Source organism: Pseudomonas sp. TWI628, assembly GCF_039673865.1.
GTDB lineage: Bacteria > Pseudomonadota > Gammaproteobacteria > Pseudomonadales > Pseudomonadaceae > Aquipseudomonas.
This window is the reverse complement of record NZ_JBDJMM010000026.1, coordinates 57,672-100,364: the sequence shown is the minus strand read 5'-3', so window position 1 is coordinate 100,364 and position 42,693 is coordinate 57,672. Positions and strand designations below refer to the sequence as shown.

The 42,693-nt window shown below is 64.1% G+C and carries 40 protein-coding genes (1 of these 40 cut by a window edge); 14 read left to right on the top strand and 26 right to left on the bottom strand.

Translation table 11 applies throughout. From position 1 onward, the window contains the following. The first annotated feature begins 338 nt into the window (after window positions 1–338). From ABE528_RS20280 to alkB, 5 genes are all read left to right on the top strand, one after another. Window positions 339–1,667 carry a hypothetical protein gene (locus tag ABE528_RS20280; protein ID WP_346653910.1) on the top strand — a complete coding sequence of 443 codons (1,329 nt, stop codon included), beginning with the start codon at window positions 339–341 and terminating at the stop codon, window positions 1,665–1,667. 32 nt (window positions 1,668–1,699) lie between these two features. Further along, window positions 1,700–3,934, top strand: coding sequence for an Ig-like domain-containing protein (locus ABE528_RS20275; RefSeq protein WP_346653909.1), 2,235 nt, complete (start codon window positions 1,700–1,702; stop codon window positions 3,932–3,934). 15 nt (window positions 3,935–3,949) lie between these two features. Beyond that, the gene (locus ABE528_RS20270) at window positions 3,950–4,420 is read left to right on the top strand and encodes a curlin (RefSeq protein WP_346653908.1); all 471 of its coding nucleotides are present in this window, start codon (window positions 3,950–3,952) and stop codon (window positions 4,418–4,420) included. A 16-nt stretch (window positions 4,421–4,436) separates the two neighbouring features. Next, complete coding sequence (locus ABE528_RS20265) at window positions 4,437–5,882, top strand: curlin (protein ID WP_346653907.1); 1,446 nt, start codon at window positions 4,437–4,439, stop codon at window positions 5,880–5,882. 137 nt (window positions 5,883–6,019) lie between these two features. After that, complete coding sequence (alkB, locus tag ABE528_RS20260; RefSeq protein WP_152955243.1) at window positions 6,020–6,664, top strand: DNA oxidative demethylase AlkB; 645 nt, start codon at window positions 6,020–6,022, stop codon at window positions 6,662–6,664. A gap of 63 nt (window positions 6,665–6,727) precedes the next feature. Here the strand turns inward: alkB and ABE528_RS20255 are convergent, their stop codons facing one another. From ABE528_RS20255 to mnxG, 19 genes are all read right to left on the bottom strand, one after another. After that, entirely contained in the window at window positions 6,728–7,579 is an 852-nt protein-coding gene (locus tag ABE528_RS20255) for a CsgG/HfaB family protein (protein ID WP_346653906.1), read from the bottom strand. 34 nt (window positions 7,580–7,613) lie between these two features. Beyond that, complete coding sequence (locus ABE528_RS20250; protein ID WP_152955247.1) at window positions 7,614–8,027, bottom strand: curli assembly protein CsgF; 414 nt, start codon at window positions 8,025–8,027, stop codon at window positions 7,614–7,616. Continuing rightward, window positions 8,024–8,425, bottom strand: coding sequence for a curli production assembly/transport protein CsgE (gene csgE, locus ABE528_RS20245; protein ID WP_152955249.1), 402 nt, complete (start codon window positions 8,423–8,425; stop codon window positions 8,024–8,026). The genes ABE528_RS20250 and csgE overlap by 4 nt, the downstream gene beginning before the upstream one ends. Next, on the bottom strand, window positions 8,422–8,949 hold the full coding sequence (locus ABE528_RS20240; RefSeq protein WP_346653905.1) for a type II secretion system protein: 528 nt from the start codon (window positions 8,947–8,949) through the stop codon (window positions 8,422–8,424). The genes csgE and ABE528_RS20240 overlap by 4 nt, the downstream gene beginning before the upstream one ends. After that, window positions 8,924–9,298, bottom strand: a complete 375-nt coding sequence (locus ABE528_RS20235; RefSeq protein WP_054885274.1) for a type II secretion system protein — start codon at window positions 9,296–9,298, stop codon at window positions 8,924–8,926. Before ABE528_RS20235 ends, ABE528_RS20240 begins: the two co-directional genes overlap by 26 nt. 5 nt (window positions 9,299–9,303) lie before the next feature. Next, window positions 9,304–9,777 carry a type II secretion system protein gene (locus ABE528_RS20230; RefSeq protein WP_346653904.1) on the bottom strand — a complete coding sequence of 158 codons (474 nt, stop codon included), beginning with the start codon at window positions 9,775–9,777 and terminating at the stop codon, window positions 9,304–9,306. Beyond that, window positions 9,774–11,654 (bottom strand): secretin N-terminal domain-containing protein, encoded by a 1,881-nt coding sequence (locus tag ABE528_RS20225; RefSeq protein ID WP_152955255.1) that lies wholly within the window; start codon window positions 11,652–11,654, stop codon window positions 9,774–9,776. Before ABE528_RS20225 ends, ABE528_RS20230 begins: the two co-directional genes overlap by 4 nt. Beyond that, a complete protein-coding gene (locus ABE528_RS20220; protein WP_346653903.1) occupies window positions 11,651–12,160 on the bottom strand; it encodes a hypothetical protein in 510 nt (169 codons plus the stop codon). The genes ABE528_RS20225 and ABE528_RS20220 overlap by 4 nt, the downstream gene beginning before the upstream one ends. Beyond that, window positions 12,160–12,711 carry a type 4a pilus biogenesis protein PilO gene (gene pilO / locus ABE528_RS20215; protein WP_346653902.1) on the bottom strand — a complete coding sequence of 184 codons (552 nt, stop codon included), beginning with the start codon at window positions 12,709–12,711 and terminating at the stop codon, window positions 12,160–12,162. The genes ABE528_RS20220 and pilO overlap by 1 nt, the downstream gene beginning before the upstream one ends. Beyond that, window positions 12,698–13,240 carry a PilN domain-containing protein gene (locus tag ABE528_RS20210; RefSeq protein ID WP_152955261.1) on the bottom strand — a complete coding sequence of 181 codons (543 nt, stop codon included), beginning with the start codon at window positions 13,238–13,240 and terminating at the stop codon, window positions 12,698–12,700. The genes pilO and ABE528_RS20210 overlap by 14 nt, the downstream gene beginning before the upstream one ends. A 1-nt stretch (window position 13,241) precedes the next feature. After that, window positions 13,242–14,063 (bottom strand): hypothetical protein, encoded by an 822-nt coding sequence (locus tag ABE528_RS20205; protein WP_346653901.1) that lies wholly within the window; start codon window positions 14,061–14,063, stop codon window positions 13,242–13,244. Next, entirely contained in the window at window positions 14,017–15,699 is a 1,683-nt protein-coding gene (locus ABE528_RS20200; RefSeq protein ID WP_152955266.1) for a GspE/PulE family protein, read from the bottom strand. Before ABE528_RS20200 ends, ABE528_RS20205 begins: the two co-directional genes overlap by 47 nt. A gap of 60 nt (window positions 15,700–15,759) precedes the next feature. Then, window positions 15,760–16,293, bottom strand: coding sequence for a response regulator (locus tag ABE528_RS20195; protein ID WP_152955268.1), 534 nt, complete (start codon window positions 16,291–16,293; stop codon window positions 15,760–15,762). A gap of 237 nt (window positions 16,294–16,530) precedes the next feature. Further along, entirely contained in the window at window positions 16,531–17,172 is a 642-nt protein-coding gene (locus ABE528_RS20190) for a SurA N-terminal domain-containing protein (protein ID WP_152955270.1), read from the bottom strand. Window positions 17,173–17,184: 12 nt separating this feature from the next. After that, window positions 17,185–18,702 (bottom strand): ABC transporter substrate-binding protein, encoded by a 1,518-nt coding sequence (locus ABE528_RS20185; RefSeq protein WP_346653900.1) that lies wholly within the window; start codon window positions 18,700–18,702, stop codon window positions 17,185–17,187. 3 nt (window positions 18,703–18,705) lie between these two features. After that, on the bottom strand, window positions 18,706–19,368 hold the full coding sequence (locus ABE528_RS20180; protein ID WP_152955273.1) for an SCO family protein: 663 nt from the start codon (window positions 19,366–19,368) through the stop codon (window positions 18,706–18,708). Then, entirely contained in the window at window positions 19,365–20,021 is a 657-nt protein-coding gene (locus ABE528_RS20175) for an SCO family protein (RefSeq protein ID WP_346653899.1), read from the bottom strand. Before ABE528_RS20175 ends, ABE528_RS20180 begins: the two co-directional genes overlap by 4 nt. Continuing rightward, a complete protein-coding gene (locus ABE528_RS20170) occupies window positions 20,018–22,006 on the bottom strand; it encodes a cytochrome D1 domain-containing protein (protein ID WP_152955277.1) in 1,989 nt (662 codons plus the stop codon). Before ABE528_RS20170 ends, ABE528_RS20175 begins: the two co-directional genes overlap by 4 nt. Window positions 22,007–22,024: 18 nt before the next feature. After that, window positions 22,025–27,865, bottom strand: a complete 5,841-nt coding sequence (gene mnxG / locus ABE528_RS20165; protein ID WP_346653898.1) for a manganese-oxidizing multicopper oxidase MnxG — start codon at window positions 27,863–27,865, stop codon at window positions 22,025–22,027. 387 nt (window positions 27,866–28,252) lie between these two features. Between mnxG and icmH the strand changes: the two genes are divergently transcribed. The 8 genes from icmH (at window position 28,253) to ABE528_RS20125 (ending at window position 37,592) form a co-directional block, all read left to right on the top strand. Continuing rightward, window positions 28,253–29,125, top strand: coding sequence for a type IVB secretion system protein IcmH/DotU (gene icmH / locus ABE528_RS20160; RefSeq protein ID WP_346653897.1), 873 nt, complete (start codon window positions 28,253–28,255; stop codon window positions 29,123–29,125). Window positions 29,126–29,155: 30 nt separating this feature from the next. Further along, window positions 29,156–31,240: a type VI secretion system tip protein TssI/VgrG gene (gene tssI, locus ABE528_RS20155; RefSeq protein WP_346653896.1), complete on the top strand. Its 2,085-nt coding sequence runs from the start codon at window positions 29,156–29,158 to the stop codon at window positions 31,238–31,240. Then, window positions 31,237–32,151 carry a hypothetical protein gene (locus tag ABE528_RS20150; RefSeq protein ID WP_346653895.1) on the top strand — a complete coding sequence of 305 codons (915 nt, stop codon included), beginning with the start codon at window positions 31,237–31,239 and terminating at the stop codon, window positions 32,149–32,151. The genes tssI and ABE528_RS20150 overlap by 4 nt, the downstream gene beginning before the upstream one ends. After that, window positions 32,148–35,336: a T6SS effector BTH_I2691 family protein gene (locus tag ABE528_RS20145; protein ID WP_346653894.1), complete on the top strand. Its 3,189-nt coding sequence runs from the start codon at window positions 32,148–32,150 to the stop codon at window positions 35,334–35,336. Before ABE528_RS20150 ends, ABE528_RS20145 begins: the two co-directional genes overlap by 4 nt. A 2-nt stretch (window positions 35,337–35,338) precedes the next feature. Next, entirely contained in the window at window positions 35,339–36,151 is an 813-nt protein-coding gene (locus ABE528_RS20140; protein ID WP_256669389.1) for a DUF6708 domain-containing protein, read from the top strand. After that, on the top strand, window positions 36,148–36,405 hold the full coding sequence (locus tag ABE528_RS20135) for a PAAR domain-containing protein (protein ID WP_346653893.1): 258 nt from the start codon (window positions 36,148–36,150) through the stop codon (window positions 36,403–36,405). The genes ABE528_RS20140 and ABE528_RS20135 overlap by 4 nt, the downstream gene beginning before the upstream one ends. Before the next feature lie 196 nt (window positions 36,406–36,601). Beyond that, window positions 36,602–36,889 carry a hypothetical protein gene (locus tag ABE528_RS20130; protein ID WP_152957922.1) on the top strand — a complete coding sequence of 96 codons (288 nt, stop codon included), beginning with the start codon at window positions 36,602–36,604 and terminating at the stop codon, window positions 36,887–36,889. 88 nt (window positions 36,890–36,977) lie between these two features. Further along, window positions 36,978–37,592, top strand: coding sequence for a Yip1 family protein (locus ABE528_RS20125; protein ID WP_346653892.1), 615 nt, complete (start codon window positions 36,978–36,980; stop codon window positions 37,590–37,592). Between the two features lie 18 nt (window positions 37,593–37,610). On the opposite strand, the gene ABE528_RS20120 is transcribed toward ABE528_RS20125, so the two are convergent. From ABE528_RS20120 to ABE528_RS20100, 5 genes are all read right to left on the bottom strand, one after another. Next, complete coding sequence (locus tag ABE528_RS20120; RefSeq protein ID WP_054885291.1) at window positions 37,611–37,871, bottom strand: DUF1652 domain-containing protein; 261 nt, start codon at window positions 37,869–37,871, stop codon at window positions 37,611–37,613. 130 nt (window positions 37,872–38,001) lie between these two features. Beyond that, the gene (locus tag ABE528_RS20115; RefSeq protein ID WP_346653891.1) at window positions 38,002–38,406 is read right to left on the bottom strand and encodes an AlkA N-terminal domain-containing protein; all 405 of its coding nucleotides are present in this window, start codon (window positions 38,404–38,406) and stop codon (window positions 38,002–38,004) included. A 79-nt stretch (window positions 38,407–38,485) separates the two neighbouring features. Next, window positions 38,486–39,373: a pirin family protein gene (locus tag ABE528_RS20110; RefSeq protein ID WP_346653890.1), complete on the bottom strand. Its 888-nt coding sequence runs from the start codon at window positions 39,371–39,373 to the stop codon at window positions 38,486–38,488. Between the two features lie 100 nt (window positions 39,374–39,473). Further along, complete coding sequence (locus ABE528_RS20105) at window positions 39,474–40,346, bottom strand: alpha/beta hydrolase (RefSeq protein WP_346653889.1); 873 nt, start codon at window positions 40,344–40,346, stop codon at window positions 39,474–39,476. Window positions 40,347–40,367: 21 nt separating this feature from the next. Further along, complete coding sequence (locus tag ABE528_RS20100) at window positions 40,368–40,997, bottom strand: LysE family translocator (protein ID WP_178120120.1); 630 nt, start codon at window positions 40,995–40,997, stop codon at window positions 40,368–40,370. 138 nt (window positions 40,998–41,135) lie between these two features. Between ABE528_RS20100 and ABE528_RS20095 the strand changes: the two genes are divergently transcribed. Continuing rightward, window positions 41,136–41,615 (top strand): GNAT family N-acetyltransferase, encoded by a 480-nt coding sequence (locus ABE528_RS20095; RefSeq protein WP_346653888.1) that lies wholly within the window; start codon window positions 41,136–41,138, stop codon window positions 41,613–41,615. A 65-nt stretch (window positions 41,616–41,680) separates the two neighbouring features. Here ABE528_RS20095 and ABE528_RS20090 read toward each other — a convergent pair whose 3' ends face one another. Both ABE528_RS20090 and mgrA read right to left on the bottom strand, forming a co-directional pair. Then, window positions 41,681–42,610, bottom strand: a complete 930-nt coding sequence (locus ABE528_RS20090) for an aliphatic sulfonate ABC transporter substrate-binding protein (protein ID WP_346653887.1) — start codon at window positions 42,608–42,610, stop codon at window positions 41,681–41,683. Window positions 42,611–42,613: 3 nt separating this feature from the next. After that, window positions 42,614–42,693, bottom strand: the end of a protein-coding gene (mgrA, locus tag ABE528_RS20085; RefSeq protein WP_346653886.1) for an L-glyceraldehyde 3-phosphate reductase. 964 nt of this gene lie beyond the right edge of the window; the window shows 80 of its 1,044 coding nt (coding positions 965–1,044); the start codon falls outside the window, past its right edge; the stop codon is at window positions 42,614–42,616.

Here is a 42,693-nt window from a genome sequence, read left to right as displayed (position 1 = left end):
TCCAGCAGCTCTTTGGGGATTTTGGGCAGGTCACGCAAGGGTTTCTTTTTGGTTGGCATACATGCACCTCTTACTCATGTTATGCCCGAACACAAAATTTCTGACACCCTCGTGAGATCGAGCGCCACACCTGCCAAGGCATGCACGCCCAACCCACTGCTAACCCCAATACTGGGGAACACCGCCCACCAAAAAACCTGCCGAAACCATCCGCCATCACCACTGCAACCCAGACCGCACAAGGCCTGCAGCCCAATGTGAAAAAATTGGCACGGCAGTTGCCCTAGTCCTCCCAGACGCCCCAAGTCCATGGGCCCGTTAGCAGGAGGAACCGACTCATGCTCCGACCGATACCCAACACGCTGGCAGTGGCGATCGTCGCCGGCCTGTTCCAGCTCCCGGCGCAGGCAGCGCTGTATGCCGTCGACACTGGGCCCTATACCCCCGCCAATGGCCACTACGCCGCCTGGTACCAGGACACCCATGGCCGAACCCTCGACCTGTGCCTGTCCAAGGCCGTGAGTTCACGCGTCGCCGGCGCCCCCGGCGCACCGTCGTACATGTGCACCCTGTTGCCTGCCCCCGGCATCTTCGATGACACCAAGCCGTTGGTCTTCCCGACCAACTGGCCGGATGAATCCTTCTGGTTCACCGCCGACGCTGCCATCAACGACGCCGCCCGGGGGGTCAACCTGATCTACGTGAGCGCACTCGAAGCAGCGTTCGGTGGCGGCGACCCGGCAGAAAACGACCAGATCAGCTTCGCCCGTGTGCGGATCCGGGTCGACGTTCCCGTGGCCGGCACCTACGTGGTCACCCACCCCTACGGCGTCGAAGTGTTCGATGTACCCGCCGCCGGGCGCCGGGCGATCAACATGACCCGCGACATCGGCATCGGCTCCGCTGGCACCTATACCGGTGCCTTGAAGGGCGATATCGGGCCGTTCCTGCGTAGCGTCAACGGCCCCTACACCGAAGGCAGCGAGAAATTCATCGGCGACCCCAACCTCAACGAGCGCGTCACCGGCAGCCCGTTCAACACCAACTTCGTGCGCATCGAAGGCCCTAACGGCATCGACCTGCGGACCGACCTGTTCGCCGTTTCCGGCAAGCTTTCCGAAGTCGTACGGCCCACCCCGTTGATCCCATTGCGCAGTACCTACTCGCGGCACACCGAGAACGGCGACCTGCGCGCCCAACAGGACGTGTTCGTGCTGGCCCCGCCACCGCCCGGCAGCGCCACCCTGACCAGCCAGACCCCTAACCTGCCACTGACCGAAGCCAATGGCACGGGTACCTGGTATGCCCAGTCGGCGCTGAACCCGGCACTGCCAACCAGCATGCTGGTCAGCGCCGACAACAGCGTGGCCATCCCCACCAGCAGCGTGACCACCGCCGACATGCCGCTCACCGACCTGGTCACCATCACCAAAGCCGAATACAGCCTGGCCAACGCCACCCTGACCTTGATCGCCACCAGCAGTGACGAAACCAGCCCGCCGGCAATGACTGCCCGCACCGGCAACGGCACCTTCATTGGCAACTTCACAGGCGACGGCGCGCAGAAAAGCCTGACCGCCAACTTGTCACCCGTTCCGCCGGCCAAGGTGCAGGTCTCCAGTGCCAACGGCGGCAGCGACATCGAAGACGTGGTGCTGGTGCCATGAACAGACAAAGGCTCCGCCTTCAAGGAGGTAGCATGAACACTTGGCAACGCCGTGCGCTGTTGGCCGCCGGTTTCTCCCTCACCCTCAGCAGTGCGGCCTGGGCTGCCCTGTCCGATGTCGACCCGGGCCCCTACACCTTCGCCACCGGTGGTTTCCCGTTGTGGTACAAGGACACCAACGGCCTGTCACTGGAACTGTGCCGCTCGCACGCCGTCAGCACCCTGGTCGCTGGCGCCCCCGGTGCACCGGCCTACATGTGTACCCTGCTGCCAGAGCCGGGCGTCTTCGACGACACGCTGCCCTTGGTGTTCCCTGACAACTGGCCTTCAGAGATGTTCTGGTTCCTGGCGGAAACCAGTATTCCTGCCGTTGGCAACAGCGGCTATGAGCTCGACGCCTATGTGGCGGGCATAGAAGCGGCATTCGCGGGTGGCAACCCGGTCGACGGCGACCAGCAGAGCTTTGCCCGCATCCGTCTGCGCGTCTCGGTGCCCACTGCCGGTACCTACACCATCACCCACCCCTACGGCGTGGAGACGGTCAACGTCACCACACCCGGCCGCCGGGCGATCAACATCACCCGTGACATCGGCATCGGCGCCCCGGGCAACTTCACCGGTGCGCTCAATGGTGCAATCGGCCCGTTCATCCAGGGCTTCGGCGCACCCTATACCGCAGTCAACCCGGAGACCGGCACCACCGACACTTTCATCGGCGACCCCAACCGGCCGGAAGCGATCAAGGGCAGCCCGTTCAACACCAACTTCATCCGCATCGACGGCCCGCCCGGGCGCATCGAAACCAGCCTGTTCACCGTCTCTGGCAAGGTGCTCGACCAACGTCCGCAGCTACCGGCATCACTGGAACGGGCGACCTACTCGCGCAATGGCAGTGGCACCCGGGTGGAGGTATTCGCCAAGGCGCCAAGCAACGCCAGCGTCTGCTTCCGTAACGGCCTGGCGCTGGTCGGTACACCGCCATCGCCCTGCCAGTTCAGCATGACTTCGGACAACAACGGGCTGTTCTTCAGCCAGCAACTGAGCCAGCTGGCGCCGCCGCCGGTGGTGGTGGTGACGGCCAGCAGCAGCGACATCAACACCCAGCCGACCGCCATTTCGAGCAAGCTTTCCGATGTGGTCAAAGTCAGCACCGCACGTTACGAGTGGGCCAACAAGCGGCTGACCATCGAGGCGCGTTCCAGCGATGAGGTGGTGATCCCGGACATGGTCGCCCAGGGCTACGGCCGCCTGTCCAAGTCCGGCACCCTGCAAACACTCACCGTCAATGACGTGACTCAGCCACCGGCCACCGTCACGATCAAGTCGAGCCATGGTGGCGTGGATGTGGAGCCGGTGATCGTCGTCGGCAGCGCACCGGTGTCGGCTGCCAACCAGCCACCGCTGGCCCAGGCCGATGTCGGCAGCACCAGCGTCGGCGTGCCGCTGACGATGAACCTGCTGCTCAACGACAGCGACCCGGACGGCAACGTGCCACTGAGCATCACTGACCTCACTCAACCGGGTACCGGCCTGGGTGGCGTGGCGCTCAACGGCAGCACTGCGGTGACCTATACCCCACCGCCCGGTGCCACGCAGCCGGTGGTGGCCACCTTCACCTACCGCGCAATGGACGCCAAGGGCCTGAAGTCGGAACCGGCCACCGTGACCGTCAACGTCGCGCCCAACCAGGCACCGACCGCCAACCCGGAAACCGTGACCACCCTGGCCGCGCCGCTGACCATCAACGTGTTGACCAACGACACCGACCCGGAAGGCAACGTGCCGCTGACCGTCGTCAACCTCTCCCAGCCGGCAGCCGGTCGCGGCACGGTGAGCACTGACGGCACCACGGTCAACTACACCCCACCGGCCAGCGTCCCGACGGCGTTCACCACCACCTTCACCTACCAGGCGCGTGATGCCCTGGGCGCGGTCTCCGCCCCGGCCACCGTCACGGTCAACGTGCAGCCACGGCCTGCCGCCGGCGAGACCTTCACGGTCACCGCAGCCACCGTCCTGGCCCGCTCGAACAACCGTTACAACTGGGATGTCAGCGGGACGTCGTCAGTGACCACAGGCAATACCGTTACCGTCCGGGTGACCACCACTACCGGCGTGCAGACCCTCGGCAGCGTCGCGGTACCGGTGACCGGCCGCTGGCGCCTCACGGTAAGCAACAGCACCACGATCGTCCCGACGGCCGCACCGACCGCCACCGTGACGAGTAGCCAAGGCAGTACCCGTACCGTCGCCGTAACCGTGCAGTAAGGCCAGGAGACCGCCATGAAGTGCCTGTATCCACTGCTGCTGAGCCTGGCCCTGGCGGGCCAGGCCGGGGCCGATGACCTGATGGACAACGCCGACCTGGCGCCCGGCAACGACCTCGGTGAACCGCTGATCATCCGCCTACTGCCGGTCGGTGCCGGTCAGGCGGCGGTGATCGAGCAGCAAGGCAACGGCAACCGCGCCGCCCTCGACCAGAACGGCCAGGCCCTGCTGGGCCGCATCGTCCAGGCCGGGGGCGCGCAGGAGGCGTACATCCTGCAGGAAGGCAGTGACCTGATGGCCAGCATCAGCCAACAGGGATATGGCAACAGCGCTGCGATCCGCCAGAGCGGCACCAGCAACAGCGCCAGCATCGAGCAGCTCGGCAACAACAACAGCGCCAGTATCGAGCAGGCCGGCTCAGGCCTGAGCAGCTCAGTGACCCAAGCCGGCAATGGCCAGCGTGTTCAGATCACCCAATACCGATAGACCTGGAGGCACCACCATGTTCAAGCTCGCTCCCCTAAGCGCCGCTATCGTCCTGGCCCTGGCCGGCCAGGTCATGGCTGACGACAGCACCTCGAACCAGTCGCAGACCGGTAACCAGAACATCGCCGAGGTGCAGCAAACGGTTGCGCCGTTCGCCGCAGCCACCCAGAACCAGACCGGCAAGGGCCACAACCATCTGGCGGTGCAGGAAAGCAGCACCAGCACCATCACCCAGAGCGCCAGTGGTTCGTACAACGCTGGCTACGGCGAGCAGCTGTTCGAAAATGGCAGCCAGATCACCCAGCAGGCCTCCGGCTCCTACAACGATGCCTTCGCCAGCCAGTCGGTGGGCGAAAACAACCAGTCGCAGCAAAACCAGCAAGGCAGCGAAAACCGCTCGACCGTGTGGCAGGACACCCAGACCAACAGCCAGGCCACCACCACCCAGAGCGGCCAGCGCAACGAAGCCTTCGTCGAGCAGCTGTTCGGTGGCAGCAACAACCGCGCCAACATCACCCAGGATGGCCAGGACAACTACGCGGCCTCGGAGCACATCCTGCATAACGACGGCTATGTGCAGATCTACCAGCAAGGCAAGCAGAACTTCGCCTACGGTGACCAGCGCGACGGCAACGGCGGCACGATCGCCATCGACCAGTACGGCACCGGCCACTCGGTGGAAGTCTGGCAGGACACCCAGACCGGCAGCCGCGCCACCGTCAACCAGACCGGCCAGACCAACGAAGGCTACATCGACCAGAGCTTCGGCAAGGACAACGTCGCCAACCTGTATCAACAGGGCCAGTCCAACGCCAGCTGGTCGGATCAGTTCGAGACCAACAACTCGAACACCACCATCTCCCAAGGCGGCAAGAGCAACAGCAGCTTCACCTACCAGACTGGGGACAACCAGAGCCTGACCGTCAACAGCAAGGGCACCGGCAACAAGGTCCTGGCCAGCAACTGGAAAGGCGACAAGATGGGTGGCCAGTTCGGCAAGAACCAGACTGCCAACATCAACCAGAACGGCACCAACAACAGCGCCAACCTGACCCAGAACGGCGAGGCCCACCTGGCCACGCTGAGCCAGAAAGGCACCGGCAACACCATGCAGACCAAACAGGCCGACAGCTACAACGAGCTGTACTTCGATCAGAACGGGAGCGACAACAGCCTCATTGCCGACCAGCGCGGCACCGACAACTACGCCTACGGCTCGTCTACCGGCAGTGGCAACAGCATCAACCTGGACCAGTCTGGCTACGCCAACCAGAGCTACACCACTCAGCTGTACGGCAGTGGCAACAGTGCAACCATCAAGCAGGCTGACAGCGCCAACGTCGCCTACGTGACCCAGGGCGGCAATAACAACGCGGCCATCGTCAACCAGAGCGGCGCCTACCAGAGCGCCACCATCAGCCAGATGGGCAACGGCAACACGGCCACCGCGACCCAACACTGACCAGCTCCCCCCTTGAACCGCGGCGTCTCCTCTCCCTGGCGTCGCGGTTCCTTTTTATCTCCCTGCTTTGCACATCAGTGATGACTTGGGCCGCGTTGGGCTTACAATGCCTTGTACTCACCCACGCCACCGCCCCGATGATCCAGTCCGACCTCGACCTGTTCGGCCACCAACCACAACGTCTGGCCAGCCACACCGTGCTGCTGCCCGGCTTCGCCCTGGCCGTCATTGAGCCGCTGCTCGACGCCCTGCGCCCGGTGCTGCGCGCCGCGCCGTTCCGGCACATGCAGACACCGGGCGGCCTGAACATGGCGGTGGCGTTGACCAATTGCGGGGCGCTGGGTTGGGTCAGTGATGCCAAGGGCTATCGCTACAGCGCCACCGACCCGGTCAGCGGGCAACCCTGGCCTGCCCTGCCCCAGGTCCTGCTCGAACTGGCAGGCCGCGCAGCGGCGGCGGCGGGTTTCGAGGGTTTCGTGCCGGATGCCTGCCTGGTCAACCATTACCTGCCCGGCACCCGCCTGAGCCTGCACCAGGACCGTGACGAGCAGGACTTCGGCCAGCCGATCGTGTCGATTTCACTGGGGTTGCCGGCGGTGTTCCTGTTTGGTGGGTTGCAGCGTTCGGACAGGACTCAGCGGATACCGTTGAGCCATGGTGATGTGCTGGTGTGGGGAGGCGAAGATCGGCTGCGCTTTCATGGGGTGTTGCCGATAAAGCCGGGGGTGCATTCGCGGATGGGCGAGCGGCGAATCAATCTGACCTTGCGCAAGGCGGGGTGACCGGTAAGCAGGACCGGCCTCTTCGCGGCGGTTCGACGCCGCGAAGAGGCCAGTGCAGGTTGTTTACTGGGGCTGGTTCTGGCTAAGGAATTTGTCCACCTCTGCCTTGCCCTCCCCCGGTTCCCCCGCCACCTGCCACAGCCGCCGTTCGATACCCTGGGCCAGCAGGTGCCCCACCGCCGCCTCGATCGCCGACAGCACGCACAGCTGCGCCGGTTCGTTGGTGGTGTAGCCAACCTCCGCTTCGAGCAACTTCTTGAACTCGATGAACTTGAACACCCCGGCACTGCGGCCGATCGAGTAGATGGTCTTGCTGGTCATGACGTTGGCCAGCACCTGCCCGGTGCGCACGTCCACCGCACGCAGGTTCACCGTGACCTGGTCGACCCGGTACTCGCGGGAGATGTCGACGCCCAGGTAACGGGCGCCCTCGCCGCCACTGCGCACGTTGGTGTCGTAGGCGATGATCCCGCCTTCGAGCATCAAGTTGGCGGCCTGCAGCGGTGGCAGTTCGCTCATGATGTTCTCGGGCACGTCGGGCTTTTTCTGCGAAGCACGGATGATCTTGCGTTCGGTCAGCAGGTTCTGCAGGCCTTCACGCTCCAGCACCACGAACCAGCCGCTGGCATTCAGGGCATCCATCAGCATGCTCGCCGCCCCCTGGGTGACGCTGGTGGAGAACGAGCTGGCCGGGGTCGGTTTGTATTGCCCGGTCTGGTCGCGGAAGCCGTATACCACGGCCATCAAGCGGCCTTTGGGGCGCGGCATGTTGATCAGGTCGTAATAGGTCGAGGCCCGCGGCGTCAGGGTCGGGGTTTCCGTGTCCTGTTCGGCCGGCATCGGCTCACGCAGGCCGCAGCCTTGCAGACCGGCAAGCGTGGCGACAATCAGTAAAGTGCTCAGCAGACGTTTCATGGTGCTCTCTCCCCAGCTAAACGACCCGTCCCTCTCAGGGGTTCAGGCCACTGACCTCAATGAGCGACGTTTCTCCTGTGGCGCGGTCAGTGACCTTGATGCTCAGGGCACCGGAGTCATCAATGACATCGATCAGGAACGCGTCGGTGGCCATGCTGCCGGTCTTGCCGTTGCTGATGTTGTCCAGCAACTGCGACAGCATCCGTGACTCCAGCTGGTTGCTGAAGCGCTCCAGCGCCGAAGTGCCCCCAAAGGCAGAGGTGCGGTTCTTCAAGTCCGGGTCGTCAAAGTCGTTCTGCGCCTGGGCGTTGTTCAGCAGCCAGGTGCCGTTGAGCGGGTTGCCGCCAAACGCCGGGTTGACCGGGGTGTACACCAGCTCGGTGGCGGAGGCGGCGCAGGCACTGAGCAGCAGGCCAGCCGCAAGGCAACGGGGTATGCACGTGTTCATAGCTCATCCCTATCCAGATCAGTGGTGTCCTGCAGCAGCCGTTGCAGCTTGCGCTGAATGACTTCCTGCTTGACCAGGTCGGCGGCCGCGACGGCCTCTTCTTTTAATTGCGTGACGTTCGGCGGCAAAAAGCGCCGGTACAGCACATCACGGTCGAACTCCACGGTCACCAGGCTGCCCCAGCGGGCATCCGGGCGTTCGCGCACCACCAGGTTGAAGTCCAGGCGGCTGGTGGCGCGCAGGCGGTCGGCGAAGTAGTAGTAAAAGTCGTGGCCGATGTGCGAGATGGTGTTGTCGACGATAAAACCCTTCATCTCGTCCTCGGCGTCGGCCATGGCCGCACCCGGCACCCCGGCTGCCAGCAGCAGGCACAGGCACAGGGCGTGCAGGCGTTTCATGGCGTGTCTCCCGGGCCGGCATGGGTACGGGCGCCGCCGGCACTTTCGTTGAAGGCCTGCTCGGCGACGAACTGCCAGTCGCTGTAGTGCTCCAGGCCTTCGAAACCAGAGAACTGTGTTTCGAAGCCACTGCGCTTGAACGGGGTGGCATCGGAGCGGCTGTGCACACCGGTGATACGGCCATCGATGGCGCGCAGCAGGCCCCAGTCGTCACTGTTGGTGATCGGGTCCGGATACAGGCGGCGGATATGCCGCTTGGCCTCCGGGAAGCGGTTGTCTTCGAGCAGGTCGACCAGCTCCTTGGGGTACTGGGCCAGGCCCGGCGAGGCGCGATAGTAGCTGCGCAGGGCCTGGGCATACTGGCCACCGACCCACAGCAGCTCGCGCTCGTGCTCGCGCTGCGCAACGCTTGACCACACCGTGCCGGTAGCGGCCAGTGCGACGCTGCTGATCGCGATCAACAGCAGCACGCCCAGGTAGGTGAAGCCGGCGCTGGCCTTACCACTCCGCGAACAGGCTGCCATCACGCGCCCTCCCTGTGGCACCGCTCTTGATATCAGCGACACCGCCGGCCACGCCTTCCGGCGGTGGCACCAGCTGCCAGGCGTCGCTGCGCTCGGTGATCGGGTCGACCGGGGTATTGCGCAGGTAGCGCTGCTCCACCAGCTGCTCCAGCGAATCCGGGTAATGCCCGGTGTCGCCGTAGTAATGGTCCAGGGCTTCGCGCAGCACCGCCAGGCTCTGGCGCAGGGTGGCCTCGCGGGAGCTGTCCAGGCTGTTGAAGTAGCGCGGCATGGCGATGGTCATCAGCGTGGCGATGATCGCCATCACCACCAGCAGTTCGATCAGGGTGAAGCCTTTGCTGCGTTTCATGGCTGTCACCATTGCCCGTAAGGGATGTTGTTGAGGCCTTTGCCGCGGGCCTTGGAATACACATCGAACACATCTTCGCCTTCACGCGGGTTGTCCGGGCTGCTGGCGTAGGCGCGCAGGCCCCAACCGCCATCGTCCTCGTTCTTGGCCGCCACCAGCGGGTCGTGAGGGATACGCCGCAGGAAGTAGAACTTGGCACCCTTGGCACTGCGCACATCGCGCACGCCATCGACCAGCACCTGCAGGTTCGGCGGGTAGCCGCTGGCATCCAGGCGCTTCTCGATGAAGCCGGCGTCGAAGGCGCGCTTGTAGGCGTCGATGGCATCGCGGATCTGGTACAGCGCCTCGCGCAGTTGCTGCTCCTTGCCACGGCGCACCACTGTTTCGGTCAGGGGGGCAGCCATGGTCGCGAGCATCCCGAGCAGGGCCAGGGTCAGCACTACCTCAATCAGGCTGAACCCCTGCTGGCGGCGTTTCATGGCCGTGGGCTCACGGTGACGGGGGCGGGGGCGGTGGCCACCTGGCTCTGGACCACCGGCGCGCTGTCCCGGCTATCGCTCGGCACGTCGCCCGGCACGTCACGCACTGGCAGCGGCGCCGCCTGGCGCACCTGCATGCTCGACTCGGTGCCGGTACCGAATTCCATGTCCGACGGGCTCTGGTACGGCAGGTTGCGCACGATCCGCGGGGTGATCGCCAGCACCAGCTCGGACTTGCTCATGTCGTCCTTGTTGCTGCCAAACAACCGCCCCAGGCCAGGGATGTCGCCAAGGCCTGGGATCTTGTTGCCGCTGGCGTTGTGGTCGTTGCGCACCAGGCCGGCCAGCACCTGGGTTTCGCCATCGTGCAGGCGCAGGCTGGTCTGTGCGTTGCGGGTGTCGACCTGGACCGGGATGGTGCCTTGGCGGGTGGCCTCCAGCGGAGTGGCGTTACTCACTTCCAGGGCAATCTTGATTGCCACTTCGTTGTTCAGGTGCACGGTGGGCTGCACTTCAAGTTTAAGACCCACGTCCAGGTAGGTAACGCTTTCGGTGATCACCGGGCCTTGGGTGGACGGCACCGAGGTGGCACTGATGATCGGTACCCGCTGGCCGATGTGGATCCGCGCCTGCTCACGGTTGCTGACGCGGATCACCGGGCTGGCCAGGGTGTTGATGTCCTTGTCCTGGGCATTGATCTTGGCCTGCGGTGCCGGCGAGATGCTGATGCGGCTGGAGTTGATGCCGCGCAGCTGGTCGAGCACGCTGACCGGGTTGCCGTCGTCGGTCAGCACGCCGAAGGTGTTGGGCCATTGCAGGCCAAGGTCGAGGATGCGTGAGGTGGCGACTTCCATCACCTCCACTTCCAGCACCACTTCGGGGTTGGACTGGTCCTGCGACTGCAGCAGCTTCTCGGCCATGCGCACGGCATCGGGGGTGTCGCGCATGGTCAGGGTGTTGAGGCGTTCGTCGACGAACACGTCACGGGTCTTGAGCATGGTCTTGACCATGTTCAGCGCGGTGTTGGCGTCGATGCTGGTCAGGTAGAAGGTGCGCATGACCAGTTCCTGGTAGTCCTTGGTCTTCTGCGGCGAGTCCGGGTAGATCAGCAAGGTGTTGTCGTTGACGATCTTCTGGCGCAGCTGGTTCTGCTCCAGTAGCAGTGCCACGGCATCCTCGATGCGCACGTCACGCACGAAGATGGTGGCCTTCATGTCCGGGCGCAGGTCCTTGTCGAAGATGAAGTTGATGCCGGCGACCTGCGACAACACCTCGAAGATGGTCTTCAGGCCCGCGTCGCGGAACTCCAGGGTCACCGGGCGCTCCAGCTTGCTGCGCAGCTGCGGGTACGGCGTTGCGGTACGCGCCTGGACGTTCTCGATGTCGGTGCGCAGGGCAATGCCCTTCTGGTTCTGTGGGTCCAGGCGCAGCACTTCGCGCATGTAGCGTTCGGCGCCGAACAGGTCGCCCTGGCGCAGCGCGGCCTGGCCCAGTGCCACGCGCTCGTCGAGGGTGCGGATCAGCTCCAGATGGCGAATGCCTTCCTGGGCGCGGCGGTTGTTCGGCTCGATGGTCAGCACCCGGCTGTAGCCCATGCGCGCGCTGGTGAAGTCGTGGCGGATGCGGTCGGCATCGGCCTGGCTGATCAGCGCTTCCACTGCGGCCTGGCGCCCGTGGGCCAGGGCGATGTTCAGCTCGGTGTCGCGCGGGTTTTCGCTCAGGGCTTCTTCCAGGCGGGCGATGCCGGCCTCGTATTGGCCTTCCTTCATCAGCTCGGCGCTGTCCTTGCGCACCCCGCTGGAGCCGCAGCCGGCAATGGCCACGCACAGCGCCAGGAGCATGAACGGAGCAGGCTTGCACAGTTTCGACGACTTCATGGTGCGCTCCCTACAGACAAGGTCTGTGACTGATGCAAAGGCAGGTAAACCAGGTCCAGCTCATTGGCCGAGACTCTGTCGAGGCGATAGGTACTGTCGATCACGTCGCCCTTGCGCACGACGTACAGCTTTTCTCCGCTCTGCAAGAAGATCTGCAGGTCGTCGCGGTCGCCCATGCGACCGACGAACTGGAACGGCAGCGCTGGGGCGGTCGGGGCTGCGGTCACCACGGGTGCGGTGGCTACAGGTTGTTCGGTGACGGTGGCCAGGGTTTGTGGCTTGGCCCATTGCTGGGCTGGGAACAGATCCCTGGAGGCCTGTGCGGGCCCTTTCGCCGGCAAGCCGGCTGCCACAGGGTCGGTGCTTGCCTGGGCATTGGTGTTGGCTGCCTTGCCGGCGATCGGCGCCGCCTCTTCGTCCTGGTTGAACCAATGCCCCGGCGCCCATGCCAGTGCTGCCGACACGCCGAGGAACCCCACCCACATCACTGCGCGTTGTGTGTTCATCACGACCTCGACAGGTAGAGGGTCAGGCGTACCCGGCCGTTGAGTTCGGTGTCGCCGACGGTCTTGCGTTTAAGCTCCAGGTCTTCCAGCACCAGTGTCGGCAGCTGGCCGATCAGGCCGCGCAGGAAGGCGCGGATCTGCGGGTAGCTGCCGCGCACCGGCAGGATGATCTGGTAGCGCGACAGCTGGGTCTTGGGATCGACACCCAGGGCGTACTCGCCACGCGCCAGGCTGATGTGCTCGGCACTGGCCAGGTGATACAGGCGCTCGATCAGTTCGCTCGCTTCAGGCTGCCCGGGCAGTTGCTGGCGCAGGCTGTCCAGCGCCTGCTGCTCGGGTTTGACGGCGATCTTCAGCTCGCCGCGCTTGACCCGTTCGACCTGCACGCTGGCATCGGCTTGGCTGGCGCGCAGTTCGCGCACGGCTTGCCATTCGGGCACTACACCGGCCAGCGCAATACCGACGGCAAGTGCGGCGACGGCGCCGGCGCCCAGGCCGACCGGGCCGATGCGGCGCAGTTGCTCGTGGAGGATAAGGCTAGGGACGCGCATGGCCGGTCTCCCAGGTGGCGGTGAGGTTGAAGCGCACCGGGTGCTCGGGCTGCCCGGCCACCACTTCGTGGTTGAGCAGCGAGACATCGCTGAGCTCGGCGCTTTGCTCCAGGCGCTGGTGGTACTGCAGCATGGCTTCCAGGTTGCGGGCCTCGGCGGTGATGCGCACCTGGCCCTTGCGGGCATCCGGGGTCAGGGTAAGCAGCGCGACGTCTTCCTGCGGCTGCGCTTCGAGCATGGCGAACAGCTGTTGCCAGGGCCGTTGCAGTTGCTGCGAGACGCTGCGCATCTGGGCCAGGCGTTCGGCCTGCTCGCGGCTGGCGGCGCTGTTCTGCGGGGCGACCGGGGCCGGGCGGCGGCCCAGTTGCAGTTCCAGGCGGTGCACCTGGGCTTCCAGGTCTGCCTGCTCGACCTGCAGCTGCTGTTGCAGCAGCACCAGCCCGGCGACTGCGACTGCGCCCAGGGCCAGCAGCGACCAGGCCAACGGGCCGCTGCGACGGGGCTGAAATTCCAGGTCGAGGCGGCGCATGTCAGGCCACCGCCCGCCACATGGCGCACAGCGGGTCGCTGTCGCCGGCGGGCCGGCACAGCTGCACCGCCGCCAGTTGCGGCACATCGCCGCGCCCGGGGGCATGCAGGTAGACCCGTGGCAGATGCTCGCCGTACAGCTCGCAGGTGCGCTCGATCAACGCCTGCAGGGCCTGGTCGCTATCGGCGCAGCCCTGGGCCAGCACCTGTTGCCAGGCACCGCCGGCAGCCAGCAGCAGCACACTGCGGCGCGGTTCGGCGAGCACGAACAGGAAGTCGCCCTGCTCCAGTTGCGCCGAGCAGCGGTTGTAGGCCGCCATCAGGTAAGGCTGCACCGAGCGCAGGCTCAGGCGGCTTTCCCGGCCCAGGTTCTGCAGGCCTTGCAGCAGGGCTTCGGGCAGCGCGGTGGCGATGCGTGCGGCACCGGCTGGCTCGGGCGAGAGGACGATGCGCCAGTCGTCCAGCGACTGGCCGTAGAGGTTCTCGAAGCAGGCCCGGGCGTAGGCATCCAGCTCGCCTGGCTGGCCGATGGCGTCACTCCACGGCACCAGGCAGAAGCGGCTGTAGCGGGCCGACAGCAGCACGCGCAGCTGCGCGCCTTTGACGGCGTGTTCGGCCAGCAATGCACTCAACGCTTGCAAGGCCGCTGCCCAGGCCGGCTGCGCGGCATCGCAGGTGAACTCGCGGCTGCCCAGCCACTGCGTTTGATTGCCGTGCGCGCGACCCAGGCCGACACCTTCGGCGCCCAGTACGGCGCTGTATCTATAAGAGCCATGCTCAAATGAATGTGACACGGTTGATCTCCTCAAGAGTGGTGCGGCCATCACGGACCAGGTCCAGGGCCGAGGCACGCAGCAGGCGCAGGCCGCGTTGGCAGGCCAGCTGCTTGATCTGCGACAGGGGGCGGCGTTCGACGATCATCTGCCGCAGGTCGTCGTCCAGGTGCAGCAGTTCGGCAATCGCGCTGCGGCCGCGGTAGCCACTGCCACGGCACTGGCCGCAGCCTTGGGCGCGGACGAACTTCCAAGCGGTGACCGCTGCGCGGGTCAGGCCCGAGGCGGTCAGGGTGTCGTCATCGACCTCGCACGGCGTGCAGCAGTGCGGGCAGGCCAGGCGGATCAGGCGTTGGGCCAGCACGGCATTAAGGGCAGAGACGAAGCTGTAGGGGTCGACCTGCATCTGGCTGAAGCGGCCGATCACATCGAAAACGTTGTTGGCATGGATGGTGGTGAACACCAGGTGGCCGGTCAGCGCCGACTGCACGGCGATCTGGGCGGTGTCGGGGTCGCGGATCTCGCCGACCAGGATCTTGTCCGGGTCGTGGCGCAGGATCGAACGCAGGCCGCGGGCGAAGGTCAGGCCCTTCTTCTCGTTGACCGGAATCTGCAGCACGCCGGGCAGCTGGTACTCGACCGGGTCTTCGATGGTGATGATCTTGTCCACGCCATGGTTAATCTCGCTGATCATGGCGTACAGGGTGGTGGTCTTGCCGCTGCCGGTGGGGCCGGTGACCAGGATCATGCCGTAGGGCTCGGCCGCCAGCCGGCGCAGGGCGCGCAAGGTTTCATCGGCAAAGCCCAGGGCCTGCAGCTGCACGCCGCTGACGCGGTCGGACAGGTCCTGCTTGTCGAGCACCCGCAGCACCGCATCCTCGCCAAAGATGCTCGGCATGATCGACACACGGAAGTCGATCTGCCGCTCGCCAATGGCGACCTTGAAGCGGCCATCCTGAGGTACGCGCTTTTCACCGATGTCCAGTTCGGCCATGACCTTGATGCGCGAAATCACCTGGTCGGCGAAGGCGCTGCCGCTGGCCTTGCCGGCGCCATTGAGCACGCCGTCGATGCGGTACTTGATGACCAGGCCTTGGCCAGTCATCCCCAGGTGGATATCGCTGGCGTGCTGCTTGAGGGCGTCGTACAGGGTCGAGTTGACCAGCTTCACCACCTTGCTCTGGTCTTCGCTGATGCTGGTCAGCGACAGGCGTTGCAGCGGGTCGATCTCCCCGCTGGCTTCGCCGTCATGGTCGAGGGCGTCGACGGCGTGGAAGCTTTCTTCGTGGCGGGCCAGGAAGGTGGCCAGGTCGGCAGCGTGGGCCAGGTACAGCGGCGCACCCGGCAGATTGTCGTCGATCCAGGCCAGCCGGGCGTGGTCGAAGGGGTCGGCGAATACGCCGATCAGCTCGCCGTCCTGCTCGATCAGCACGAACTCGCGCTTCAGGCACTGGGCCAGGCTGACCTTGTCGAAGCGTGGGCTGCTGGCCAGCAGGGCCTGGGTTTCCAGCACCGGATAATGCAGGGTCAGGCCAAGGCGATGGATGAAGCGGTCGGGGGTTTCGTTGGCCAGGCGCTCCAGGCAGTTGAGCAGGCGCTCGTCGCCAGCTTGCAGACGGGCCTGGGCCAGGAGTTCGCGGGGGTAGGCACTGTGCTTGCCTGCACGTGTATCGAGTACGTCTGACATGGCCTGCGACTCCGCTCAGGGGCGCGTCGCAGGCTGGCTTGGCCAGGGCAGCGGGCGCCGCTATTCCCCGGTGAGCAGTTGTTCGTCGTCAGGTCCTGGGGGCTTGGCGCCATTACGGCGGCGATCGGCCAACACCCAGCTGCCATCGTACAACTGCAAGGGGAACGATTCGTTCCTGTTCTGGCGTCGTTCGACAAACCCTTCGGCTGGATCGTCAGTGGCCCTGCGCCGGCGCTCGATGCCCATCAGGTCGAAGATCGCGCGGGCCAGTTCCGCCAACGGGAACGGCTTGAACAGGACATGACTCACGCCAAGTTCGGCGGCTCGCTCACGGACTTCGACAGTCGGGTGGGCGGTGATCAGCACGAAATGGCACTGCCTGTTCTTGCGCACGGCCTCCAGGACCTGAAACCCCTCCATGTCGGGCAAGCGGTAATCCAGCACAATCACTTTCGGTGCCAGGCTCTGCGCCTGCTCGATACCACTGGCACCGTCGTGGGCGACGTGAACTTCCAGGCCTTGCGCCTGCAGGTACGCTTGCAGGTTCTGCGCAAGGGTCTGTTCGTCATCGACTACCAATACTCTGTTCACCAAGGTCGACTCCCAAATACTGCCCGGTTGCCCGGTTTGCGAAGTGCGGCCTCGATAAGGCTTGAGCAGGCTTCGTGCCAGGCGTGAATAGTCATCTCGCACCACTGTAAGTCATTGATTTTGCTAGGCCGCGCTAGGCCCGGCAATACAGGCACAGGCCCGGTTCCCCACATCCGGGGAAGGTGATGGCACTTTGCCAAACCGGTATTCCCCAGCATTGGGGAAACCCATTCGAGGGCCTCAGTCGGCGATTTCCACTGTAGCGGATTCGCGCAAACGTTGGCGCACGGATTGGCGCGCCTGCGCCTGCAATTGGCCGATGAGCGCAGCCTTGGCCAGCGCCAGGCCCGGTTCGGGTATGACCGACGTACTATCACTTTGGTTCTGCGCTCCTTGCAGGATTTGCCGGTTGGCCTGGTAGAACGCCGCGACTTCGGCCTGGCTGGGCTCGTCTACCGCGCTGAGCTGGGCGTACACCTGCTGCGCGGCCATTTCGTGGCGCACGTAGTCAGCGTACTCCGCCCGATCGAATCCTGCATCTGCAAGGCGCCTTTCGAACAGCGCCGGGCTGCCGAAGGCTGCTTCGATTTCACCTACCTGCATTGCTATCTGCTCATCACTGATGTGAATGCCCTGGCGCTGGGATTCCTGCCAGAGCAATTCCTTGTCGATCAGCTCGTCCAGTGCTTGCACGCGCAGGCGCTTGTACAGCGTCGGGTTGCGGATGCTGGCCACTGCCCTGCCCTGGGCTTCCAGGTACTCGGTGAAATAGCGCTCCAGGCGCATCAGGTCGATATCCACGCCGTTGACCCGCGCAGCGGGCACGTCGGCCCAGCTCGCCTTGGCGATCACCAGCAGCAGGCACAGCAACAGGATACGCATGGCCACCTCCGCTCAAGGGCTGTCCGGCACTGGCCGGTACGGGGCAACAGCGGTAAAGCGAGGCCCGGGCAGCGCCACCGCGACGACATGGGCACCGGCCATGCCCTGGCGGCGGCCGGGGCCGAAGCCCAGCGCCGGGGTCAGGCCGGTGTCGACATCGTGCAGGCCCTCCAGGGCGGCCACCAGCTGTTCGCGGCTGGCATCGCGGCCAATCTGCTTCAGGGCCTCGGACAACAGCCGCAGGGCGCACAGGGTGCTGACCTGCAACGACGCCTGGCGCGGGTCGAGGCCCTGGCGCTGTTGCAGGCCGGCCAGGGTCGCCATGCCCTGCTCGGTCCAGTCGCCCGGCACGAACGGATAGGCCAGGAACACCCGTTGCGACCATTGTGCTGGCAAGCCGGCCAGCGCTGCCGCCACCTGGCTGGAGGCGGCGAACAGGTAGGGCTCACGACCTTCGGCCTGGAGCGCCTGGGCCAACTCGGCAAAAGCCTGGGCACGGCCGATGAAGACGATGCCCTGGCCTTCGACGGCCTGGCCGTCAAAGGCCTGGATCGGTGCTGGCGTCCAGCCTTGCTGACGCAACCGTTCGCGCACCTGCTCGGCCAATACAGCCTGATCGTTGCCGGCGTACACCACGCGCAAGCCGTCGGGTGCCAGGCCCAGGGCGCCCTTGGCATGGGCGGCCAGGCTCAGCAATTGGCTAGCAATACCCGGCAAGGGGTCGAAAATCTGTGAACTGCCCCCGCTGCGCGGCGTGCTGCCGATCAACGGCACACCCCGTTGTTCGAGCAGTGTCGGCAGTTGCTGATCGAGCATGGGCGACAGCGGCGTAATCAAGCTGAACACCTGCTCCTGATCCAGGAGGCGCTGCAAGGCGCGCTCGGCGCTGGCCTGATCGGTGCCAGTATCGGCCACCACCAGTTGCAGGCGTCGGCCATGAATGCCGCCCTGCTGGTTGATCTGCGCCACGCCATCCTCCAGCACGGCACGCACGACATGCCCGGCGTCTGCCAGCGGGCCATTGGTTGGGAGCAAGGTGCCCAGGCGCAGCACGCCGTCCTCCACGCCGGGGTCGCGTTCTTCACCCAGGCGTTTGAGGTAGGCCGTGAGGTTGCGCTGGTCAGCCAGGGTCAGTTCGAAGCGCGGCATGGCCGGGTCCAGCCGCTGGCCCGCCGGATCGACGCCGTGCTGGATGGCGCGGGCCAGCGTGCCGTCGCTGTAGGCCGGGTAGCGGCGACCGTTGCTTTGCCGCTCGCCCTGCCCCAGCGCCAGGCGCTGCCAGTCGAGGCTGGGTGGGCGTAGCCCGCCTTCGGCGCGCCCGCGCCCATCAAGGCCGTGGCAGCTGGCGCAGGGCAGTACGCTGGCGGGCACGCTCATGTCGCTGGCGCCGACGCGCGCCAGCAACTGTGCATCGCTGCTCGACACCCCGTCCCGGTACAGGCGCTTGCCGGCCTGTTCATTCGGCGTGAGGTCGAGCGCCAGCGCCGGGCCACAAAGGGCCACGCTGAGCAGCATCGCCCAGGGCTTCATGGCTCAGCGCCCAGCCAGCGGTTGCGCCAGCAGCTGCATGCGCTGGGCGATGGCGGCGGGGGGTGCATCCGGGCGGATCTTGCTCCAGCGCTTGCCGGCCACGTCACCGGCGATCAGCTGGGTCGAGTGCTGCTCAGGGCTGGGCAGGAACTGGCCGATACGCCCCAGCACTCGATCGACATCGGCCTTGTCACCGGTGAGGAACAGCCAGTTGGCGCTGTCCACGCCTTGCTTCTCGGCGAAGGCCTTGAGCGCTGCCGGGGTGTCGTTGAGCGGGTCGCTGCTGATCGACACGAAGGTCACCTGGCTGGCCAGCTCCGGCCCCATGGCATCGCGCACGTCACGCAGCTTGCGGGTGATCAGCGGGCAGGCATCGGTGCAGTGGGTGAAGATCACGTTGAGCATCACCACCTTGTCCTTGAGCACATCGCTGTAGAAGCGCAGTTCGCGGCCGTTCTGGTCCTTGAGCACGGTGTCGGTGAACCAGGTCTGCGCATCGCGGGTACCGCCGCCGCTGGCCATGGCCGGCGGTGCCGGTTGTGGGCTGGGCGCCTGCGGCCCATGGCCCTCGTGGGCGAACGCCACCGAGCTGAGGATCCACAGTACGGCCACCAGGGCCAGCCAGTCGGTGCTGCGCATCGTGGTGTGGCGGGCTGCGCTGCTCATGGCTGCACCTCACTGTGTTCGGCAATGGCGGTGCTCTTGGCGTGCACCCGGCGGGCACTCAGGCGGTTGATTTCCTCGACCAGCACGGCCGGGTCGGTGAAGCCGTAGTAGCGGGTCCAGTGGCCCGTGCGGCCATCCCCCACCAGGATCAGCGGCGGATGCTGGCTGAGGTCGGCACTGAAGCTGCCCAGGCCCTTGAGGGTTTCGGTAATGGCATACTGCGAGCCGGTCAACCAGCTCCAGCCCGGGCCATGCTGGAAGGCCTTGGCGTAATGCTGCAGGCGCTTGGCGTCGTCACGCTGCGGGTCGACACTGATCGACACCAGCTGGATCTCCTCGCCCACGCGCCCTCCCAACTGTTGCTGGACCTTGCCCATGATCGACGACACCACCGGGCACACCGTGGTGCAGCTGGTGTAGATGAAGCCCATGACCACCAGGCGCTCGCCTACCAGGTCCTGCTCCAGGCGCACCGGCATGCCATCCTGGTTGAGCAGCGGAACATCGACAAAGCGCACGCTGGCCTTCTCCTGGTGCGCTGCCGGCGGCTGCCCGGCGTGGCCGTCGTGGTCATGGCCGGCATGGGCCAGGGCCAGGTTGCTGGCCAATGCCAGGCTCAGGGCAAGCAGCTGGAAAGAATGCTTGGCGTTCATCGCACATGCCTCACTTCGGTCTGGGAAGCGGTAGCCGCCGCGGCGGGCAGCACGCGCAGGCTGGTGTAGTTTTCTTCGGCGAACTTGCGCCCGAGCGAGGGTGACTGCACATGCAGGTACCAGGCTCCGGCTTCGGGCAGGGTCAGCGCCGCCTGGTACACGCCCTCACCCACCTCTTCGAGCGGCAGGTTGCGCGGCAGCGACGAAGGCGCCAGGAAGTAGCGCAGGGTCAGGTCGCCAAGGCCCACCCGTGGCCGGCCGTCGTCGCCGACGATGCGCACCTTGGCGGTGAACACCGTTTGCTGCGGCATGGGCTGGTCAAGGCCGATGAACTCGGCATGCGCCCCCCGGCGCTTGCTTGCATCCGGTGCGGCAGCCACCTCGGTGCTGAAGCAGTGGATGATCTGTGGCTGGTTGAGCAGGAAGGCCACATCGAACGTGCCCGCCGCCGGCATCTTCACTGTCGAGCCATACACCCCCGGTGCCAACTCGCGCAGGCTGCGGTCGATGACCAGGGTCGCGCGGGCCTGGTGGCCACGGTTGTTGTAGCCGGACATCGGGGCGTTCATGCCTTCGGCATAGAAGTAGGTGGTGTTGTCCACCGGGTTGACCACGAATACCGAGTTGTCGTCACGCGACACCGACAACCCCTGGGCCAGTGGCAGGTCACCGGCCTGGCGTGGCGCTGCGGGGCCGGCGTCGAAGCCCTGCACGATCGGCTGGCGCCCTTCGCCCAGGCTGCTCAGGTTGATCATGCTGACCTTGGGCGAGGCCAGGCCACGGATGTAGGCATAGCCTTTGGTGAAGGTCAGCTGGTACGGTTCGGCCGCCACCGGAACACGGTGGATCAGCTTGTCGGTACTGGCATCGATCACCAGGGCCTGGTTGTCCAGGGTGTTGAGCACGATGCCGTAGCGGCCATCGCCGCTGAAGCGCATCGGCCCGAGGCCCTGCTCGGCCTTGACGATGTGGCGCAGCAGATGGCTGCGGGCATCGATCACCCGCACCGTGCCCTCTTCACCGTCAGCCACGTAAACCGCCTGGGACAGCGCCGAGTAGGCCACCGACAGCGGGTGCGGGCCGACCTCCAGGGTTTTTACCAGGCGCATCTGAACGATGTCGATGACGCTCAGGGTGCCGCCATCGCGGTTGCTGACAAAGGCGTAGCGCGAGTCGGCGCTGAAGGCGATTTCGTGGTGCCCGGAGCCGGTGGCGAACGACTTCAGGGTGCTGCGTGAGGGGACGTCGATCACCGTCACCCCGCCTTTGGCCGGGTCGCTGCTGTTGTTGCCGACCCACAGCCGCTGCTGGTCTGGCTGCATGGCCACGCGCACCGGCGACTCGCCGGCGTCCAGGGTGGCCACGCGGGTGAAGGTCTCGGTATCGATCACCGCCACCTGGCCACGCTCCGGGATCGACACGAATACCTGCTTGTCGTCGCTGCTGGCCGTCCAGTCCATGGGCCGGCCCGGCAGGTCGATGCGCGCCAGGGTGCTGGTAATGCCGCCCACCGACACGGTCGGGTCGATCACGGTCAGGCTGGCGTCCTTGTTCAGCACCAGCAGGAAGTAACTGTTCAGGTCCAGCAACGGCCGTGCACCAATGCTGCTTTTGAGGAACAGCGCAACGCGGGCCTTGCAGCTCTGGTCACGGTTGCCGCCTTCGAGCGGTGCCGCCTGCGCCGGGTCGATCCAGGCACCCGGGGCCATGCCCGACAGCGGCTGGCCGCTGGCCTGGTCGGTGACCTTGAAGCGGATGTTGGCAAAGGCCCCTTCGCGCAGATCGCCGCCGGCCAATGGCCGCGCCTCGAACTCCACCGTCACGCCATCGCGGCTGAGCCGATGCAGGCCCTGCAGGTCGGCAGGCTCCTGCAGCAGTTCGCGCGGGTCGCACCAGAGTTTTTCATAAGCCATCCCCAGGCCGATCAGCGCCGCCCCCAGCACTACCCCCAGTACTGCGGGCCGAGTCTTGTTGTTCTTGTACATGCTCGCGCTCCCCTTCCCTTACTGGCCCGCGGCGGTTGCCGGCGGCAAGTCGTTGGTCACCCGCAGGATGCCCCACAGTCCCGAGAGGTTGCCGTAGGCGGCATAGTCGCGGAACAGGTAGTCGCCTGGCACTGCGTTGGCGCCACCGGCACTGGGCAGCATGAAGCTGAAGTGCGCGGCGGGCAGCACGCTCTCCTGGGCGCCGATGTACATGGCCATCGGGTTGGCGCCAAAGCGCACCGAGCCGATACCGGGCATGCTCATCGGGTAGCCGTCGAGGTCGTTCTTCTCGGCCTGGTAGCTGTGCAGCGGCCAGAGGTGCCCGTCCAGCTGGTAGACCATGCCGCGGCTGCCGCCGCTGGGCATGACGATGTGGTTGCGCACCGGTTGGCCCGGCTTGGCGTACAGCACCGGGGTCAGCGGGTCGCCACCGACCAGGGCGTTGGCGTAGGCCATGTGAGCGTTGGGCACATCGGCGAAGCCCAGGCCGTTGGCGTGGCCGAACGGCGCGTTCGGGGCCATGCCGAAGCGCAGCCACAGCGGTTCGGTGCGGTAGTTGACGGCCATGTTGCTGTTATCCTGCGGGTCGCCCGCCGCGCCATTGCCTTCGACGTTGATGCCTTCCACCGGGCGGCCATCGGCCCAGCGCATGTTCAGCGCGCGCTGCCAGACGGTGACGAAGTCGCGGTAGTCTGGCTGGCCAGTGACCTTCACCGTGGCCTGGGCACGGGTGGCCGGGTCTTCGCTCCAGGTGGCGGTCTGCGGCAAGACACTCATGGCACCGACCAGGCCCTTCTGCGGTTGCTTGATGAAGTCCGACGGGGTCAGGTTGAGGCCGCCGAACTCGATCGCCGTGGTGTTGATGTTGTCCACCGTGCGGCCCAGTTGCAGCACCGGCTTGCCTTCACGCTCCAGGTGGCCGGCGTAGTACTGGTACACCTTGCTTGGGTAAGCGCCACTGTTGCCGACCCGGGGCGGTACGGTCTGCACCGGGTTGAGGCCGACGTTGGCACCATCGGACTTGGTGATGTCGTATGCCAGCAACTGGGCGTGCAGGCCGACGTGGCTGGACGGGCGCATCAGGTTGTTGGCAAAGGCGGTGGAACCTTCGCTGTCGAACCGGTCACGCTTGACCACGTTGTGCATCACCGCCGTGCTGGACAGGTCCGGCATCACCTCGGGCAGGCGGTTCTCCAGGGTGATGCTGATGCAGTCGCCAGCGTTGGCGCGCAGGATCAGCGGTTCCACAGGCACGCCGGCTTTCAGCTTGCCGGTGGTGGCATCGAGGTCGGCCTTGCGCACGTACATGATCGCGGTCGGGTCATGCAGCGGCGCACTGTGGCCACCGATGCTGAACGGTACGCCGTCCTCCGGATCGACACCGCTCACCAGCGGGATGCTGGTCTTGCGGTTGTTGAACACCAGGGTGCCGCCAGTGGCCTTGAGCGGGCCGCCGACATGCTGGCCGATACCGGCGATGTCGTTGATGGCGACGCCGTTGCGGTTATCCAGAATGTCGTTGGCCAGCGCGGCGACGATCTCGTAGCTGCGCTTGACCGTGGCGCGGGTACCGATGCCGTTGGGGTTGGCCGTGGTTTTCGGGCAGATGCCGTCGAAGTTCACGGTATTGCGCATGGCCACCGGCTGCGGGTTGTTCGGCAACGGGAACAGGTCGGCGCGCTGGGCGGTGTAGTTGCGCATGATGCCCCAGATACCGTTCCAGTAGCCTTCCAGCGCCGCGTCCAGCGAGTACAGGTAGTCACCGTTGGTGGCGGCGGAACTGGAGATCATCGACACCGGCGCCATGAAGCCGAGCTGCTCGGAGATGCCGATCATCTGCGACGACTTCCAGCCCGAGTTGGAGCTGTTGCCGAAGCCCGAGCCGTTCTGCAGCCATTTCACGCCGTGCAGGGTGACGTTGTGCTCCTCTTCGTGGCCACCGGCGTGCATGCGCAGGCGCACGTTGTCGCCGCTGTAGGTGCGCAGCATCGGCGTGAACGGGTCGCCCGGCTCGCTGCCGGCCTTGTTGATGTGCGGTGGGAAGAGCGTGGTGCCTCCGGTTGGGCCGACCGCCGAAGTGATCGCCGAAGGTGCCATGTTCATCGCCGGGATGGCGCGGTCGGTGCGGGTCTGCAGCGCGTAGCTGAGGTCACCGCCGAGGCCGTCGGCCTGCATGCCGCGCTTGCCGTCCGGGCCGACCTTGTTCGGGTCGAACACACGCAGGGCCAGCGGTTCGTTACGGTAGTTGACGACGAACATGCCAGGGTCATCCACCGAGATCGCCTGCGGGCATGGCCGGCTCGGGCAACCCGGGTTGAGGCCGCCACGCTCCTCGACGATGGCTTCAAGCAGGCTTGAGGCCTTGCCGCGTACTGGCGGGTTGATGGCATAGCGGAAGCTGTCGGCAGTGGCCGGGAACGACTGGGCATTGGGGATGCCATCCGGGCCGGCACCGACATACACGCCCGCTTCATAGGCATGCTGGAAGTCGCTGTACTCGAGGAAGAACTCACGGTAGCTGTCGTTCTTGCCATCGCCGTCGTTGTCGCCGGTCTGGATCACCGCCTGCCATGAGGTCGGGCCGCCGTCCTGGCGGGTGGCCGGGTTGTACAGCTTCTCGCCGGACTCGGCGTGGTACCAGGTGGAACCGGCAGGTTCGGCCAGTACGGTGGCATACAGCCCGAGTTGCTGGTGGGTCGATGGGCCGAGGTGGTCGTGGGTGAAGATGGTGCCCAGGCCACGGTCGACGTTGAACACGTTGACCAGCGGGTCGGCGAACCAGCGCTGCATGGCGGTGCGTGCGCCCAGCCAGTCGGCCCGGCCGAAGCGGCCGAAGTACGGGTGCTGCTTGGCTTTCGGGCAGGCCGCGGTGCCGTCGCGGCTGTCGCCCTCAGCGCAGTTGTTGAAGGCACGGATGGCGTGCACACGCTCGACCACACTGCCGGGCGAGAGAATGCCGTCTTCGTAGTTCCAGCCGTTGGCCGAGCCGTCGGCGGCGGTCAGGTCCCACTTGGGCAGGTGGATGTGCTGGCCGATCACGTCGGTCGGGGTGCGCACCTGGTAGTCGTCCATTTCATAGAACGACGGGATCAGGTTGGTGTGCTGGTACATGGTGCAGTCGAAGGTGTTCATGCGCATCACCAGCGGCTCTGGCGGGCGCTGCTTGGTGATCACTGGCCAGGCGTCTTCCCACAAGGCGATGATGCGCGCCTGCGGGAAGTGGTAGCCCACCTTGTTGTACACCGCGTCGAACTGGATGTTGGCGCCCTTGTAGATGCGCGGGCGGTCGGCGGTGAAGCTGGACGCGCCACGGAAGTTGATACCGCCCAGGCTCTCGCCACTGAAGAATTCGCCAACGCCCGAAGACTGGGTCAGGCGTTTGCCACGGTCATCCATGCACGGCTCGTAGTACGGTGCGCCTGCGGTCGGCAGCGCGCCATTGGTGCGGAAGGCCTTGGGCACCGGTTGGCTGCCAGGGATCAGCGCGTAGCTGGGGTGCTCGGCTGCGGCATGGAACTGCATGGCGGCCTGCTCGACGTCGGTACCCTCTTCCGGCAAGTAGATCGGCTTGGCCCGGTGTACCACCTTGGAGAAGTCCAGCTTGGTGGTGGTGGTGACGGCCTCGCCGCCAGCAGATACACCATCCAGCGCATGGCGCCCGAGGCCACCGTCCCAGCCATCGACCTGATTGGCGTCGAGGTTGGCCCACAGGGCTTTGCCACTGTCCTTGAGCTGGCGGGCCAGGGCCGGGTCGAGCATGTCCAGTGGCGGGGTTGGCGGGCGGTTGCCGACGCTGCTTTCCATGCCGCCGATCCAGAACGGGTAGCCTGGGTTCTTCAGCGTGCCGTCGGCATTGCGGTTGGCCTCGCTGCGGTCGACCAGGGCCAGCGAGCCGATCGCCTTGGCAGCGCCAGGCTGCTGGGCGTGGTCGTCATCACCTTCACTCTCAGGGTGGTCATCGTCGTTGGCGGCCACCTGTTCGGCCGCCAGCTTAGGCACCACCACGACCTTGCCGGGCATCGGCGCCATGGCCTTGCCGGGCAGCGGCACAATGGCCGGGATGGGCGTGCCGGCAACGATCTCGCCATCCGGCAGGGCCCGGGCCCCGGTCGCTGGCTTGCCGCTGCGCAGTGCGAACGGCGCGCTGTGGAAGCCGTTTTCGCCCTGCCCGCTGACTTCCAGCCGGGTACCTTCCTCGAATACGTCATGCACCCGCCACATGGCCCACATGCCTTGGGCGAAGTGCGGGTAGAAGTGGCAGTGATAGATGGCGTCGCCAGCCACCCGGTTGCGGTTGCCCGAACCGCCGTTGGCGATCTCGTAGGTGTAGCCGATGCCGGCACCGATACCCTGGGCATCGATGTAGTCGGAGTTGTCGTCGTTGGGGTTGAACAGCCACTGATGCCCGTGCAGGTGGAAGATGTGCTGCTCGTGGCCGTTGTGGGTGTTGCGGAACTTGGTGAAATCACCGATGTAGCTGTGGTGCACGTTGGCCGGTTCCGCCGGGTACAGGGCCATGCTGGCCTTGACCCCGGTGGCACTGGCCGGCGGCACTTCGCCCGGGCGGATATGTTCGAGGCCGACGTTGGCCGGCACATCGACCAGGGTGCCGATATCGCCCACGGTGTGCGCACTGAGGAAGAACTCCTCGTAGGCGCACGACAGGCAATCATGCATCGGCCCCACGCCGAGGCGGTTGGCAACCACCTCGGCGCCCATGCCACCGGAGCCATAGTTGATCATGAACGCGTCGCGTGCCGGTTCCAGCACATGGCCCATCACCGGGTCCGCCCAGTAACCGGGGAAGGCCTGGGTACCGGCTACTTCGTCGGCAAACTGCGAAGCGAAGTCGCGGAACGCCTCGAGCCGGTTGGGCAGCGCCGGGTTGCGCTTGCCGATGCTTTCCAGTGGGTAGGTGGACTTGGGGAAACTGCCATCCGGGTTGGGGCCCATGACGATGGCGTCGGTTTCGCTGTTGAGGATCTGGTTGCCGTCGATCATCGCGATGATCGGCTTGCCGGCCTTGCCCTCGGTCACCCACGGCTCGCGCTGCGGGTAGCGGGCCTCGTAGTCGATCACCGGCTGGCCGGTTGCGGTACGGCCGGTGGTGGCCAGGCGCATTTCTTCTTCAGTCAGGGTGTTGCGGTAGGTTCGCCCACCTTTGGGGACAACCACCACCTGGCCGAACAGGCCGTTGGCAACGTTACCGGCGGTACCCTCGCCGCCGAAGGTGGCGGCCTTGCTGGTGGCGGCGAATGCCCCTTCGCGCTCGGCAAACAAGGTGTAGCTGCGGGTGCTGCCGGGGCTGACCAGGAAGTTGCCGTTGCGGCCAGTGTTGGCGGAGATGTCGGCGATGCTGTTGACCGCCTGCATGCCGTTGACCTGGAAGCCGACCATGCGCTCGGCGACCTGCTCGTCGGCGACGAAGCCTTCGGCGCCAGGCGCTTTCGGGAGTTCGACACCCTCGACTTGATCATCGGCCTCGATGCCGTGCTTGTTGGGGTTGGCCTTGTAGTCGAGCAGGTTGGTGAGGTTGACCGTGAGGCAATCACCGGCGGCCACGCGCAGCACGATCGGCCGTGGGCGCTTGTCGGGGCGCAGGGTGACCTTGCCCGGCACTGCGGCGCCGCCCTTGCTCAGCGGGACCTGGTGGTCATCCACCACATCCTCGCGCAGGGCGAAGATCATGCCGTTGGCGTTCTGCGCACCAAGGCGGTTGAACATCAGTGGCTGGTCCAGGGCCACCACGTTGGCCACCAAGGTGCGCTGGCACTGCACAGCAGCCTCGCTGGTCGCTTCCCAGCCAAACAAGGCCAGGACGAGTGATGTCAGGACGGGGCCTTTGTACGGGGTCGACATGCTGCACCTCCGGAACACAGGAAACACTGCGATGAGGTCAGCAAGGTGTGTGCCATAAGGAAATGGCTTTTAATTTCAATAAGTTAGGAAAGGAAGCGGAACAGATTGGGGAGCAGCCCCCACGGAAATTCCCCAATTCGGGGGATGATATGCATTGTCGTTTCGGGGGCATGGCAGCGGGACTGTGCGAGGCAGGCTTACAGCCGGTTACTTTCATTGCAGGGTTCTAAGTTTACGCGTCGACAATTCCTACAGCCTTATAGGAAGAGCGACGGTCCTTCGAGAATTGATTCCCCGTTAGTGTTCAGGCTCAGCGCAAACACAACCGACCGATGAGCCACTCGTTGGCCCGCGCCACCGTACGCAGGCCGGCAATCGAGGAACCCGATGTCCAGACACCCCAACGCTAGCGATGAACACTCGGCAACGGCAAATGCGACTTTTCGCCTGAGCGAGCGGAATGCTTACAGCATGCTCGAACCCACTGCATGGGCTGCCAGCCTCTGCAGCGACAACCGCCAGGAGCCCCCGTCAGAACCTGCAAGTTACGCCGCAGACCCGGACTTCCAGCTGCGCGGTGGCTTCGCCAATTTGATGCTCGATGCCGCCGCGCCGCTGTTCGGTCTGGTCATGCGCCTGCGGACTCTGGATGAACTTGCGCACATCAAGGATGTGCATTCGAAAGTGCGCAACCAGATCGAGAACATTCGCGAAGAGATGCGTCAGAACAACTATGAGCCGGCACAACTGCAGGCCTATTCCTATGCCCTGTGCCTGTTCATCGACGAAGCCGTGATGGAGCGCCCGTGGGGCAAGAACAGTTGCTGGAGCCAGGAATCGCTGCTGAGCATCTTCCATGACGAGACCTGGGGCGGTGAAAAGATCTTCACCGTGATCTCGCGGCTTATGCAGGAGCCCAAACGTTATCAGGACGTCCTGGAGTTCATGTATTTCGCGTTGTGCCTTGGCCTGAAGGGCAAGTATGCCATTGCCCCGAAAGGCGAAGAAACACTGAACGCCCTGATCCACCAACTTCACGGGACTATCCGCGAACTGCGCGGCCCGGTCCCTGCAGAAGTGTGCGATCCCTACAGCAACGTGGCGCCACGCAACTTGCGCATCAGACGGCAGTGGCCGTGGTGGAGCCCGCTGGTGATTTCTGCCGTTGCCATGGCCATTGCCTATGGGATCTACAGCTATCGACTTCACCTGGTCACCACCGAGGTACTGGAGTCGTTGGAGCGCATTTTACAGCAATAGCCGCACGCCAAGCCTTTCAGGGAGATCTACATGTCCAGTCAAACCGACCTGCGCTTCAGCTTCCAGCCGCTACTTACGCAAACTGAATTCGAGGTCGTGTCGTTCAAGCTCGACGAGGCGATCAGCACGCCGTTCCAACTGCATCTGGAACTGATCAGCTTCGAGGATGAAGCCGACTTTGCCCAGTTGCTCGACAAGACCGCACTTTTCACCATTTGGCGGGGTGAACGCCCGCTGCGCTACGTGCATGGCCTGATCAGCAGCTTCAGCCAGGGTGAAACCGGCTTCTGTCGGACCCGTTACCACGCCCTGATCGAGCCACGACTGGCACGCGCCAATCTGCGCTCGAACTGGCGCATCTTCCAGCAGAAAACCGCACCGCAGATCATCGAGCTGATGCTCAAGCAGCAAGGCATCCTGCATTTCGAACTGGGTTGCAGCGCCGACCATCAGGTGCGCGAGTTCTGCGTGCAGGCCGGTGAGACCGACCTCGACTTCATCGCCAGGCTGGCGGCTGAGGAAGGCTTCGTCTACCGCTTCGAACACAGCGCCAAACAGCACACGCTGATCATCAACGATCGCGTGCAGGCCTTGGGGCTGATCAGTGATGGCGTCATCGGCCTGGAGGATGACGATGAAGGCTTTTTCGAGGCCCCGGAGCAGACGGGCCCCTATCAAGTGCTGTACCGCGCCAACAGCGGCTGCGTGCAGGCGGTCCCCTGCCTGCGTCGCTTGCGCTACAACGAACAGGTACGTACCACCAGGCAAGTGCAACGCGACTACACCTTTACCAACCCGGCGTATAGCCAGCAGCACGAGGCAGAGGCCAGCGGCGTAGTGCACAAAGCGCTGGACTACGAGCGCTTCGACTACCCCGGGCGCTACAAGCGCGATGCGGCTGGCAAGCCTTTTACCCAGACCCGCCTCACCGCCTGGCGCCACGATGCCTGCGTCGCTGAAGTGGAAGGCGATGATGTGCGCCTGCAACCGGGACTGAGCTTCACCCTCACGGGCCACCCGCGCGAAGACCTGAACGTACATTGGCGGGTGATCACTGTCGTCCATGAAGGTAGCCAGTTCACCAGCCTGGAGGAAGAAGCCGCCGGTGCCGAACGCGGCACGCACTACCAGCAGCGCGCAACACTGGTGCCCGGCAGAACCGAGTGGCGCCCTGCCCCGTTGGCCAAGCCCCGTATCGACGGCCCGCACATGGCTACCGTGGTCGGGCCGCCCGGCGAGGAGATTTATTGCGACCAGTGGGGCCGGGTCAAGGTCAGCTTCCCTTGGGACCGCGAAAGCCAGCACGACGAGTTCAGCTCCTGCTGGGTACGGGTATGCCAAGGTTGGGCCGGCGCAAGTTGGGGCTCGATGGCCATACCGCGGGTCGGCCAGGAGGTGATCATCCACTACGTCAATGCCGACCCCGATCAACCGATGATTACCGGCCGTACCTACTGCGGCAATCAGCTGCCGCCGTACGGCCTGCCGGAACACAAGACGCGCATGACCATCAAGAGCCAGACCCACAAGGGTGATGGCTACAACGAACTGCGCTTCGAGGATGAACTGGGCAAGCAGGAAGTGTTCATCCATGCCGAGCGGGACCAGAACAATGTGGTCAAGCACGATGAGACGACCAACGTCGGGCGCAACCGTGTCGAAGAAGTGGGCAATGACCAACAGCTGACTGTCGGTAACGATCTGCAACAACAAACGGGCCGTGATCGGGCTGAGCGGGTCGGGCGCACCTGCCAGGTTGAAATAGGTCAGGACCTTATCGAGCAAGTCGGAAACGACCATCGCGAGACCACTGGGGCCAATCACCACGTCAGCATCGGTGGCCAGAGCGAATTGCACGTCAAAGGGCGACGGCAGATCAGCATCGGTGGGGGGGTGAACCAGCAAACCACCGTCTATCAACTGCAGGCCAGTGAGCGCATCGAATTCAGAAGCCCAGGCGGCAGCATCGTGCTGGATCAGCAAGGCATCACCTTGAACGGCCTGACACTCACATTGCTCGGCCCGACCCAAGCAGCCATCGCAGGATCAGGAAATACGTTGGACCTGGATCTGCTCGCCAATGACAGCGACCGCTGCGAGGAAACCGACCGATGAGCAGTGACGCCTTGATCAAGCTGATAAACCAACATCACCGCCCCGGGCAGTACAGCTACGTGCTGCTGGACCCGCTGGCAGCCTCAGCAGGCAGCGAACATTCATTACTTGCCAGCCTGCAGCTGGTATTGGGCGACAAAGCGATGACACGCGTGGTTCGGCCCGACCTGCCTCGTTCGCCTGGATTGCATCCGGTGCTCGTTTGCCTTGGCTCACCCGCAAGCTCGCCTGACATCTCGCTGCTGGAGCTGACAGCACAGGCGGCCGAACGCGACAGGCATCGGCGCAAGCACCCTGTCTGCGGCTGGCTGCTCAGCGAAGCGCCGCCCACTGCCGTCGCAACTCACCTGACGGCCCTGTGCCGTTTGCCCGATGCATCCGGGGCGACCACGTTTCACCCTGTTTACGAACCGCTGCGCCTGGAGTTGCTGGCCGCGTTGTTCGAGCGTACGGATCAGGGGCCGTGGTGGCCGATCGAGCGCTGGGTGTTCTTGAGCAGTGGCGGCGGCCTGGCGAACCTGAAAGGTCAGCCACACGCCCGGTGCGGTTTGCCTGCGGGCGCTGTGCGTGTTCAGCAGAACACCGCCCTGATCGAGGCCGTGTTAGCGGCATTGAGGAGATTGCCTGCGTTTCCCGGTGCCCGCGAGAGCCCACCGTTCGCGGCCCTGCGAGCATCCAACCATCTCGACGACGCGCGCGAACTTGGCCTGACGGTTGAGCAGGACATCCTGGTAATGGCCCTTCACCTGCTACGGCTGCACGCGCGACTGCACACCCAGAAAGCCGTGAGCGACATGATCGACATGGCCATCCGACAGCAACGGCCCCTCGCCGAGATGTTCGCGCAGGTTTCCGATTCGAGCTGGCGCCATCTGGTTGCAGCCATTCCCCAGCCAGAGGCCTACTCATGAGCATCACTCAAGACATAGTCAATGCAGTCGCCGAAGTCGACTTCCTCCTCCCCCCCTGCAAAGCCTGCCAGCGCCAGGGCCTGCCCATCCTTCCCCTGCGCCGCGCCGTGGTTCCCGATACCCGTCCGGGCAGTGACCCTGCCACGCAAACCCGGATGGGTCTGCGCACCTTGCGCAGCGGTTATCTCTATGTGCTGCTCGACCAACGCATCTGGCACGCCTACGAAGTCACCGCGCAGGGCCACCTGCGCCGCTTCCTGCCCTACGAGCCAAACCCTGGGCCACCACCGTCGCTGCCCGAGCACTGCATGCATGAGGACCATGACATCCCGTCGTCCTTCCTCAACATCGACACCGATACCTACGGCTCGGCCTGGCTGGCCTATTCCAGCGATCCCTGGCCGGCCAGCGTGCTTGACGCCTACAAGGGCGGCCAGGCGCCTGCGCAGCGCTTTGAGGGCCTGGACCTGATCCAGGCGCGCAATAACCCCGAGCTGCTGGGCCTGGCCATGACCCCGGACAACCTGCAGGTTGACCGCCAGGTGTTCGAATATGCCCAGCAATTGAACGGCCCATTCGACAGTGCCCATGGCTTCCACAGTCGCTTCCTGCGCAAGACCGCCCTGCGCGGTTACCTGGTCAACGCCATGGCCCGGTATCAGCTGGAAAACGGCGTGCTGGCGGTGGTGCTCGACGATACTGTCGGGCTGGTCCAGGAGTACAACCACCAGCGCCTGAACTGGGTGGTCAAGCGCCAGGCCTGGCGCGAAGATCCGCTGCGCGCTTATCAGCTGCAGACCTCGCAGATCCTGCAGATCATTCGCGCCACCCAGCGTGAATGGGCGGCGCAGGAGGTACCGACGTTCGAGGCACAGTCTGGCGACGGGCCGCCGGCGTTCACCGATCCCGAGGTAGAGCGCCAGCGCGAGGTTGAAAGGCGCCAGCAAGAGAGTGATGAAAAGCTTGAGGAGCGCTATGACGAGCCCCGGCGTGCGGCGTTCCAGGCCAAATACGATCAGGAAGAAGCCCGGTTCCAGGCCTTCATCGACCGGCATGCCGGCACCTACGTAAAACTCTGCGAGAGCGCGGCCTTCGCTCTGATCGAGCGGCACGACTACGATGGCCGAGACCGCGAATCGGGCATCGCCTACAGCAAGACCATCGCTGCGTGCCTGGCCGGCGGCATCACCGAAGCGCCGAACAGCAACCCTGAGCCAGCTCCAGGCACCAGTGAAGCGCTGTGGTTGAAGTGGCTGCAAGACCCCAGCAGTCCACCCTACCGCGCCCTGCTATTACGCGACGGCCCCCTGATGGCGGCGCTGTTGCCAAGTTTCTCCCAGACCGAGCCGACCAACTGGAACGACAGCGAGAAGCTCTACAGCGCCTTGAGCAAGTTCATCACCAGTGAAGACGCCGGCTTGAAGATGCGGGATTCGCTCAAGCAAGCCATCACCGAACTGCAGGGCGCGGTGAATGCCGCCAGCCTGCGCCTGCAAGTGCGGCTCGCCCCTGGTATCCAGCAGGCCGTGCGGCACCTGAACAGCGCCAGCCAGCGGATTTACAACGGTGTGCATCTGATCGAATTGCAGGTGCAAATGAAGCTGGGTGAGTACTACGCCTTGCAGAGCGCACACCTGCGTGAACTCCAGAACAGCGCCAGCCTGAAACTGGCCGAAGCGCGGGCGCAGATGATGCCGGACCTTGAAGACGTGAAGGCCGGCATTTTCAGGCAAGCAGGCAAAGTCAAACCCATCATCCAGACCGGATTGTTGAGCCTTGCCGTGCTCGACCCGAAAGTGGCACATCAGGTGATCCCGGTCAGCGTCTGGGTCGAAGGCACGGCGCATGAGCTGCATGAGCGGTTGGCCAGAGAGGTGAAGCTCAATGTCAATCAACTGAATGACACCGCGAAGATGGCGTTAGTGGACATCACAGTCGCGGCGGGAACACTGGAGCTGGATGCGCGGAAGGCACTGAATGGCATGAAAATCAGTGCGGGGCAGGCTTCACAGTTGGTCCGTGACAGTTTTACGGGGCTACGAGGAACGGGAAAAGGCTGGGAGTTGCTACTTTCGCTGGGCGGGCTCTACTTACTGAGCGACAATCTTGTAAAGAATATGAAGGTGGTTGAAGAAGAAATTGGCCCGAAATCCAGCGAAGCCATCATGGCCCTATACGGGTCGAGCTTGGGCGTTCTGGGCGGTGGATTAGAACTTGGGGGATTATTGATTCCTCGCAAGGCAAGCACTGTCAACAAGTATTCTATCGGTCGTACTGTCGTTCGCACTGGGGCGGTGATCAGCGCTGCAACGGGCCTCTTTGATACCCTGCAAGCATTACTTGCAACCAGGCGCGCGACGAACTCAGGCGACAATAGAGCCTTCCTATGGTATCGGCGAGCCACTTTTACAGGGGCATTAGGAACCGTATCTGCAATAGCAGGTGTATATTACCCATTCCTAATGGGGCCAGTGGGAATTGCAATAGCACTGAGCCTTACGACTTTTGCCTTTTTAAAGAAAGGCGGACAGAATGAATCGACTCCATTACATCGATGGGCACGCCGATGCTACTTCGGCAACGCCGACGAATCCCCCCGCATCCATTGGGACTCACCCAACCATACCGATATCGCATTGGCTGAACTGAATGCCGCAACATCAGAATTAACTGGCATAGCAAAATTTGAAGTCACTATTGCCAACCAGCCAATCAGTTCCAAAATCGGAACCCCAATCGGCCTAAAAACACAGCACGATTTAAGCTTCAAAATTATCATTCCCGGTTTCAACAAAGCAGTGTCCGGATATCAATGGGCAGTTGTCGTACATCGACATGGCGATGGCAATTCGCCTGAGTACACTGGCGGTGAAACCATCGTACAAAGAAATCACTTCCCGCCGGCACTGCCGACAAGATACTCAAAGTTAACCTCGTTGAAACCCTTCAATAAGCCGAAAAACCTTGATTACAACCCTGACACTATGAAGCTAGCTTCAAGCTGCCAGAACCACAGCCCGCAAGACAATAGCATCTGTACCCTATCGTTCGTCGGCCGCTTAGAACTGACCTTGGACATCGGGAAACACAATATTACATCCGCATCTCTAATCATTACTTACTGGCCGGACCGCAACATACCGGACGCCTACGCCGAATTTCTTACCGAGGTGCATAACCAGTGAGCATGTCAGCCCGTGGTTTTGGTTGGAAATACGACCTACCGCCCCCAAACGAAAAAATCGAACGTGAATCAATCAAAGCAAACTTACACCCTGCACCCAATTGCTTCAACGAGCGCTTTATAGAACTGCCGCGCTCAACTTTGAAAGCAAGAGGCTATTGGCTTGCAGCAGGTTCCATAACACTTACCCTGGCCCTATGCCTATACTTCTTGTACTCACCCCCACTCAACATGGCAAGCCTAGAGTCCGGCGCTATCGATTTACTCATCTTTGCCATAGCCGTGTTTTTTGTTGTTCCCTACATTCGCATGGATCTTGGTTTCCCTCGCGACGAACCAATACGGTTCAACAGACTCCGCCGCAAAGTCTACTTTTACCAGTACAGATTCAGTCGACTTCATCCGTTCGGGCGGAAAAACTGGGGGATTAAGCCCGTCGTCTGTGACTGGGATGACCTCACCGCCGAGGTTTATCGCATTTATCTACCTATGGGCTATGGCGGCCTGAAGGAATGGATCATGCTATCAATTCATAGTCCCGATACTAACGAAATAATTGATCGCATTTTCCTTACAGACGACATTGAGAAAGGTGAACAATATTGGGCCCTTGCCAGGCTCTTCATGCAACAAGGCCCCGACGCACTTCCCGACTTCGTCCATCCGCCAATAGATTGGGATGAGTTCCCAGATATCAGCCCTTGGGGACAATCACGGCATCGCAACCCGTTTGACCGCCTTGCCCCCAAGGTCCAATGGCCGGTGGAAATGGACCTGGAATCCCGAACCGCCCCCAATCCAGGAGACCACAAATGAAATCCGTAATACTCGTTGGCCACCGCCATGACTGCCCAATTCACGGCCCAGGCGTGGTGGAGACTGGCAGCCCCCACTACACCTTCAATGGCAAAGCTGTCGCCAGAGTCGGCGACCGCACCAGCTGCGGTGCGGTGATCGAGACCGGCGCAAGCGGTTTTCAAATCGAAGGTAAGGCCGTAGCCCGTGAAGGCGACCGAACCGACCACGGCGGCGTACTGAGCCAAGGTGACAAGAACTGGCTACTGGATTGACTGTGCTCCAATCAGGGCCGCCAGGCGGCCCTTCGTCGGCCCACTCCAAAAACCCCGTGAAAACCCATGAAATAAGTTGAACATCCAGCTCCGGTAAGCTTCCAAATGATAATACGTGCCATCCTTTTACCAGGAGCCTGCCGCCCATGCCCACTCAGCCTTACCTGCTGTGCCAGCGCCCAGGAGCCCAGCGGCCATGAAGATGCCAGGCCGTGCGCCCAACTCCAGCCTGCAGCTCGACTATGTCCGCGACACGCTGTTTGGCCCGGTCGCCCTGAGCGTGGAGTGCCAGTGCCAGATGGCGGCCCTTACCCTGCAGGGCCGCCCCGCCCTGCGCCTGCACATCTGCCCGCCGCTGCCGGACAAGGTCGAGCGTGCCCACAGCGTGGCGTTCGTCTGGGATGGGCGCAGCTACCACGGAGTGGTCCGGGATCATGGCAAGTGCGGTGATGGTGGCCTGAACCTGTTGCTGGAGCTGCAGTAACAAGCCGATCAACGGCCACACTCCAGGCTGAACCCGACGCAAACCGCGGATCTCCATAACTACAAGGCCCTGCCTTCTGGAGAACGCCATGAACAGCCCGTTGCTCAAGCTTTTCACCCACCCCTCCGACGCCTGGATCGACATCCGTCGCGCCGAGGAAGACCACCCGCAACAGTACCTGCCGCGCCTGTTGGCGCTGGCGCTGATCCCAGCCCTGTGCCTGTTCGTCGGCACCACCACCTTTGGCTGGAGCCTGGCCGCTGAGGACCGCGTACGCCTGAGCATTGCCAGCGCCGCGCAATTGGCCGGGCTGCTGTATGCCACCACGGTGGTCGGGGTAATGCTGATGGGGGTGATGATCCGCTGGATGTCGCGTGGCTTCGATGTGCAACCGACGCTCAATCAATGCATCGGCTTCGCCGCCTACTGTGCCACGCCATGGTTCTTCGCCGGCGTCGTTGGCCTGCTGCCGATCCGCTGGCTGGCACTGCTGGCACTGGTCGCAGCGTCAGCCTATGCCACGCTATTGCTGTACGGCGGCTTGCAGACCTTCCTGCGCCTGCGCAAGGAGCAGGCCATGCTGTTTGCCAGCTGCGTCTGGGGGGTAGGCTTGCTGTTGCTGGTGACCATCCTGGTGTCGATGATCCTGTTCTGGACCCATGGCCTGATGCCGGAATACGTGCGTCCGGCCAGCCTCGGCTGACCGGCGCACAACGGTTGCTCAGGCGATGGCCCTGAGTGCCGCCGGGTGGCTGTCTCGCAGGGTGTGCAGCTGGCCGACCAGGTTCACCAGGTCGCGGCAACTGTTCAAGCTCTGCAGTGAGACCCCGGAGAGGGTCACGCCCTCCTCCAGGCTTTGCCCCTGACCCAGGCGGATGGTCAGGGTGGTGCCGTCCGGGCAGCTGACTTCGCAGCGGTCGGGCAGGCAGGCCTGCTCGATGATCTGCCGCATTTCCAGCATCGAAACTCCTATCAACGACATGGTACGACCCTCTCTGTACTGGATGGCCTGTTGTGTGTGAGTACGCCTATGGCAGGCAAGGTGCAAATTGATATTGCGCATGCCCAAGCGGCCGTCCATGCGCCGGGGCAATGATCGTGCGGAGAATCCTTTAGCACCTTAGTGGAAGAACGACGGGAGGCCTGGGCTGTTCGATCGAATGCTGGCACTTCGCGACAGGCGGTCGCGGCGCACGCCTATCGGTCCGCCAAAAACGCCCACAGATGCTGTGCGGCATACGCGCGCCAGGGGCGCCAGGCCTTGGCGCGTTCGGCCAGTTGGGCGTCAGGCGATTGCCGCTGGCGGGCCTGGCTTCAAGTACAGCGTGCTTGCCAGCAACGGACAGACTGCGGCAATAGGTGCCATTGCTGAAGGTTTCGATGCCGGGAATGCAGCGGGCGGCCAGGAAGGCCTGGGTCGAAGGCCAGTGGTAGGGCGTGGGGTAGCGCAGCCACACAATGTGCTGGCCTGAAGCGGTGAGTGAACGGTGCACAGCGTGCAAGTGAGAGAGATGCATCGCTACATCATGCCAAGTTTTGCAGGGATTGTAGCGGCCTCTTCGCGGCGTTTCGGCGCGAAGAAGCCGCTACAGGCCGTCAGTGATCCAGGCCAGCCCCCTCGCCCGCCATCTGCCCAAAGCGCCCGGCGTGGAAGTCATCGAACGACTCGGCAATCTCCGCCTGGCTGTTCATCACGAACGGGCCATAGCCTACGATCGGCTCATCGATCGGCTCACCGCTGAGCAACAACAGGCTGCTGCCTTCAAGCGCCTCGATCGCCACATCCTCGCCACCGCGCTCCAGCAGCACCAGGCTGGCCGGGCCGGCTTCGTGCTCGCCGTTGACCCGCACGCTACCGCGCAGCACCACCAGTGCCGCATTGTGGCCGTCGGCAACCGGCAACTGCAGGCTGGCCCCCGCCTTCAGGCGCATGTCCCACACATCCATCGGGGTAAACGTCCGCGCCGGGCCTGCGTGGCCCTGATAGGCACCGGCGATCACCCGCAGGTTGCCGGCGTCGCCCTCCAGTTGCACCACCGGTATGTCCGCCGCCAGCAGCGTCTGGTACCCGGCCGGTGCGCGCTTGTCACGCGCCGGCAAGTTGACCCACAGCTGCACCATCTCCAGCGAACCGCCACTGCGGGCAAAGGCCGGCGAATGGAACTCTTCGTGAATGATGCCGTTGGCAGCGGTCATCCACTGCACGTCACCCGGGCCGATCAGCCCGCCGGCACCGGTCGAATCGCGGTGTTCCAGCTCGCCCTGATAGACGATGGTCACGGTTTCGAACCCACGGTGCGGATGCTGGCCAACACCGCGACGGTCAGTGGTCGAGGCAAAGTCGTAGGGGCCAGCATAGTCCAGCAACAGGAACGGGCTGATCTTGCTGGCCAGGTTGTCGTAGGTGAACAGGCTGCGCACGGGGAAGCCATCGCCCACCCAATGGGCATGCGGGCTGCGGTGGATACCCAGAATCTTTTTCATGAGAAGTCTCCTCTCTAAGCTGGGTTAACCTTACCAATGAGCCCAATCAGCCGGTAGCCGGCTGATATGGCACTGATCGTTCCATAAATGGAACAACCACTCAGGCTTGCAGGTAATCGAGCACCTGTTGCGCGGCCATCGCCGGATCTTCCTGCATGAAGCAGTGCCCTCCGGGGACCTGAACGGCGTTCACCGCAGGATTGAGGCTGGCCAGGCGCTGCACCGAGTGCGGCACGAAGGGATAGGTGTGCTCGCCATAGAGCACCCGCGTGGGCACCTGGATGGAAGACAGATGCGCCCACATGCGCGACGGGAACGAGCTGAAAATTTCCACTTCGCGGCTGGGCCGGCACTTGAGCACCACGCCTTCGCCGCACTCACCGATCGCATGCTCGACATATGCCTGCAGCGCAGCGTCGGTCCAGCCCTTGAAGATGCCACGCCCGTGCAGCGATGCCCGCGCCGCCTCACGGTCCGGCCAATGGCTGCGCCGGCTGGCGGCCTTGCGCGCCAGGGCATGCCGGCGGTGCAGGCCGACCAGCGCAGCCGCGCCCATCACGCCGATCATGCGCCGGCTGAACAGCACCGGGTCGAGCAGTACGGCACGGGCAAACAAGCCCGGCTGGCTGGCCAGCATCAACCCGGTCAGCACGCCACCGAAGCTGTGCCCCACGGCGTAGCGGGGAACCTCGCCATATTCCCCACGGCCGGCCTCGAAGGCCGCCAGCGCTAGCGCGGCGGTACGGTTCCAGCCGCGGAATGCACCGCCATGGTCACTGTCACCATGGCCCTGGACATCGCAGAGCCACAGATCGAAATGTTCACTCAGGCTCAGCAGCAACGGTTGGTAGGCCAGGCAGCAGAAGCCGTTACCGTGCAAAAAGTGCAGCAACGGCTTGCCGCTGGCTGGCGAGCGCCAGCCACGTAGGGTGAAGCCTTCGGAGCTGTCAAAGGACCAGGGAATCAACTGCATCGGCTTGCTGTACTCATGGGTTCATGAAAACGCCGATTCTACAAACAGCAGCGGGTAGAGTGAAATCACCAGCAGCACGGCCATCAGGACATTGAACAGCATCAGCCAGCGCGGGTTCTGCAGCAGGTTGCGCAAGGCGCTGCCAAACATCACCCAGACGCCGACGCTGGGCAGGTTGACCAGGGCGAACAGCGCGGCGATGACCACTACATTCATCACATAGCCCTGGGCCGGCGTGTAGGTGGTGATCGCCCCTACCGCCATCACCCAGGCCTTGGGGTTGACCCACTGGAATGCCGCAGCGCCCCAGAACCCCAACGGCTTGCGCGCGCTCGGCGAGTCAGCGCCGAGCGGCCCTGAGGTGGCGATCTTCCAGGCCAGGTAGAGCAAGTAGGCCGCACCGGTATAGCGCAACACGCTGTACAGCACCGGCCAGGCCTTGAACACCTCACCAAGGCCCAGGCCCACCGCCAGCACCATGACCATGAAACCGACGCTGATACCGATGGCATGCGGGATCGAACGGCGCACACCGAAGTTCACGCCCGAGGCCAGCAGCATGGTGTTGTTAGGCCCCGGGGTGATCGAGGAAACGAAGGCAAACAGCACGAAGGCGGTCAGCAGGTCGGCAGAGGCAAGCATGGCAGGCATTCCAGAATTGTTGCAGGTGCTGTCACACTAACGGAGTCACCCTGCCCTGCGACCGCTACAGTTGCATTAAATTATGCAGATACACATCACTGTACCGTTCACCAGCGCACCCTCAGCCAAGAACAAGGAAGCCCCTGCATGAGCCTGACCATCCGCCCTGCCGTTCGCGCCGATGCCGCGCAAATTCTCGCCTACGTCACCGAGCTGGCCGAGTACGAGCGCGCCCGTCACGAAGTGGTTGCTACCCTGGCCGATATCGAGCACAGCCTGTTCGATGACGGCAGCACCGTGCACAGCCTGATCTGCGAGCGTGATGGCAAGGCCATCGGCTTTGCCGTGTACTTCTACAGCTACTCGACCTGGCTGGGCCGCAACGGCATCTACCTGGAAGACCTGTATATCACCCCTGAGCAGCGTGGCGGCGGCGCAGGTCGGGATGTGCTGCGGCACATCGCTCGCGAAGCCGTGGCCAAAGGGTGCGGGCGCTTCGAGTGGAGCGTGCTGGACTGGAACGAGCCAGCGATAGGCTTCTACAAGTCGCTGGGCGCCGAGCCACAGGATGAGTGGGTGCGCTATCGACTGGATGGCGACAGGCTGTTGCAGTTTGCCCAAGGCTGACCTTCGGCCAGAACCGGCCCTGTCGCCAGCAAGCCGACTTGCCAAGGACAGGGCCGCAACAGGCTTCAATCCTGGTGCCAGACCGCACCGGCAATGTCGACCCGCTTGGGCAACACCCGGTTCTCGAAGAACAGCTGCGCCGTGCGCTGTTGCGCGGCGACGATTTCGTCACTTACCGGGATCAACGGCGATGCCGGCCGATGGCTGAAACTGCGCCGCACCACTTCCTCAGGCACCCCCATGAACTGCGCCAGTACACGGACGCTGCCCGCCTCGTCAGAGCGCGTCAGAGACTCCGCTTCGGAGATTTGCGCCAGCAGGCGCTTGATGAAATCGCCATTGGCTTCGACATAGCCACGCGCCCCCAGCATGAACGGCCCGATCAACCCCAGCCCCTCGCCGTCCGCCAGCAGCCGCGCCTTGCCTTCCAGATCGATGGCCGAATAGTACGGGTCCCAGATCGCCCAAGCGTCGACGCTGCCACGCTCGAAGGCCGCCCTGGCGTCAGCGGGTGCCAGGTACACCGGTTGCACGTCGCGCATGCTCAAGCCCACGCTGGCCAGGCTGCGTAGCAGCAGGTTGTGGGCACTGGAGCCCTTCTGCAGCGCGACACGCCTGCCTTTGAGCTGAGCCACCGCAGTGATCGGGCTGCCTTTGGGCACCAGAATGACTTCGGCCTTCGGCTTGGCCGGTTCGGCGCCGATGTACAACAGGTCTGCGCCCGCTGCCTGGGCGAAGATCGGCGGGATGTCCCCGGTGGCACCTACATCGAGGCTGCCAATGTTCAGCGCCTCGAGCATCTGTGGCCCGGCGGGAAATTCGATCCACTCCACACGCGTATTGGCGAAACGCTGTTCCAGCAGTCGGTGCTGCTTGGCCAGCACCAGGCTGATCGAGCCCTTCTGGTAGCCGATGCGCAGTGTGGCAGGGTCCGCCGCATGAACGGCCCCCGCCAGCGCCAGCAGTACAAGCGTGGCAAAGCGTAGTACGCGCATGGCTCATTCCTTCCAGTCGGTCGAGGGCTTTTCCCACAGGTTGATCCCACCTTCAACGGCATGACGGTCGATTTCGGCGAGTT

Excerpts from the sequence above, each read along its gene's own strand:
- ABE528_RS20280 (WP_346653910.1), top strand. The coding sequence starts at position 339 with ATGCTCCGACCGATACCCAACACGCTGGCAGTGGCGATCGTCGCCGGC.
- ABE528_RS20275 (WP_346653909.1), top strand. The coding sequence starts at position 1,700 with ATGAACACTTGGCAACGCCGTGCGCTGTTGGCCGCCGGTTTCTCCCTC.
- ABE528_RS20270 (WP_346653908.1), top strand. The coding sequence starts at position 3,950 with ATGAAGTGCCTGTATCCACTGCTGCTGAGCCTGGCCCTGGCGGGCCAG.
- ABE528_RS20265 (WP_346653907.1), top strand. The coding sequence starts at position 4,437 with ATGTTCAAGCTCGCTCCCCTAAGCGCCGCTATCGTCCTGGCCCTGGCC.
- alkB (WP_152955243.1), top strand. The coding sequence starts at position 6,020 with ATGATCCAGTCCGACCTCGACCTGTTCGGCCACCAACCACAACGTCTG.
- ABE528_RS20255 (WP_346653906.1), bottom strand. The coding sequence starts at position 7,579 with ATGAAACGTCTGCTGAGCACTTTACTGATTGTCGCCACGCTTGCCGGT.
- ABE528_RS20250 (WP_152955247.1), bottom strand. The coding sequence starts at position 8,027 with ATGAACACGTGCATACCCCGTTGCCTTGCGGCTGGCCTGCTGCTCAGT.
- csgE (WP_152955249.1), bottom strand. The coding sequence starts at position 8,425 with ATGAAACGCCTGCACGCCCTGTGCCTGTGCCTGCTGCTGGCAGCCGGG.
- ABE528_RS20240 (WP_346653905.1), bottom strand. The coding sequence starts at position 8,949 with ATGGCAGCCTGTTCGCGGAGTGGTAAGGCCAGCGCCGGCTTCACCTAC.
- ABE528_RS20235 (WP_054885274.1), bottom strand. The coding sequence starts at position 9,298 with ATGAAACGCAGCAAAGGCTTCACCCTGATCGAACTGCTGGTGGTGATG.
- ABE528_RS20230 (WP_346653904.1), bottom strand. The coding sequence starts at position 9,777 with ATGAAACGCCGCCAGCAGGGGTTCAGCCTGATTGAGGTAGTGCTGACC.
- ABE528_RS20225 (WP_152955255.1), bottom strand. The coding sequence starts at position 11,654 with ATGAAGTCGTCGAAACTGTGCAAGCCTGCTCCGTTCATGCTCCTGGCG.
- ABE528_RS20220 (WP_346653903.1), bottom strand. The coding sequence starts at position 12,160 with ATGAACACACAACGCGCAGTGATGTGGGTGGGGTTCCTCGGCGTGTCG.
- pilO (WP_346653902.1), bottom strand. The coding sequence starts at position 12,711 with ATGCGCGTCCCTAGCCTTATCCTCCACGAGCAACTGCGCCGCATCGGC.
- ABE528_RS20210 (WP_152955261.1), bottom strand. The coding sequence starts at position 13,240 with ATGCGCCGCCTCGACCTGGAATTTCAGCCCCGTCGCAGCGGCCCGTTG.
- ABE528_RS20205 (WP_346653901.1), bottom strand. The coding sequence starts at position 14,063 with ATGGCCGCACCACTCTTGAGGAGATCAACCGTGTCACATTCATTTGAG.
- ABE528_RS20200 (WP_152955266.1), bottom strand. The coding sequence starts at position 15,699 with ATGTCAGACGTACTCGATACACGTGCAGGCAAGCACAGTGCCTACCCC.
- ABE528_RS20190 (WP_152955270.1), bottom strand. The coding sequence starts at position 17,172 with ATGCGTATCCTGTTGCTGTGCCTGCTGCTGGTGATCGCCAAGGCGAGC.
- ABE528_RS20185 (WP_346653900.1), bottom strand. The coding sequence starts at position 18,702 with ATGAAGCCCTGGGCGATGCTGCTCAGCGTGGCCCTTTGTGGCCCGGCG.
- ABE528_RS20180 (WP_152955273.1), bottom strand. The coding sequence starts at position 19,368 with ATGAGCAGCGCAGCCCGCCACACCACGATGCGCAGCACCGACTGGCTG.
- ABE528_RS20175 (WP_346653899.1), bottom strand. The coding sequence starts at position 20,021 with ATGAACGCCAAGCATTCTTTCCAGCTGCTTGCCCTGAGCCTGGCATTG.
- ABE528_RS20170 (WP_152955277.1), bottom strand. The coding sequence starts at position 22,006 with ATGTACAAGAACAACAAGACTCGGCCCGCAGTACTGGGGGTAGTGCTG.
- mnxG (WP_346653898.1), bottom strand. The coding sequence starts at position 27,865 with ATGTCGACCCCGTACAAAGGCCCCGTCCTGACATCACTCGTCCTGGCC.
- icmH (WP_346653897.1), top strand. The coding sequence starts at position 28,253 with ATGTCCAGACACCCCAACGCTAGCGATGAACACTCGGCAACGGCAAAT.
- tssI (WP_346653896.1), top strand. The coding sequence starts at position 29,156 with ATGTCCAGTCAAACCGACCTGCGCTTCAGCTTCCAGCCGCTACTTACG.
- ABE528_RS20150 (WP_346653895.1), top strand. The coding sequence starts at position 31,237 with ATGAGCAGTGACGCCTTGATCAAGCTGATAAACCAACATCACCGCCCC.
- ABE528_RS20145 (WP_346653894.1), top strand. The coding sequence starts at position 32,148 with ATGAGCATCACTCAAGACATAGTCAATGCAGTCGCCGAAGTCGACTTC.
- ABE528_RS20140 (WP_256669389.1), top strand. The coding sequence starts at position 35,339 with ATGTCAGCCCGTGGTTTTGGTTGGAAATACGACCTACCGCCCCCAAAC.
- ABE528_RS20135 (WP_346653893.1), top strand. The coding sequence starts at position 36,148 with ATGAAATCCGTAATACTCGTTGGCCACCGCCATGACTGCCCAATTCAC.
- ABE528_RS20130 (WP_152957922.1), top strand. The coding sequence starts at position 36,602 with ATGAAGATGCCAGGCCGTGCGCCCAACTCCAGCCTGCAGCTCGACTAT.
- ABE528_RS20125 (WP_346653892.1), top strand. The coding sequence starts at position 36,978 with ATGAACAGCCCGTTGCTCAAGCTTTTCACCCACCCCTCCGACGCCTGG.
- ABE528_RS20120 (WP_054885291.1), bottom strand. The coding sequence starts at position 37,871 with ATGTCGTTGATAGGAGTTTCGATGCTGGAAATGCGGCAGATCATCGAG.
- ABE528_RS20115 (WP_346653891.1), bottom strand. The coding sequence starts at position 38,406 with ATGCATCTCTCTCACTTGCACGCTGTGCACCGTTCACTCACCGCTTCA.
- ABE528_RS20110 (WP_346653890.1), bottom strand. The coding sequence starts at position 39,373 with ATGAAAAAGATTCTGGGTATCCACCGCAGCCCGCATGCCCATTGGGTG.
- ABE528_RS20105 (WP_346653889.1), bottom strand. The coding sequence starts at position 40,346 with ATGCAGTTGATTCCCTGGTCCTTTGACAGCTCCGAAGGCTTCACCCTA.
- ABE528_RS20100 (WP_178120120.1), bottom strand. The coding sequence starts at position 40,997 with ATGCCTGCCATGCTTGCCTCTGCCGACCTGCTGACCGCCTTCGTGCTG.
- ABE528_RS20095 (WP_346653888.1), top strand. The coding sequence starts at position 41,136 with ATGAGCCTGACCATCCGCCCTGCCGTTCGCGCCGATGCCGCGCAAATT.
- ABE528_RS20090 (WP_346653887.1), bottom strand. The coding sequence starts at position 42,610 with ATGCGCGTACTACGCTTTGCCACGCTTGTACTGCTGGCGCTGGCGGGG.